Genomic DNA, 51,890 nt, shown 5'->3' on the forward strand with positions numbered 1-51,890 from the left:
GGCGTCCCGTTACCGCCGTCGGCGGGCCCGGCGGACGGTGTCGCGGCCCGGACGCCCGGGGCCGGACACCCGGCCCGGACGCCCGGGGCGGCCGATGACCCCGGGCGGACCGGGGCGGACGCGGCCGGACCCGTACCGCCGCCCGATCTCCCCGCCGCCCAACTCGCCCTGCTGGGCGTACTCGACGGCGGATCGCTCACCGTCGTCGAGTCGGCGGCCCTCCTCGAACTGCCCGTATCGGCCGTCCGGGTCCTCGCCGCCCATCTGATCGACCGGGGCCTTGTCCGGGCCAGACCGCCCATCCCCGACGCCGTCCCCCCCGCACCCGACCTGTTGGAGAGAGTCGCCGATGGCCTCCGCGCCCTCAAGCTCTAGCCACGGCTCCGCCGGCCTGCATCTGCCGGACAGCACCCGTGAGCTGGTGAAGATCCTGGTGGTCGGCCCGTTCGGAGTCGGCAAGACGACCCTGATCGACTCCGTCTCCGAGATCCGCCCCCTGCACACCGAGGAACGGCTCACCGAGGCGTCGGTCGCCGTGGACGATCTCGCGGGCGTCCGCGACAAGACGACCACGACCGTCGCCATCGACTTCGGGCGGATCTCGCTCAACGGCGGCATCGTGCTCTATCTCTTCGGCACACCGGGCCAGGAGCGGTTCCGGTCCCTGTGGGGGGATATCGCCTACGGGGCGCTCGGCGCGCTCGTCCTGATCGACACCCGCAGGATCGACGCCTCGTTCGAGGTGCTCGGACTGGTGGAGGAGAGCGGACTGCCGTACGCGGTGGCCCTCAACACCTTCCCCGACTCCCGCGGCTATACGGAGGAGCAGCTGCGCAGGTCGCTCGATCTGGAACCGGCGACGCCGATGGTGCTGTGCGACGCCCGGGACCGGCACTCGTCGATCGACGCGCTGCTCGCGCTCGTCGAGCATCTGCTCACACTCGCGCCGCCGCTGCCCGATCCCGCGGGACCCGGACCCGGCGGGTCCTGCGGGCCCGCGGCGGATCGTTCCCGCGGACCGGGATCCCCGGAAGAACCGCAGCACGAAACGTCACAGCACACCCCCGACCCCCGTATCGCCAACCCTCAGCGGACGGAGATCCAGCCCCGGTGAACTCCCCCTCGTCCCCGCCCTATTCGTCCCCGTCCTACCCCGCGCCGTCCGACGCGTTCGCCCGCCAGTCCCCCGTCCGGCTCTGGGAGGACGGCTTCGCCGCCGACCCCGGCGCCTACTACACGGCGCTGCGCGCCCAGGGCCCGATCGGCTGGGCCGAACTGGCGCCCGGTGTCCCGGCGTACGTCGTCACCGACCGCAGGGCGGCCCTCGAACTGCTGCACGACAACAAGACCTGGTCGCACGATCCGCGCCCCTGGGAGGCCACGGTCTCCGAGGACTCCCCGGTCCTCGGCATGATGCGCTGGCGGCCCAACACCCTCTTCGCCGACGGCGCCGCGCATATCCGCTACCGGCAGACGCTGCTCGACGCGTTCGGCATGGTGGAGGCCCATGATCTGCGCGAGCGGGTGCATCACGCGGTCGACGTACTCGTGTCACGGATCGGTCCCGCGGGCCGCGCCGACCTGGTGACCGATTTCGCCCGCCCGCTGATGTCCCTGATCTTCAACAACCTGTTCGGCATGCCGGACAGCGCGAGCGACCAGCTCCACGAAGCGCTCGGCAAGCTGATGGAGGGCGGCGAGCGCTCATTGGAGGGCGAGGCCGAGTACGGCCGCTACGTCCTCGACCTGATCGCCACCAAGACCGCCGTCCGCGGCGACGACCTGACCAGCTGGCTGCTCGACCACCCCCTCGGACTGAGCCCCGAAGAGGTCACCTGGCAGGTCTTCCTGTCGCTCGGCGCCGGCCACGAGCCGACCTCGAACCTGGTCTCCAACGCGCTCTCCCGGATCCTCGGCAACCCCGCCTACTACCACACCCTGACCAGCGGCTCCCGGCCCGTGATGGACGCCGTGATGGAGGTGCTGCGGTACGAGACCCCGCTCTCCAACTACGGCGTCCTCTACGCCCGCGAGTCACTGAGCTTCCACGGGGTATGGGTACGCGCGGCGGTGCCCGTCATCGTCTCGTACGGCGCGCTGGGCTACTTCGCGGAGCGGGACGGAGGAGGCGGTCACCACCCCCATGACGCGTCCCATCTGTCGTGGTCGGCGGGCGAGCACTCCTGTCCGGTGAAGCAGCACACGCTGCTGATCGCCACCGAGGCCATCGAGCGGCTGACCCAGTGGCTCCCGGATCTCGACGCCCTGCTCCCCCGGGACCGGCTGACCTGGCGCCCCGGACCCTTCCACCGCTCCCTCACGGCGCTGCCGGTCCGTTTCACCCCCCTACTCCCCGATATCGAGCAGGAACGCACCCTGCGGATCACCCGCACCCGGGTACCGGGAGCCGATCACGCCTGATCAGGCCCGATCAGACCCCCGCCCCCGCCGATTCCGCCCGGTACGCCCCCGTACCGGAGCGACCCGGTGCCGCCGGCGCCGGCCACCCACCGACGATCACCATCAGTCAGGAGTCAGCGGATGACCGCGACCGAGACCGGGCCCGTGGGCCCGGCCGAACAGCTCCCCGTCGCCATCGACCCCTTCGGCGCCGACATCGCGGCCGAGAGCGCCCGGCTGCGCGCCCTCGGACCCGTCGTCCCCGTCGAGTTGCCCGGCGGCATCCCGGCCTGGGCGCCGACGACGTACGACACCCTCCGGGCGCTCATCCTCGACCCGCAGGTCAGCAAGGACCCCAGAAAGCACTGGTCCCGGTTCGCCGATATCCCGGCGAATCCGTCCTGGAGCTGGATCCTGGGCTGGGTCGGGGTGATCAATATGCTCTCGACGTACGGGGCGGACCACACCCGGCTGCGGAAGCTGGTCGCCCCCAGCTTCACGGCCCGCCGTACCGAGGCGATGCGGCCCCGGGTGGAGGCGATCACGGAGGAGCTGCTGGACGCGCTGGAGACGGCGGCGGACGGCGGCGGGCCGGTGGATCTGCGGGGTGCCTACGCCCATCCGGTGCCGATGCGGATCATCTGCGAGCTGTTCGGCGTCCCGGACCATCTGGTGGACGGTGTACGGCGGCTGGTGGCCGGGATCATCGAGACGAGCGACACCAGCCCGGAGCACGCGGCGTCGGTCCAGCGGCAGATCGCGACGGTACTGCCCGCCCTGATCGCCTACAAGGCGGAGCACCCCGGCGACGACATGACCACCGAGCTGATCCGGGTCCACGACGAGGACGGCGACCGGCTGAGCAACGAGGAACTCGTCTACACCCTGCTGCTGGTGATCGGCGCGGGCTTCGAGACCACGGTCAATCTGATCGGGAACACGGTCGTGGGGCTGCTGCGCCACCCCGAGCAGCTCGCGGCCGTCCGGGCGGGCGAGATCGGCTGGGAGGCGGTGGTGGAAGAGGTGCTGCGGGTGTACCCGTCGATCGCCAGCCTGCCGCTGCGGTTCGCGGTCTCCGACATCGATATCGCGGGGGTCACCATCCCGGCGGGCGACGCGATCCTGACGACGTACGCGGCGTCCTCGTACGACCCCGCGCAGTACGGCGAGAACGCGGCGGAGTTCGACGCCCGGCGGGGCGCCGACGACTACCTCTCCTTCGGGGTCGGGGTGCACCGCTGCATCGGGGCGCCGCTGGCGAAGGTGGAGGCGCTGACGGCGCTGCCCCGGCTCTTCGAGCGGTTCCCGGACATGCGGCTCGCGGGGGACGCGGACGCGCTGGCGCAGGTGCCGTCGTTCATCGCGTACGGCTGGCGGGAGATCCCGGTCGTGCTGCGGTAGTCGTGCCGCGGTAGTCCTCCTCCGGATCGTCGTGGCGCGGTAGCCGTGGCGCTGGAGCCGTGCAGCGGTCGTCGCACGGCTGCCGGCCCGTGGCTTCCGGCCTATGGCTTCCGACCCATGGCGCGGTCGCTCAGACGCGCGAGCGCACAGGCGTACGAGGGCGCGCGGATCTCGGTCCGCGCGCCCTCGTCACTCTTCCGGGGCATTGAGATGGTTACGGAGAGTTGCGATCTTGGGGTGACGGGTCGCGTCCTTGGTGCCGCCGGGGGGCGGTCGCGACCTCCTCGCCCCGGACCCCTTCCCGAGGAGAACCCGTGTTCCTACCGCGCCGTGTCGCCTCCCTCCTGGGCACCGCCGTCGTCCTCGCAGGACTCACCGGACTCGCCGTCGCCCCCGGTCAGGCCGCGCCACGGGCCGTCGGGCGCGCGGTGTCGGCCGAGCCGCTGGAGTGGGTGGCGCTCGGCGATTCGTACAGCGCCGGGGTCATCGAGGCCACCGGCGACGAGTTCGAGACGCCGCGCGACGGCTGCGCCCGGACGGTGGACTCGTATCCGGAGGTGCTCCGCCGCGAGTTGGGACCGCTGTTCTCGTTGCGGAACGTGACCTGCGGCGCCGCGAGAACCGTCCATATCGCGGATGAGTCGCATACCCCGCTGGGCCGTCCGCTGCCGCCCGCCGGGGGCGACCCGGACGCTCCGTTCGCGCCCGTGCCGCCGCAGATCGAACACGTCGGCGCGGAGGCCGATCTGCTGACGGTCGGTATCGGCGGGAACAGCGCGGGATTCGGCGAGATCCTCACACGCTGTCTCGCCCTGGGCGCCCTGCACGGCAATGGGGGGACGCCCTGCAAGGACGAGTTCGGCGCGGGGATGTCCGAGCGGCTGGCGAAGGTCCGCGCCGAGTACGCCGATATGCTCGGCAAGTTGCGGGCGAAGGCGCCGTCCGCCCGGATCATCACGGTCGGCTATCCCGCGATCTTCCCGGAGGACGCCACCCGTTGTACGTTCCACGATCTGCGCGAGTTCTCCACCATCACCCACGGCGACCTGGAGTGGGCCCGTACCGAGCTGCTCGAAGCCCTCAACCGGGTGATCGAGGAGGAGACCGCCGCTCGGGGTGACACCTTCGCCGATCTGTACGAGGGCAGCCGGGGCCACAGCGTCTGCGACCGGGCCGGCGGGGAGAACTGGACGGACGGCATCCTCAGCAGCATCGTGCCGCTGAAGTTCGCCCTGGTGCACCCCAATGCCCGGGGGCAGGAGCACGCCGCGCGGGTCGTCGAGGAGGCGATCCTCGGCTGAGCGGTACCGCACATCGGCCGGCGCGGGGAGGGCGGCCTGGCGTCAGGGCCCCGGCGCCCGGCCCGTCCGGTCCGTCCGGCCCGTCGCGCGGCGGCGCAGATCGCCCTTGAGGACCTTTCCGGCGGCGTTGCGGGGCAGTTCGGCGACGAACTCCACCGCGCGCGGCACCTTGTAGTTGGCCATCTCCCGGCGCGACCAGGCGATCAGATCGTCGGCGGTGACGGTCGCGCCGGGGCGGCGGACCGCGTACGCCTTGCCGACCTCGCCGAGCCGGGGGTCGGGCACCCCGATCACCGCCACGTCCGCGATCTCCGGATGGACGCCGATGAGCTGCTCGATCTCGGCCGGATAGGCGTTGAAGCCGCCGACGATGAACATGTCCTTGATCCGGTCGGTGATCCGGAGGTTGCCCGCGTCGTCGAGTACGCCGACATCGCCGGTGCGGAGCCAGCCTTCGGGGTCGATCGCGGCGGCGGTGCCCTCGGGGTCCTCGAAGTAGCCGCTCATCACATGGTGTCCGCGGACCAGGACCTCGCCGGGTTCGCCGGGCGGGGCCAGGACCCGGACCTCGGTGCCGGGGATCGCCCGCCCCGAGGTGCGGGCGACGGTGTCGGGGGCGTCGCCGCGGCGGCACATGGTGACGAAGCCGCTGGCCTCGGAGAGTCCGTACGCGGTCAGGACGGTACCGATCCGCAGTTCGGCGCGGAGCCGTTCGACGAGTTGGAGGGGGACGACGGCGGCGCCGGTGACGACCAGCCGCAGGGCGGAGAGGTCGTGGTCGTCCCGGGCCGGATGGTCCAGCAGGGACCGGTGGAGGGTCGGCGGTCCCGGCAGGACGGAGATCCGTTCGGCGGCGATATTGGCGAGGACGGTGTCGACGCCGAAGACGGACTGGGGGACCATCGTGGCGCCGCGGGTGAGACAGGCGATCACCCCCGCCTTGTAGCCGAAGGTATGAAAGAACGGATTGACCACGAGATAGCGGTCGCCCGCGCGCAGCCCGGCCAGCTCGCTCCAGAGGTCGTAGCAGCGCAAGGTCTGAGCATGGGTGATCACGGCGCCCTTGGGGCGGCCGGTGGTGCCGGAGGTGTAGACGATGTCGGAGGGGTCGCCGGGGGCGATGGAGTCGGCCCGGACGCGGACCTCGTCGGCGCTCACGTGCGCCCCGGCGGCGAGGAACTCCCGCCAGGTGAGGTAGTCGTCGGGCGCCGCGTCGGCGAGGACGACGACCTGGCGGAGATGGGGCAGCTCGACCCCGGCGCGGCGCAGGGACGCGACATAGGAGGTGCCGAGAAAGGTGCCGGTGACGAAGAGCAGCCGGGCCCGGCTGCGGGCGAGCACATCGGCCGCCTCGGCGCCCTTGAAGCGGGTGTTCAGGGGGACGAGTACGGCGCCCGCGGTGACCGCGCCGAGCGCGGAGACGATCCAGTCGAGGGTGTTGGGGGCCCAGACGGCGACCCGGTCGCCCTTCTCGACGCCCGCGGCGATACAGGCCGCGGCGGCGCGTTCGACCCGGTCGCCCAGTTCGGCGTAGCCGATCCGGCCGCGGGCCGCGTCGACGACGGCCTCGCGGGGGCCGTGGACCCGGGCGGCGTACCGCACGAGACGGGGGATGGTGCCCCAGATCAGATCGCCGCGGCGCTCCTCACCGCCGGGACACTCCGGGCCGGGGCGCTCCGGGCCGCCGGGGTGCGCGGTATCCGCGCCGGGGCTTCCCGGGCCCTTCCCGGATCCGTCCGTACCGCTTCCGTACGCCGCCCCGGCCGACTGCTGCCCCATGCCGTCCCGCCTCCGTGATCCCGCGATCCGCGACCCGTAATACGCGACCCGTGATCGCACCCACCCCGTAGCTGACTATCCGTCAGATTAGCGGTAGCCTGACGCGCTGTCAGCAGTCGGGATCGAACGGCGGAGGTGTGCCCGTGGCCGGTCTCAAGGACGCGACGGCGATAGCCGGAATAGGCCGGACGGCCTTCGCGAAACAGCTCCCCGAATCCGAACGGACCCTCGCCTGCCGGGCGATCGTCGCCGCACTCGACGACGCCGGGATCGCCGCGTCCGAGGTGGACGCCTTCGCCTCCTACACCATGGAGGAGACCGACGAGGTCGAGATCGCCAAGGCGATCGGCGCCGGGGACGTCACCTTCTTCTCCAAAGTCGGCTACGGCGGCGGCGGTTCCTGCGCCACCCTCGCCCATCTCGCCGCCGCGATCGCCACCGGACAGGCGAGCGTCGGGGTGGCCTGGCGCTCCCGCAAACGCGGCAGCGGCCCGCGCCCCTGGAAGAACACCGCCGTCCAGCTTCCCACCCCCGGCCAGTGGACCCGCCCCTTCGGACTGCTCCGTCCCGCCGACGAGATCGGGATGCTGGCCCGCCGCTATATGCACGAGTACGGCGCCACCCGCGACCATCTCTTCAATGTCGCCCTCGCCTGCCGCAACCGGGCCAACCAGAACCCGGCGGCGATGATGTACGAACGACCCCTGACCCGTGAGATGTATATGACCTCGCGCTGGATCAGTGAGCCCCTCTGCCTCTTCGACAACTGCCTGGAGACGGACGGCGCCCTCGCCTGTGTCGTCGTCTCCGCCGAACGCGCCCGCGACTGCCGGCAGAAGCCCGTCTATCTGCACTCCGTCGCCCAGGGACTGCCCGCCCAGCACCACGGCATGGTCAACTACTGGAACGACGACCCGCTCACAGGACCCGCCTGGACGGCGGCCCGGCAGCTCTGGAAGACCGCCGACTTCGGCCCCCAGGACGTGGACGTCGCCCAGATCTACGACGCCTTCACCCCACTGATCCCCCTCTCCCTGGAGGGCTACGGCTTCTGCGGACGCGGCGAGGGCGCGGCCTTCACGGAGGGCGGCGCGCTGGAGATCGGCGGCAGGCTGCCGATCAACACCGCGGGCGGCGGGCTCTCGGAGGCGTACGTCCACGGCTTCAACCTGATCACCGAGGGAGTGCTGCAACTGCGCGGCGCCTCCACCGCCCAGGTACCCGGCGCGGCGACCTGCCTGGTCACGGCGGGCGAGGGCGTCCCCACATCGGCCGTACTGCTGAGGAGCTGACCGCCCATGACCCTTCTGTCGCCCGTCGTGGACGAGGACGGCGCGCCCTTCTGGGAGTACACGGCCCGGGGCGAACTGCGCGTCCAGACCTGCGGGTCCTGCGCCGAGCCGAGGTTCCCGCCGCGGCCGTGCTGCCCGCACTGCCAGTCCTTCGACTCCGACTGGCGCCGCGTCTCCGGGCGCGGCCGGATCTGGTCGTACGTCGTCCCCCACCCGCCGCTGCTCCCGGCCTACGCCGAACTGGCCCCGTACAACGCGGTCCTGGTCGAGCTGGCCGACGCGCCCCGGATCCGGCTCGCGGGCAATGTGGTGACCTCCGCCGACGCGCCCCTCGACTCGGTGGACCCGGCCCGGCTCCGGATCGGGGCCGCGGTCCGGGTCGCGTTCGCCCCGCCGGACGGACACGGGCTGTGCCTGCCGCGGTGGCTGCTGGAGCGGTCGTGACGGGCCCGGCGGCCGACGGGCCCGGGGTCCGGGTCGACCGGGACGGCGTGGCGGAGACCGGGGTCGCGGTCGTCGTCCTCGACCGTCCCGCGCGGCACAACGCGATCGACCTGGGGACGGCGGAGGCGCTGGCCGGTATCTGGCGCTCCTTCCGCTACGACGACACGATCCGCGCGGCCGTCCTGACCGGCGCGGGCACCCGCGCGTTCTGTACCGGGATCGACCGCTCCGCCGAGGTGCCGCAGCCGTCGTCCCCGTACAGCGTCGACGATCCGCTGCTGACGATCGGCCCCAAGGCGAACGACCTGTGGAAGCCGGTGATCGCCGCGGTGGAGGGCATGGCGTGCGGCGGGGCGTTCTACCTCATCGGCGAGTGCGAGTTCGTGATCGCGTCGCACGAGGCCACGTTCTTCGACCCGCATACGGCCTACGGCATGGTCAGCGCCTACGAGTCGGTCCTGCTGGCCCAGCGCATGCCGTACGGCGAGGTGGCCAGGCTCGCCCTGACCGGCACGGCGGAACGCGTCTCCGCGCGGCGCGCGTACGAGACGGGCCTGGTCTCCGAACTGACCGAGCCGGGCGGGGCGCGGGCGGCGGCGGTGCGGGTGGCGACGGTGATCGCCTCCCAGCCGACGGCGGCGGTCCAGGGCACGGTCCGCGCCCTGTGGTCCGCCCGGGAGCCCACACGCTCCCAGGCCCTGTCCCTCGCCCCCCACCTGGTGACCCTCGGCAACGCGACCGCGCCCGACCAATCCCGCCGCTTCGCCTCCCGCCGCGGTGACTTCCGGGTGCGGTGACGTGCCGTTGATGCCTGACGCGGAGTGCCGTCTTCCACCGTGGTGGGTTGCTCGCGCAGTTCCTCGCGCCCCCAAACCCTCCGGCTGCCCCGCCAAGGGGAGGTCAGGGGCGCGGGGAACTGCGCGACAAGCCCATGGCGGCGGGGAGTCGGCAATCCACACCGCGCCACCTACGGCGACTCACCGCACCCGGAAGTCACCCGCGGCGTCAGCGGGCGGCGGCGTACTGCCAGAACTCCTGGAGCAGGGGCGGGGCCGACGGGCCCGAGAGGGCGACCGTTGTCAGGAGGATCGAGATGGTGGCGGTCGAGGGGACCAGGTGCGCCGATGTGCCCGTGCCGCCGATCCAGCCGTAGCGGCCCGGGGTGTTCCACGGTTCGACGGGGTCCACGTCGACCGCGCCGCCGAAGCCCCAGCCCTGGCCGTCGAGGAACGCGGCACCGCCCGCGCGCTGGTCCGCCGTCAGATGGTCGGTGCGCATCAGGCTCACGGCGCCGGGGGTGAGGAGGGCGCGCCCGTCGGGGGCCCTGCCGTCGGCGAGGAGCATGCGCAGGAAGGCGTGCAGGTCGCCCGCCGTGGAGACCAGGCCGCCCGCGCCGGAGGGGAACGCGGGCTCATGGCTCCACATACCGTCCGGCGCGTCCCAGAGCAGCAGTTCCCCGGACTCCTTGCGCCGGTGGAGACCGGTGAGGCGGTCGACCCGGTCCTTCGGGACGCTGAAGGCGGTGTCGGCCATGCCGAGCGGGGCGAACAGCCGTTCCGTGAGGAACTCCGCGAAGGGGCGGCCCGCGGCCCGGGCGACCAGGACGCCCTGGATGTCGGATGTGGTGTTGTAGAGGAACCGCTCGCCGGGCTGCGCCAGCAGCGGGATCTTCGCCAGGTCGGCCAGCCACTCGTCCGGCGCCGGGACGCCGTCGGGCAGCGGCGGGGTCTGCCGCAGGCCGCCCGCGAGGGCACGGGCCGCGGGAAGGGAGAAGTCGTCGGGGTAGCCCCAACCGGCGCGGGCGGTGAGGAGGTCGCGGACGGTGATGGGCCGGTGCGCCGGTACGAGGTCGTCCACGGGCGCCTCCGGCACCCGGACGACCCGCGGCGCGGCCAACTCCGGCAGCCAGCGCTCCACCGGGTCGTCGAGCCCGAAGCGCCCCTCGTCCACGAGGAGCATCACGGCCGCCGCGGTCACGATCTTGCTGACGGACGCGATCCGGAAGACGGTGTCGGGGGCGATGTCCTCGGGGCCCCCGTCCGTCCGGCTGCCGACCGCGGCCGTCTCCACGGCGCCCGCCCCGGCCTCGTCGCCGCCGCGGGCGATCAGTCCGACGGCCCCGGTGACCTCCCCGCGCCGTACGGCCGCCGCCAGCAGGGCTTCGAGCCCGTCCTCCGTGGGTGTGCCGGTCATCGCCATCAGCCTTTCGTCCGCTCGCAGATCGTGCCGTCAGGGGGCCGTCGCCCCGGGGTCAGCGCCGTCCCGTCGCCGTCCCCTTCACCGCGTCCAGCGCGTATACGCAGCGGTCCTTGCTGCACGCGTACACCACTCCGTCGCGGACCACCGGCGAGCCGGTGATCTCGCCGCCCGTCGCCAGCTTCCACCGCAGCTGGCCGCCGGTCGCGTCCAGGGTGTACAGGACGTGGTCGGCGGAGCCGAAGTGGACCCGGCCGTCGGCGGCGACGGGCGCGCCGACGACCTCGCCGCCCGCGGCGAAGCGCCACAGCGGGGTGCCGGTGACGGCGTCGAGCGTATAGAGCGCGGAGCCGCTGCCGACGTGCACATTGCCGCCGGTGACCAGGACGGGTTCCACGGACTGGCGGGACTCGGTGGCGATCCGCCAGCGGTCCTTGCCGGTGGTGGCGTCGAGCGCGTACACCGTACCGAGGTAGTCCGCGAGATAGACCCCGCCGCCCGCGACGGCCGGGCCTGGGGCGAAGGCGGGCGGGGAGAGGAAGACCGCGGGGGACTCGAAGTGCCAGCGGACCCGGCCGGTGGCGATGTCGAGGGCGATGACACGGGTCCCGGCGGAGACGTAGACGAAGCCGTCGGCCGCCGGATGGACCCGGACGGGTACGTTTCCGCAGGACGCGGCGTCGCCGACGGGGTACGACCAGCGTTCCGCGCCGGTCCGGGACTCCAGCGCCCGCAGCCGCGCCTCCTTCCAGACGTACACGGTGTCCCCGGCGATCACCGGGCCGGCCTGCGCGGTCTCGAACTCGGACTGCGCGCCGATCAGCTCCCACAGCCGGTTGCCGGTGACCGCCTCCCAGGCCTGGACGCCGCCGCCGCGGGTGCCGGTGAGGACGGTGCCGCGGTCGGCCTGGAGGGAGTAGACCCATGACTCGGTGGAGAGCCGCCACCGTTCGCGGCCGTCGGCGGCGTCGAGGGCATAGAGGGTGGGCCCGTCGGAGGCGTGGATCCGGCCGCCGTCGAGGGCCATGGACCAGGCGACGTCCCGGGTCTTGAACTGGCGGCGCCCGGTACCCGTGTCGAGGGCGTGGATCTCGAACGAGGTGACGTACAGGAGGCCGCCGTCCACGATGGGCGTGCCCCACACGTCGTTCGACATCCGGAACCGCCAGGGCCGCCAGCGGCCCGTGCCGTCGGGGAGCAGGGACGGCGACGACGGGGTGGGCGCGGGCGGCCGGGCGGGCGCGGCCGGGGCGACGGGCGCCGGGGAGGTGCCGTTGAGGTGGTCGACCTGGGGCCGTACCACCCAGCCGGTGCCGGGCGGGGAGCCGGGCAGCGGCCCGAGGGCGTCGGCGATCCGCAGGCCGGGGCCGATGGGGGCGGCGACGCCGGGAAGCTGGACGGACGGGGTCGCGGGCGCCGGGGAAACGGCGGGCGCGGCGGCCCCGGTGCGCGGGTCGGCCGTGTGATTCCGCCGGGCCCATCCGGGGTCGCGGCGGGGCGGCCGGGAGGGCTGCGGCGGTACGGGGCGGGGCGCGCCCCGGTGCGCGGAGGCACCGACCGGATGGGCGTCGGGCGCCCCGGTGGGCGGCCTGGGCGCGGCGGCGGACGCGATGGGCGCCTGGGTACGGCCGACGCCGCGGCGCGCCTCGATCATCGCGACGGAGTGCCCCGGCAGCCACGCGGACGCCGTACCGCTGTCGTCGCCGCCGGAGGCGAAGAGATGGGGGGCGAGCTGGGCCTGGAGGTCCTCCGGTGTGGGGCGGCCCGCCGCGTCCATCCCCATGCAGGACTCGATGAGGGGCCGCAGCTCGGGCGGCAGGCCCTCCAGGTTGGGGCCCTCGCGCAGCAGCATGAACACGGTCTCGACGGGGTTGGCGCCGTGGAAGGGGGCGTGTCCGGTGGCGGCGAAGACGAGGGTGGAGCCGAGGGAGAAGACATCGCTGGCGCCGGTGACGCTGCGGGAGTCCCTGGCCTGTTCGGGCGACATGTAGGCGGGTGTGCCGACGGCGACGTTGGTCATGGTCAGCCGGGTGTTGGAGACGCCCGACGCGATGCCGAAGTCGATGACCCGGGGGCCGTCCTCGACGACGAGGACGTTGGAGGGTTTGAGGTCGCGGTGGACGAGCCCGGCGCCGTGGATGGACTGGAGTGCCTCCGCGATGCCCGCGGCGAGCCAGCGGACGGCCCGGGCGGGCAGCGGTCCGCACTCGTTGACTATCTCCTCCAGCGACGGCGCTGGCACATACGCGGTGGCCAGCCACGGCACGGCGGCCATGGGGTCGGCGTCCACGACGGCGGCGGTGTAGAAGCCGCTGACGGCCCGTGCCGCCTCCACCTCGCGGGTGAAACGGACCCGGAAGAGCTGGTCCTCGGCGAGTTCGGTCCTGACGGTCTTGATCGCCACCCGGCGGCCGGACGCCGACCGGGCGAGATAGACCAGTCCCATCCCCCCGGCACCGAGCCGGCCCAGCACCTCGAACGGACCGATCCGTCTCGGGTCGTGCTGCGTCAGCTGCTCCATCCCTGCCACCTCCCCGTACGGGCCCCGGCTCCTGCGGGCCCGTCCCTGCCGGCCCTGTGCGGCGTTCCACCGCCGAGCCCCGCGGCGATCGCGCAGAGCCGATTCTTCCTGTCGGAGGCGGCGGTGGCGAACCCGGGGGCGGATCGGGGTGTCTCACCCGGATCCGGGCACGCCGGGCAGGCCGGAACCGTAGCTTCCCGCATCCCCGTACCCCTCCCGCTCCGGCTCCTACCGCCGTTCTCGTACCCTTCCCGGCCCGTCCGCATCCCGATTGTCGGTGAGTACGACGATTCGTCCGCGCCCCGGACGGTCCAGGAGGGCCCCGGACGCCTTGGACGGCCCCGGGGGCGCCGCCCGGGGGCCGCCCTCGGCCCGGGTCCGGTGGGCGTCTTCGGAGCGGTCCGCGGAGCACAGGGCCCCACGATCCTTGACGCAGAAATGGACGAAGGAGGTGAGTCCGCCGGGGATCCCCCGAAGAAACTCGCCCACCTGGGCCTTTTCGATTCGAACGGATGATCCTTTCGGGGCCGCCGCGGGGTGCCCCGGGGCATGGCCGACGGGGGGCGCACCCCATTTGCAGTCGGCCGAATCGCGCGCCGATCACCCCTCGGTAAGCTGACGGCATGACAGGACAAGTACGCACTGTCGACGGCCGAGTGGCCGGACGACGCGGCCAGGCGACGCGGCAGAAGCTGCTGGACTGCCTCGGCGAGATGCTCAGTTCGTCGCCGTACCGGGACGTCAAGGTGATCGACGTGGCCCGGAAGGCGGGAACCTCCCCCGCGACCTTCTACCAGTACTTCCCCGATGTCGAGGGCGCCGTCCTCGAGATCGCGGAGGAGATGGCCAAGGAGGGCGCGGCCCTGACCGGACTGGTCGCCGGACGTTCCTGGGTCGGCAAGGCCGCCTGGCAGACGGCGGAGGAGCTGGTGGACGGCTTCCTCGACTTCTGGCGGCGCCACGACGCGATCCTGCGGGTCGTCGACCTGGGGGCCGCCGAGGGCGACAAGCGGTTCTACAAGATCCGTATGAAGATCCTGAACTCGGTCACCAACTCCCTCACGGAGGCGGTGAAGGAGCTTCAGGCCAAGGGCCGGGTCGACAAGGACGTCAGTCCGGCGGCGGTCTCGGGGTCCCTGGTGGCCATGCTGGCGGCGGTGGCTTCGCATCAGAAGGGCTTCACCACCTGGGGCGTGAAGCAGGCCGAGCTGCGGCCGAACCTCGCACTGCTGGTCCATCTGGGCATCACCGGCAAGAAGCCGCTGAAGTGATGCCGGTGGTCCGTAGGTGACGTACGTGCCGTCGTAGGTGACGTACGTGCCGTAACGGCACGACCTCCGCCCCACCCCCCACACCCCCGCATTCCCGTACCCCTGTGTGTCTCCCGGTGGCGCTTCCCCGCATACGCCGCCCCGGCCCCGGCGCGCTCGCCCGCGCCGGACACGCGCGCCGGAACGCGCCGTGAGCCGGAGCCCCCCCCGATGCCTCGGCTCGGATGTCTCGGCTCGGATATCTCAGCCCGCGGTGCCCGGCTTCGTACCCCAGATGTACAGGGCGTCGTCGACGTCCAGCAGGTCCCACAGCCCGGCCGCGTCCGCCAGCCGCAGATTGACGCAGCCCGCGGAGCCGCCCCCGTCGTAGAGGTTGTCGAGACGGCCGTGCAGCGCCTGTCCGCCGTCGAAGAACTGGGCGTACGGCATGGGCGCGTCGTCGTAGATGGTCGATACGTGGTCGCGGCTGCGCCAGTAGATCGCGTGCCAGCCGAGCCGGGTCTCCTCGGCGTCCCGGCCGGTGCGGATCGGCACCGGGTCGAAGACGACGCTCCGGTCCCGCTGCACCCACAGCAGTTGCCGGTCGAGGTCGACGCAGGTGACCCGGTAGGCGCGGACGGGGCAGTCGCCCTCCGCGTTGGGATTGGCGCGGGCCCTGACGGCGACCATCGTCCGGTACGTCTCCAGATCGGCGTAGCCGTCCGCCGGGTCGATGTCGTTGGCCGCCTGGAAGTTACGGATCGCCACGCAGTCCCCGGTGGACTGGGCGCCGTCCACGGGCCGCTTCAGATACTCCTCAAGGGCCCGCTGGTACGGCCCCGTACCCGCGGCGCATTCCACGGTGCGGACCCCGCCGGTCCCGGCCGTCCCGGCGCTCGCGGGGCCCGCGGCGGCGACCGGACCGGCCAGCAGGGCGGCGACGGCGATCCCCGCGACGGGGGCGATACGTCCCCGGGGCCGGGCGGCGGTCCCGGGGGTCCCTGTTCCGTCGTCGCGGGCTATGCCCGTGCGTTCGCCGTCGCGCTGCCCGGCCCGCTGCCGTATCTGCTTGCGTCGCATGCGGCACTCCGTCCTCGTGCGTCGACCCCCCTGTGTCCCCAGACCACAGTTATCAGCGGTGGTGCGTGCGCGCCCCGGGCGGTGGTCCGAAGAGGTGAAGGGCCGGCGGCGGACGGCACGTACAAGAGACACGCCGAGACACGCCGAGACACACGAAAGGAAGCGGACGGCCGGTGGTGTCCGGCCGTCCGCTTCCCCTGTCGGGTGTATCGGGTGTATCGGGTGCGAGTGGCGTACGGCGCGGACCGGTGGCCCGGCCGTACGCCACTCCGCTATGCGGTTGTCACTCCTTGCCCTTGCCGCCCTTGCCGCCCTTGCCCTTGCCGGGCTCGCCGCGCTTGTTGGCGATCTCGACGAGGACGGGCTGGTCGGCGTTCTCGGCCGTGATGGTGAAGGGGCCCTTCACCGGGTTCGCCGGCAGGACGTAGCCCTCGGGCACATCCGTCTCCAGCAGGTAGTACGTACCGAGTTCCAGCTCGTCGAAGGTGCAGACACCTTCGTTGTCCGTGGCGCAGCCCGGACCGACACGGGTGTCGGCGGGGGTGCCGTTCACCGGCCTGATCTGGAGACCGGCGACACCGTTGGTCTCCTCCCACAGTTCGAAGACGGCGCCTTCCAGGTCCTTGCCGTTCTTGGCGTCGGTCTTGTGGATCTCGATCTCGCCGGTGGGCGGGACCGGGGTCCGGGTGTTCTCGGCGGTGACCGTGACGCCCTGGGGGGCGTTCTGCTCGGTCAGGGTGACCGGGAAGACCGGGTTCGCCGGCAGGTCGTACCCGGGCGGGGCCTGGGTCTCCTGCCAGTAGTACTGACCGACCTCGACGGTCTCCGTGCACGTCCCGTTGGCGGGCGTCGTGCAAGGGGCGCCGACGGTCGTGTCGGGGTTGATGCCGATGGTCTGGAGACCGGGAATCCCGTTCGTCTCCCGCCACAGCTGGAACACCGCGCCCGCGAGCGGGGAACCGGTGACCGAGTCCGCCTTGACGACGGAGACGTCACCGCGGACGGGGGCCGTCCGGGTGTTCTCGGCCGTGACCGTGACGCCGCCCGGGATCTCGCCCTCCGTCAGGACGATCGGGAAGACCGGGTTCGCCGGCAGGTCGTAGCCCGCCGGGGCGGCCGTCTCACGCCAGTAGTACGTCCCCGGAACCACATCCCGGCTGCATCGACCGTTGGCACCCGTAGTGCACGACGGCGGAAGCAACGTGTCCGGGTTCGCCCCCGCGATCTGGAGACCGGGAACCCCGTTGGTCTCCTCCCAGAACTGGAAGACCGCGCCCGCAAGCGGGTCCCCGGTCTCCGAGTCCACCTTCACCACGGTGACCGGCGCCTCACCAGGCGGGGTCCTGACGTTGGTGGCGGTGACCGTGACACCCTGCGGCGCGTTCTGCTCGGTCAACGTGACCGGGAAGACCGGATTCAGCGGCAGGTCGTAACCCGGCGGCGCCGCCGTCTCCTGCCAGTAGTACTGACCAACCTCAACGGTCTCCGTGCACGTCCCGTTCGCAGGCGTCGTACACGGCGCACCGATAGTGGTGTCCGGGTTGATCCCGATGGTCTGGAGACCGGGAATCCCGTTCGTCTCCTCCCACAGCTGGAACACGGCACCGGCGAGCGGGTCGCCCGTGACCGAGTCCTCCTTCACCACCGAGACATCACCGGTGACCGGAGCGGTCGCGACGTTCTCGGCCGTGACCGTGACACCGCCCGGGATCTCGCCCTCCGTCAGGACGACGGGGAAGACCGGGTTGGCCGGCAGGTCATAGCCCGCCGGAGCGGCCGTCTCACGCCAGTAGTACGTCCCCGGAACCACATCCCGGCTGCACCGGCCATTGGCACCCGTCGTGCACGACGGCGGAAGCAACGTGTCCGGGTTCGCCCCCGCGATCTGGAGACCGGGAACCCCGTTCGTCTCCTCCCAGAACTGGAAGACCGCGCCCGCAAGCGGGTCGCCCGTCTCCGAGTCCACCTTCACCACGGTCACCGGCGCCTCACCCGGCGGAGTCCTGACGTTGGTCGCGGTGACCGTGACGCCCTGGGGGGCGTTCTGCTCGGTCAGCGTGACCGGGAAGACCGGATTCAGCGGCAGGTCGTACCCGGGCGGGGCCGCGGTCTCCTGCCAGTAGTACTGACCGACCTCGACCGTCTCCGTGCACGTCCCGTTCGCAGGCGTCGTGCAAGGGGCGCCGACGGTCGTGTCGGGATTGATGCCGGTCGTCTGCAAGCCCGGGATCCCGTTGGTCTCCCGCCACAGCTGGAACACGGCACCGGCGAGCGGGTCACCCGTGACCGAGTCCTCCTTCACCACCGAGACATCACCGGTGACCGGAGCGGTCGCGATGTTCTCGGCCGTGACGGTGACACCGCCCGGAATCTCGCCCTCCGTCAGGACGATCGGGAAGACCGGGTTCGCCGGCAGGTCGTAGCCCGCCGGAGCGGCCGTCTCCCGCCAGTAGTACGTCCCCGGGACCACATCCCGGCTGCACCGACCGTTGGCACCCGTCGTGCACGACGGCGGAAGCAACGTGTCGGGGTCCGCGCCCGTGGTCTGGAGACCCGGCACGCCGTTGGTCTCCTCCCACAGCTCGAACACGGCACCCGCGAGCGGGTCGCCCGTCTCCGAGTCCACCTTCACCACAGTGACGGGCGCCTCACCCGGCGGAGTCCTGACATTGGTCGCGGTGACCGTGACACCCTGGGGGGCGTTCTGCTCGGTCAGCGTGACCGGGAAGACCGGATTCAGCGGCAGGTCGTAACCCGGCGGCGCCGCCGTCTCCTGCCAGTAGTACTGACCAACCTCGACGGTCTCCGTGCACGTCCCATTGGCGGGCGTCGTACACGGCGCACCGATAGTGGTGTCCGGGTTGATCCCGATGGTCTGGAGACCGGGAATCCCGTTCGTCTCCTCCCACAGCTGGAACACGGCACCGGCGAGCGGGTCGCCCGTGACCGAGTCCTCCTTCACCACCGAGACATCACCGGTGACCGGAGCGGTCGCGGTGTTCTCGGCCGTGATGCTGACACCGTCGGCCGCGTTCTCCTCGGTCAGTACCAGCGGGCCGAAGACCGGGTCCGCCGGGAGGTCGTACCCGGGCGGGGCCGCCGTCTCCTGCCAGTAGTACTGGCCGGTCTCGACGGTCCGGACGCACTCGCCGTTCGCGCCCGTCGTGCAGGGGGCGCCGATGGTGGTGTCCGGGTTGATGCCGGTGGTCTGGAGACCGGGGATCCCGTTCGTCTCCTCCCACAGCTGGAACACCGCGCCCGCCAGCAGGGCGCCGGTCGCGGCGTCCTCCTTGACGACCGTGACATCACCCGTGATGGGGGGCTCGGGGATCGCGACGTTCTCCGCCGTCACCGACACCCCTCCGGGGATGTCGTCCTCGGTGAGGGTGAGGGTGAAGACCGGGCTGGCCGGCAGCTGGTAGCCGGGCGGCGGGGTGATCTCCCGCCAGTAGTACGTACCGGCGACCACGTCCCGGGTGCACCGGCCCTCGGTGTCGGTCGTACAGTCCGGCGGGACGAGGGTGTCGGGCGTGGCGCCGGACGTCTGGAGTCCGGCGACCCCGTTCGTCTCGTGCCAGAACTGGAAGACCGCGCCCGCGAGCGGGGCGCCGGTCTCCGAGTCCACCTTCACCACGGTCACCGGGCCCTCGCCCGGCGGAACCGGGGTGCGGGTGTTGGTGACGTCGACGTTCACGCCCTGCGCCGCGTTCTCCTCGGTGAGGGTGAGCGGGAAGACCGTGACGGCGGGCAGGTCGTACCCGGGCGGCGCGGAGACCTCACGCCAGTAGTACGTACCCGTGGGCACGATCCTGGCGCACTCGCCGACCACGTCCGTGGTGCAGTCCGGCGGGAGCTGGGTGTCCGGGTCGGCGCCCGCGGTCTGGAGACCGGCGACGCCGTTGGTCTCCTGCCACAGCTCGAAGATCGCCCCGGGCAGCGCGGCGCCGGTGTCGGAGTCGGTCTTCTCGACGGAGATCTCACCCGTGACCGGGGTCCGGCTGTTGTCCGCCGTGACGGTGACTCCGGCCGGGACGTCGTCGGCGGTCAGGATGACGGGGAAGACGGGGTTGGCCGGGAGGTCGTACCCGGGCGGGGCCGCCGTCTCCTGCCAGTAGTACGTACCGGGCTGGACGGTCGTGGAGCACTGACCGTTCGCCCCGGTGACGCACGGGGAGCCGATCTGCGAGTCGGGCGAGGCGCCGGTGGTCTGGAGACCCGCTACGCCGTTGGTCTCCTCCCACAGCTGGAAGGTCGCGCCGGCGAGCGGGGCGCCCGTCGTCGCGTCCTCCTTGACGACCGTGACCGGCGCGGTCGGGACCACGACGGAGCAGTCCGGCAGATCGCCGTTGAAGGGGTAGGCGTGGAACTCCTGGCCACCGCCGCCACCCACGACGCTGGTGTGGGTGATGTTGCCGGTGGAGAAGAAGCGGCCGTTGGTACCCGGCAGGGTGACGGTCGTGTTCGACGCCTGGTTGCCGATCAGCACGCTGCCCTGGAACTGGCCGGTGCCGCGCAGGCCGACCGTGGCGGCGTCGGGGAAGTTCCACAGCAGCCGCTCACGGATCTGGTTGAGCGGGTCCGTGTCGAAGGGGCTGCCGCTGTAGGTGTTGATCGTGCGGTTGGCGCCCAGCACGTTCACGAGGACCGTGGCGTTGGCGGGGATGTTGTTGAAGACGAGCCCCTGCTGACCGCCGGAGGTCGACTGCATGTCGAAATTGACGTTGAAGACCTGGAGCGCGGAGGTGCCGTCACCGGTGAAGGTGGTCTGGCCGCCCTCGTTGACCGCCGTACCCGTGGCCGGGCGGCTGGCGCCGTCCTCGGTCCGCGCGTAGCACTGGCTGGCGCCGGTCAGCTCGTCGCGCAGGGCCGTGTAGGGGGCCGCCGCGTTGGGGTCCTGGACGACCGTGCCGGTGATGGTGCCGGACGCGGTGCCGGCGTGGCGTACGACGCCGCCGTCGGCGAGCAGGCTCTCGCCGGCCGCCACAGTGACGTTTCCGCCCGTGGTGAGGAAGTCGGTGCCATTGTCCGGGGGCACGCGCGAGCCCACCCCGACGATGCCGATGTTGTAGATGGAGCTGGCGCCCGCGACCTTGTCCTGATCGAAGTTCCCGAGGACGACGACCTTGCCCTCGGCCTCCGCCGCCCGCTCGCGAACGTTGAAGTTGCCGCCCGCGAAGATGTTGATGTTGTTGTCGCGGCCGGCGATGGGGCCGTTGTTGATCGGGGGGTACGGGTTCGGGCACGGCGGGGTGCCGGGGATGCAGGGGCCGAGACCGCCCGGCAGCGGCGCGCGGCGCAGCTGGGCCTTGTGCGGCTTGAGGGACCGCGGCTTGGCCTTCCCGGCCTTGTTCCCGGCCTTGCTCTTCCCGGCCGCCTTGTTCTTGGCGCCGCCGCTCTTGGTGGCCTCGGCGGCCTTCGCGCCCCGGGCGCCGTCGCCCCGGTCGCTCTCCTTCTCCGTACCGGACCCGGTCGACGCGTGGACCGTCGCCTCCGGGACCGGTGCCGCGAGCGCCGACGAGGCCATACCCGGCCCCAGCGCGAGCGCGGGTGCGGACGCCGCCAGGACTGCACAGGCGACGCCCGTCGTCCAGGAGCGTTGTCGCAGTCGCGCGAGAACTGCTCTCATCACATCGACTTCTCTCGTTAGGTGCGGAATGTCCCGTTAGGGGCCTCCATCCGACAGGCTGATCAGGGCGGCAGCCGGGGGCCCGGCGACACTCTTCGCAGGTCGCCCGGAAAGATCCGACAATCACCCTCCGGTGTGAGCGGGAGTGGACCCGGTGGCGGTAGCGGGGCAGCGGCGCGGAGCGGGGAAGTCCCATGGATATTCGTCGGGATATTCGTTGGCGCGACGGGGCACCCGAGAGGCAGGCTCGGCCGGGGTGCGACGACCGCGACCGCGACTGTCCGTCCACCCGGTTCCGCGCCCCGGTTCCGTGCCTCCGCCTTCGACAAGCCTTCGATGACGTCTCCGATACGTCCCTGATCCGTCTTTGATCCGTCTCCGATACGTCTTCGATCCGACCGGGAACGACTCCATATGCCCCAGCCCGCGCCTCTCGACGCCGACGCCGTACGCCGACTGCTCGCCCTCGACGGCACCCCCGTCCGCCCGGTCGCGGAAGGGGGCGAGCACGCGACCTGGCTCATCGGTGACGACCGGGTCCTGAGACTGGCGACGGACGAGGACGTGACCCGGCGTCAGCGCCGAGAAGTCGCCCTGCGGGACGCCCTGCGGCCCCGGCTGCCGGTGCCCGTCCCCGGGAGCACGGCGGCGGGCGAGTGGGCGCCGGGGCTCTCGTACACCGTGGACACCCTGCTCCCGGGGCGGTCCGCCGAGGTACGGCCGGTGTCGGGCGCCGGGGAACTGGACCTGTCCGGGATGCTCGCGGCACTGCGGTCGTACGACCCCGCCGCCGCGCCCGGGATCGCCCTGCCCCCGGAGCCCGTACGGGACCCGGCCGGTCTCGGGGACCGGGCGCTGGCCGCGGCCCGGCTGCTGACGGCCGACCGCTCCCTGGACGCCGGGCTGGTCCGGCGGCGACTGGCCGGGGCCCCGCCGCCCGCCGACCCGGACTCGGCCGTCCTCCTCCACAACGACCTCAAGGGCGAGCATCTGCTGATCGGCGACGACGGCGGGATCACCGGAGTCCTGGACTGGACGGACGCGGCGCTCGGGGATCCGGCGGAGGACATCGCGGGACTCGCGATCGCCATCGGCGCCCCCGCCGCGGTACGGGCCTCGGCGCTCGCCTCCTACGGTCCCGACATCTGTCTGCGGGGCCTGTGGCTGGCCCGCTGCGACACACTGATCCGGCTGGCGGACCGGCTCCACGGCTCCGACGACAGCCCGCTGCCCCTGCTCCGCACCCAGCGCCGCCGCGCCTGGCAGCTCACCCCGCTCGACCTCTGAGCCTCGCCCCTCGGTCCCGTTGTCAGTGCCGTGGTGCACTATCGGAACGACGGACCGAACGGCACGGCGGAGGGCGGGGCGGCGCGATGGCGATCACCAACGAGAAGGTGTCGGGACATTCCTTCCTGGAGGGCTTGCGCGGGGATTCGTACTTTCCGGAACACCTGGTCGACAAGGGCCGGGCCATCCTGCGGGACCTGTGCGAGCGCATCGAACGGGACCGCCCGGCGGACCTCCCGGCGCTCTACGCCCTGACGGAGCCTGCGACGGAGCGCTTCAACGCGCTCAACGAGGAGCTGTGGGCGGCGGGAAGCGAGATCGAGACGGTGGCCCGCGACGAGATAGCCGTGAACTTCCACTTCGTCGCCACCGCGTACGGCTTCCCCCAGGCCGACATGGAGGACCTGGTCGCCGCCCGCGACTGGTAACCCCCAGGGCTGTTGGGGGCGCGAGGAACTGCGCGACAAGCCCACGACGGCGCGCGGTCGGCACTCCACGGCACCACCCACGTCGAGACACCGCGCCCTACCCACCCGCGGTACGGGTCAGCCGGAAGACCCTCAGCTCCCGCTCAGTACGGCGCTCGTACGCGCCGTAGGGCGGCCAGAACACCAGCAGCCTCCCCCACGCCACGGCCCGCTCCTCCCCCGTCAGCAGTTCAGCCCGGACCGCGATGTCCTGCCCCCGCCAGCTGACGGCCGCATCCGGGTGGGCGATGAGGTTCGTGGTCCAGGCCGGGTGCGCGGGCCGGCCGAAGTTGGAGCCGACGAGGATCCACGCGTCGGCGTCGGGCTCGTGGAGTGCGGCGAGGGGGATCGTCCGGGGCAGGCCCGTCCGCGCGCCCCGGGCGGTGAGGACGACCCCGGGGAGGAGGCTCGCGGAGAGGAGGACCCGCCCCCGGGTGAGGCGGTGGACCGCGCGGTCCACCGCGGGCACCACATGGGGCCCGACCTTCAGAAAGGCGGAGGACGCCGACATCCGCTGGACCGCGCGCAGGATCGCCGTACGGCTCATTCGGCTCGGACCTCCTCCGGGTCTTGGGCGAACAGTCCTGACCGGTCGGCCGCGTGGGCCCGCAGCCGGTGGACGGGGCCGAACAGCAGCTCGTCGGCGGCCGCCCGTTTGAAGAACAGATGCGCGTCGTGCTCCCAGGTGAAGCCGATACCGCCATGCAGCTGGACGGTCTCCGCCGCGACCGTCCGCAGCGCCTCCAGCGCCTGGGCGAGGGCGAGGCCCGCGTCCTCCGGTCGCCCGGCCGCCCACGCGGCGGCCGAGCGGGCCGACCCGACCGAGACATAGAGATCCGCGAGCCGGTGTTTGACTGCCTGGAAGGAGCCGATGGGCCGCCCGAACTGTTTCCGCGTCCGTACATGGTCGATGGTGCGTTCCAGAGCGCTCTCCGCCGCGCCGACCGCCTCGGCGGCGACGAACGCGGCGGCCCGGGCGCCCGTCTCGGCGAGCGCGGCGACGACCGGCGCCCCGTCCTCCCCGGCGGCGACCCCACCATCGCCCTCAGCGCCGCCCCCGGGGCCGAGCAGCTCCGCCGGGCAGTCGCGCAGTTGGACCCCGGCCTGGGGGCGGGTCTCGTCCAGTACGGTCCTGCGGACCCGGGTCAGGCCGGGCGCGTCGGCGCGGACGAGATAGAGGAGCGTCCGGCTGCGCGGGTAGCCGCCGGTGTGCGCGGCGACCAGCAGCAGACCGGCGCTGTGACCGTCGAGCACCTGGTCCGTCTCGCCGTACAGCGACCAGGCGTCATCCGCCCGCCGGGCCTGGACGCCTCCGGCGCGTCCGCCACCCGCCCAGCCCCCGTCGCCCGGGGTCTCGGCGAGGAGCCCGAGCGCCGTGGCGAGCGCCCCGCCGGGTACCGCGAGGGCGCAGGTCAGGGAGCCGTCGGCGATACGGGGCAGCAGCGCGGCCCGCTGGGAAGGCGTGCCGAGCCGGGCCAGCAGCGGGGCGGCGAGTGCGGCGGTGGCGAGCAGCGGGGACGGGACCAGGAAGCGCCCGGTCTCCATTCCGGCGGCGGCCAGTTCGGGCAGCCCGCATCCGACGCCCCCGTACTCCTCGGGCAGGGCGAGTCCGGGCAGGCCGAGCCGTTCGGAGAGGGTGCGCCACAGTTCGGGGTCGTATCCCGTCGCGGTTCCCACGGCCGCCCTGACCCGCGCAGTGTCGGACCGTTTCGCGAGCAGTTCCCGGAGGGTGCGCCGGATCTCCGCACGGGTGACGGCGGCGCCGCCCTCGGGGTCCGTATCCGTGGGCGCAGACGTGTCCGTATCCGCGCGCGCAGACGTGTCCGTGTGCGCAGGCGTGCCCATGCGCGTAGGCGTATCCATGTCCATGGAGACTCCACTTCTGACGGGCCGTCATATTAGAACCGCTCACCCCGGATGGACACCCCTCTGCCCGGGCTCCACCATCTGATGTACCGTCAGAAACATGACCGCCACCCCCACCGCCGCCTTCCGCGCCCCCGGCCGTTCGCGCGGGGTCGCCGTCGTCGGAGTCGCCCTGTCGGAGTGCGGCCGGGTCGACGGGCCCACCCCCTACGCCCTGCACGCCCAGGCCGCCCGCAGGGCGCTGGCCGACTCGGGGCTCGACCGTTCGGTGATCGACGGCTTCGGCTCCGCCGGGCTCGGCACCCTCGCGCCGGTCGAGGTCGCGGAGTATCTGGGGCTGCGGCCCCGCTGGGTGGACTCCACCTCCGTGGGCGGCGCGACCTGGGAGGTGATGGCCGCGCACGCCGCCGACGCCATCGCGGCCGGGCACGCCAACGCCGTTCTGCTGGTGTACGGCTCCACCGCGCGCGCCGACATCCGCGCCCGGCGCCGTACCGGCGACCTCTCCTTCGGCGGCAGGGGCCCGCTCCAGTTCGAGGTGGCGTACGGGCACACCCTGATCGCCAAGTACGCGATGGCGGCCCGCCGCCATATGCACCAGTACGGCACGACGCTGGAGCAGCTCGCCGAGGTGGCCGTCCAGACCCGGGCACACGCGGCGCGCAACCCGGAGGCCATGTTCCGTACCCCGCTCACCGTGGACGAGGTCCTCGACGGGCCGATGATCGCGGACCCGTTCACCAAGCTGCACTGCTGTATCCGCAGCGACGGCGGCTGCGCGGTCCTGCTCGTCGCCGACGAGTACGTACCCGACTGCGCGAAGCCGCCCGTGTGGGTCCTCGGGACCGGTGAGTACGTCTCCCACGCCACCATGTCCGAGTGGGAGGACTTCACCGTCTCCCCGGCCGCCGTCTCCGGGCGGCTGGCCTTCGAACGGGCCGGGCTCTCCCCCGCCGAGATGGACATCGCCGAGATCTACGACGCCTTCACCTATATGACCCTGGTGACACTGGAGGACCTCGGGTTCTGCGCCAAGGGCGAGGGCGGCGCGTTCGTCGGGAACGGCCGGATCGGTCCCGGCGGCGAGCTGCCCGTGAACACCGACGGCGGCGGGCTCTCCGCCTGCCATCCGGGAATGCGGGGGCTCTTCCTCCTGGTGGAGGCGGTACGCCAACTCCGCGGCGACGCGGGCCCGCACCAGGTCCACCGCCCGGACGGGGCCGCGCCCCGGCTGGCGGTGGCGTCCGCGACGGGTGGGTGGTTCTGCTCGTCGGCGACGGTCGTCCTCGGCCGCGACTGATACCCGCGACGCGGGGGCTTCTGGGACGATCGGCCCATGACCATCCCGCCGTCCGCCTCCGTACCCGACCGGGCCCAGGAGGAGTTCCGCACACTCCTGCACGCCCAGCGCGTCTGGGAGCAACCGCTGCCCTCCTTCGACCCGGACGAGGCGCCCGGGGCACCGCTGCCGCTGTTCCACCGCTGGTTCGCGGAGGCCGTCGCGGCGGGGCAGTCCGAGGCGCACACCATGTCCCTGGCGACGGCGGGCGAGGACGGCGCGCCCGATGTACGGATCGTGATGCTGCACGACGCCGACGCGCGCGGCTGGCACTTCGCGACCCATGCCACGAGCGCGAAGGGCCGGCAGCTGGCCGCCCGCCCGGACGCGGCGCTCTGCTTCTACTGGCCGGTGCAGGGGCGCCAGGTCCGGATCCGGGGCCTGGTCGCGGCCGCGGACGCCGCGGAGAGCCTGGCCGATCTGCACGCCCGGTCCACGGGCGCGCTCGCCGCGGCCCTCACCGGGCGGCAGAGCGAGCCGCTGCCCGACCTCCCGACCCTGGCCGCGGCCTCCCGCGCCGCGTGGCACCGGGCCGAAACGGAGCCCGAAGCACCGGTCCCGACCTGGACCCGGTACGTCCTGACCCCGTCCGACGTGGAGTTCTTCCAGGGCGACGCGACCCGCCGCCATATCCGCCTCCACTACCACCGCGCCCCCTCAGCGGCCTGGCACCGCACACTCCTGTGGCCCTGAGCCCGGAAGGGGTCCCGGCTCGCGGAAGACCGGGATCCTGAGGGGAGGCTCGGCGCGGAACGCGAGGGTCAGTGGCATGCCGATCCACAGGCGGTCCGGCGCGCAGTCCACCACCTCCGTCATCATCCGCACCCCTTCCGCGAGATCCACGACCGCGGCCGTGTACGGGACTCGTTCGCCGAACGGCGAAAGGTCGTTGCGGTGGACGACGGACCAGGTATAGAGCGTCGCGCGGCCGCTCGCCCGCTCCCAGGCGACGTCGTCGCTCCAGCAGTGCGGGCAGAGTTCGCGCGGGTAGTGGTGCGGCCGCCCGCAGGCGCCGCAGCGGCGGATCAGCAACACCCCGTCCGCCGCCGCGTCCCAGTACGCGCGGGTGAAGTCATCGATATCGGGCACCGCCGCGGACATCTGGCGGCCCTCCTCTCCTCGTCTCCCCCACCATCCAATTGACGACTCGTCACTTCAAGACCTCGACCACAAGCGCGCACAAAACGCGCGGGACACGGACCCACTCGATCCCGAACGAACACCACCGTTCCCGCGTGATCAATTCGCAATCGATTCCCTTCTTGACTGAGACCCATCAAGTGACCACGCGATTACGCTCACGCATCATGGACATCGACCGCACCGCGGACCTGCCCGTCTATGTCATCGGGGGCGGCCCCGCCGGTCTCGCGACCGCCGCGGCCCTGCGCGAACGGGGCGTACGCGCGGTCGTGCTGGAGAAGTCCCCGGCGGTCGGCGCGTCCTGGCGCGGGCACTACGACCGGCTGCGGCTGCACACGCCCCGGCGGCTGTCCGGGCTGCCGGGGCTGCCGCTGCCCCGGGCGTTCGGGCGGTGGGTATCGCGGGCCGACATGGTCCGCTATCTGGAGAAGTACGCCGCATTCCATGAGCTGGAAGTCGTCACGGGCGTCGAGGTCACCCGGGTCGAACCCGCCCCGCCGGCGACCCCGGGCGGACGGCCGGGCTGGCTGCTCCACGCCACCGGCGGCCGGCGGCTCACCGGGCGCGCGGTCGTCGTCGCCACCGGCTACAACCACACCCCGCGCCTGCCCGACCCGCCGGGAACGTCCTCGTACAACCGGCCCTTGATCCACGCGAGCGGCTATCGCGACGCCGCGCCGTACGCGGACCGGGACGTGCTCGTCGTGGGCGTGGGCAACACGGGCGCCGAGATCGCGGTCGATCTGGCCGACGGCGGTGCGGCGCGGGTCAGGCTCGCGGTCCGCACACCCCCGCACATCGTGCGCCGCAGCACCCTGGGCTGGCCGTCGCAGCGCAGCGCGATCGCGGCCCGGCGGCTGCCGGTGTTCCTGGTGGACCGGCTGGCGCGGCTCCAGGCGGCGGTCGCGGTGCCCGATCTGGCCGCGTACGGGCTGCCGCGTCCTGAGGCGGGGCTCTACACCCGGGCGAGACAGGGCGCGATACCGGTACAGGACGTGGGCCTGGTGCGGGCCGTACGCGCGCGGAAGGTGGAGCCGGTCGCGGCGCTGGAGTCGTTCGACGGGGACGAGGTCGTACTCGCCGACGGTTCGCGGATCTCACCGGACGCGGTGATCGCGGCGACGGGTTACGAGCGGGGTCTGGAGAAGATGCTCGGCCATCTCGGTGTCCTCGACGCCCTGGGCGGGCCGCGGGTACGGGGCCGGAGCTGTCCGGCCGGCGCGCCGGGTCTCTACTTCACCGGCTTCACCAATCCGATCTCCGGCATGCTGCGGGAGATCGCTCTCGACGCCCCGAGGATCGCCGGGGCCGTCGCCCGGCACTGAGCCGTTGGGCCGCCATGGGCCACTACCGGGCCACCGTGGGCCGCCGGCCACCGGGCCGCTGGCCCTGAACTACCGGGCCCTGCACTGCCGGGCCCTGAACTACCGGGAATCCGTCGGACGCGCGCGGGTTTCGCCTTCACCGCGCGTTCCTGGACGCTCCCGAAGCGTTCCCGGGACACTCCCGGGCGGGTGACGATGTGTGCGACGTACGAGCTGAGTGTCCGGCGCCGGCCGCGTCCGGTCACCGGTCCTCTGCTGTACCGCGCGGTCAGGCGCGGCTGTGCGTCACCACGGTCGTCGGGCTACGACTACCGTCGGCAGCCGGGCTCCCACTCCGGGTCGACCCCGGCCGCGCCGGGCTCCCAGTCGGGGTCGAACGACGTCGCGAAGACCCCGCCCACGTCCTTTCCGGCCAGCGCCGGGACAGCGGGTCCGTTCAGCACACTCATACCTTTCCCTCCGGATTCGTCGCAAGGGTGTGACCATGCGCCATCCGGCGGCCCCCACCCCGTTGTTGTCAGCCTGGGCATCGTACGTGAGAGCGAATCATCACCTCTCCCTATTACGGCGCAGCTCAGCGCCGTCCACCGGGTCGGCCGCGGGGCCGGGGAACCGCAACGGCCGGAACTGGTGTGACCACAGGGACCCCTGGGACAGCACCGAACGGCAGCCCACCGGGCACTCACCGGCCGCCGGACGATATGACGCACGGTCGACTTCAGGCCATCGGTTCGCCACGGTTCGACCGCCCGGGATCCACGGGGCCGCAGGCACCGGGCGAGTGTGAGGCCGGACACATCAGTCCGAATATCGGCGTCTGACGACCGGAGGCCGAGGGTAAAGAAATGGCAAGGGTCACACAGAGCGTGATGGCACCGCCCTTTCCCTGCACGCCTGTTCCTGACATGGCGTCAGGTCGCTAATCTGACTATGCGTCAGTTAAGGGTCGGCGAGAAAGCCCGAGGCAGGTGCGCGCCCGGCGCACCCGACGACCCGGCCCGACCCCATCCGACACAGCAATGAGTCAGGACAACGAGCAGGAGCGGGGCTCACCGATGCTTGGATCTACTCACGGCACCCTCACCTCCGACCTCCGTGCGCGCGTCGTCGCCTGCGGGGAGCACCCCCGCGACGCCGTACACGACAGCGCGTCCGTCACCGCGTCCGCCGGGGACAGGGACGTCAGCGGTCGCCCCCTGTACGCGCCGGTGCCCGACCTCGACCGCTTCTTCCGCCCGTCCTCGGTCGCCGTCGTCGGGGCCTCCGACGCGGAGGGCCGCCCGAACACCGGTATCACCCGCCGGCTGATCGCCTGGGCGGAGCGGATGGGGACCCGGCTGTATCCGGTGCACCCCACGCGCCGGGAAGTCTTCGGGCTCCCGTGCGTCCCGCGCGTCGGCGATCTGCCGGAGCCGGTCGATCTCGCGGCGCTGCTGGTCGGCGATCCGCTGCCGCTGATCGGCGAACTGGCGGAGGCCAAGGTCCGGTTCGCCGTCGCCTTCGCCTCGGGTTACGCGGAGACCGGCGACGAGGGTGCGGCGGCCCAGGTCCGGCTCGCCGCCGCCGTGGAGCGCGCGGGGATCCGGCTCCTGGGCCCCAACACCAATCTCAACGCCTTCGAGGAGTTCCGCGACGACCTCGAAGGACCGGCCATCGCCCTGATCACCCAGTCCGGCCACCAGGGGCGGCCTGTCTTCACCCTCCAGGAGCTGGGCATCCGGCTCTCCCACTGGGCGCCCACGGGCAACGAGGCCGATCTGGAGACCGCCGACTTCATCTCGTACTTTGCCGAACGGCCGGAGGTCGGTGCCATCGCCTGCTACGTGGAGGGGCTCAAGGACGGCCGCTCCTTCCTCCTCGCCGCCGACCGGGCGGCCCGGCGCGGGATCCCGGTGGTCGCCGTCAAGGTCGGCCGTACGGAGACCGGGGCGCGGACGGCCGCGTCCCACACCGGCAAACTCACCGGCGCCGACCAGGTCGTGGACGCGGCGATGCGGCAGTACGGCGTCATCCGGGTCGACGGTCTGGATGAATTGCAGGACACCTCGGCCCTGCTGGCACGGGCGCGCAAACCGCTCGCCGACGGTGTCGCGGTCTACTCGATCTCCGGCGGCACCGGGGCCCACTTCGCCGATCTGGCGACCGCCGCGGGGCTGCGGCTGCCCCGGCTCTCCGCTGCGAAGCAGTCCGAACTGCACCAGTGGATCCCGGAGTATCTGCATGTGGCCAACCCCGTGGACAACGGCGGCCATCCGGTCGGCGACTGGCGCGGCCGGAAGATCATCGACGCGATTCTGGCCGACCCGGACGTGGGGGTTCTGATCTGCCCGATCACCGGCCCCTTTCCGCCGATGAGCGACCGGCTGGCCCGGGATCTGGTGGACGCGGCGGAGGAGACGGAGAAGCTGGTGTGCGTGGTGTGGGGCTCCCCCGTCGGGACGGAGGCGGCCTATCGGGAGACCCTGCTGGGCTCCTCCCGGGTCGCCACCTTCCGCACTTTCGCCAACTGTGTCACCGCCGTCGGCGCGTATCTGGACCACCACCGCTTCACCACCGGCTACCGCTCCCCCTTCGACGAGGCGCCGCGCACCCCCTCCCCGTCGTTCCGCAAGGCGGGGGCGCTGATGAAACCGGGCAGCCGGCTGAGTGAGCACGCGGCCAAGCAACTGCTGCGCGCCTACGGCATACGGGTCCCGCGCGAACAGCTGGTCACCAGCGCGGCGGCGGCGGTCCGCGCGGCCGGTCAGGTGGGCTATCCGGTGGTGATGAAGGCATCCGGCAGCAGCCTCGCCCACAAGACCGAGCTGGGTCTGGTCAAGATCGGGCTGACCTCGGCGAGCCAGGTCAGGGACGCCTACCGGGAGCTGACCGACATCGCCCGCTACGAGGGCGGCGATCTCGACGGCATCCTCGTCTGCCAGATGGTCGAGCAGGGGGTGGAGATGGTCGTCGGTGTCAGCCGGGACGACCTCTTCGGCCCCACGGTCACCGTCGGGCTCGGCGGCGTCCTGGTCGAGGTGTTGCGGGACACCGCCGTCCGCGTCCCGCCGTTCGGCGAGGGCCAGGCCCGCGCCATGCTGGCCGAACTGCGCGGCCGGGCCCTGCTGGACGGGGTGCGCGGCGGGCCGCCGATGGATGTGGACGCCCTGGTGGAGGTGGTGCTGCGGGTCCAGCGGATGGCGCTGGAGCTGGGCGACGACCTCTCCGAGCTGGACATCAACCCGCTGATGGTCCTGCCGCGCGGTCAGGGCGCGGTGGCACTGGACGCACTGGCGGTCTGCCGGTGAACACCCTTAAGGCACCGGACGCACCGGACGCACCGGACGCACCGGACGCACCAGACGCACGGGAGGCACCGCAGACGCCCGATGTGCTCCACCGGGTGGAGAACGGGGTCCTGTGGCTCACCCTCAACCGCCCCGACGCCATGAACGCGCTCACCCTCGGCCAGCGCGAGCGGCTGATCGCCCTGCTGGCCGACGCCTCCGCCGACCGGGCCGTCCGGGCGGTCGTGATCACCGCGACGGGCAAGGCTTTCTGCGCGGGTGCCGACCTGCGGGGCGGCGCGCCCGCGGGCGAGCGGGTGGCCGGGGACGTGGCACGGCTGATCCGGCGCGGTGCGCAGCGCTTCATCGCGGCGGTCATGGACTGCGAGAAGCCGGTGATCGCGGCGGTCAACGGCACGGCGGCGGGCCTGGGCGCGCATCTGGCCCTCGCCTGCGATCTGGTGATCGCCGCGGAGGAGGCCCGGTTCATCGAGGTTTTCGTCCGCCGGGGTCTGGTCCCCGACGGCGGGGGCGCGTATCTGCTGCCCCGGCTGATCGGCCCCCGGAAGGCCAAGGAGCTGATGTTCTTCGGCGACGCCCTGGGGGCGGTCGAGGCGGAGCGCCTGGGCCTGGTCAACCGGGTGGTCCCGGCGGCCGCTCTGGAGAAGACGGCGCGTGAGTGGGCCGAGCGGCTGGCCGGGGGCCCGACCCGGTCGATAGCCCTGACCAAGCAGTTGGTGGATCAGTCCCTGGAGTCGGACCGGGCCGCGGCGTTCGCGGCGGAGGCGGCGGCCGTGGAGCTGGCGATGACGACGTACGACGCGAACGAGGGGGTGACGAGCTTCCGGGAGCGCCGCGCCCCGGGGTACGAGGGCCGTTGACACCGGGACGGGCGTCACGGCCTCGGGGGCTATGGCGCGGCCAGGACCGCGAAGGCGATGACGACGGCGCTCAGCCAGACCAGGGCGAGGCCCCAGAGCCAGGGGGCGAGCCGGATCCGGGAACCGGCCGGGCGGCCCGGGCGGTCGGCCCGGTCCGCGCGGGCCGTGACGAGCAGCGGCAGTACGGCGGAGAGGCAGACCAGTGCCCAGGCCAAGGGGTAGACCGACGGGCTGTCGACGACGAACGGCACGGCGTACAGCGCCCCGAGCCCCAGCACGCCCCCGGCGCGCCACCACCGTACGAACCCGCCCCGCCGGCCCACGGCCCAGTCGGCGAGGGCCAGCACGGGCAGGACGTACGCCAGGCTGATCAGCGCACCGGAGACGAACACGACGGGGGGCGCGTAGACGAGCAGGACCATCGCCAGCGTCACGGTCATCGAGATGCCCTCGGAGAACCCCATGATCAGCGTGCCGGACACCAGGACGACGGCCATTTGCGCGACGGCGCAGGCGAAGGCGGCGCCCGACAGCCTCAGATCGCGCTGGGTGTACGGCGCGGAGCGCGACGACAGCGACGAGACGGACATCCGACGACGACCCCCTGTTCGGACGGGGACCCGGAGCCGGGAACCCCTCGTCGAGGACGATACGCCCGCCGACCGGGCCCGCTCACTCGCCCTCGCCTCGTCCGGCACCTTCCTATCTGACATACCGTCAGCTTCAATGGGGGAATGATGGGACACGCAGGCATGGCCGCCACCGCCGTCCGCTATCTGCGGTCCGCGGGAGCACCGACCACCGCGGGCCCGGCGACGGCCCCGGAGGCGTACGAGAAGCATCCCCGGGCCGAGCTGCGGGCGGTACGGGACGGCGAGCGCGCGCCCGTCGACGGTACGGAGTTCCGCCGGGTGCTGGGGCGGTTCGCCAGCGGGGTCACCGTGATCACCGCACGGGACGAGGAGGGGCCCACCGGGTTCGCCTGCCAGTCGTTCTCGTCGCTGTCGCTCGATCCGCCGCTCGTGGTGTTCATGGTCGGCCGGTCCTCCAGGACCTGGCCCCGGATCGCCCGTGCCGGGGTCTTCTGCGTCAATGTCCTCGGCGAGACCCAGGACGGGCTGTGCCGGGGGTTCGCGGTCAGCGGCGGCGACAAGTTCGCCGGGGTGGCGCACCGGCCCGCGCCGGTGACCGGGGCACCGCTGCTGGACGGAGTGTCGGCCTGGGTGGACTGCGCGGTCCACGCCGTGCACACCGGCGGCGACCACCTCATCATCGTCGGCCGGGTCGAGGCCCTCGGGACGGCCGGGGACGGGGACCCGCTGATCTTCCACGGCGGACGGTTCCGGCGGCTGGAGAGCTGACCCGCGGGGGTCACCGGGGCCGGAGACCCCCGGCACACGAAAACGGGATGCTCCGGGCAGCCGGTCCCGCCTATCGTCGGTCCCATGGAACCGCTCACCGATCAACAGATCCGTTCGTCCTTCGTGAACTGTACGAAGGGGGAGGCCAAGCGGCTCCGGCTGCCGACGGACTTCGGTGACACCTCCTGGGCCGATCTCGACTTCCTCGGCTGGGTGGACCCGGGCGCGCCCCAGCGCGCGTATCTCGTCCTCCCCGGGGGCGTCCTCCCCGGGCCGGGCGCCGAGACCCCGCTCGGGCTGAGCCTGCGGGTGCCCGGCAGCGGCAACACCAGCGCGTTCAAATCCAGTATGTGCAATATCTGCCTCACCGGTCACGCCTCGTCCGGTGTCTCCCTCCTCGTCGCGCCGCTCGCGGGCCCGCGCGGCCGTGAGGGCAGCACGGTCGGCGTCTACTTCTGCGCCGATCTCGCCTGCTCCCTCTATATCCGCGGCAAGCGGCAGCCGAAGCTGCGGACCCGGCAGCACGAGGAGAGCCTCACGGCGGAGGAGAAGACGACCCGGCTGTACGGCAACCTCGGCGCGTTCGTCGCGAAGGTCCTGGCCGACTGAGCGCCTGCGCACCTGAGCCCCTGAACGCCTGAGGCCCCCCGACGACCCTAAGCCGCACCCGCCGGGGCCCGCTCGCCCGCCCTGCGGCGGATCACCAGGGCCATCAGCGCCGCCATCGCGCAGAGCGCCCCGGAGGCGTACCAGACCACGTCGTACGAGCCGAAGGCGTCCCGCGCCACCCCGCCCGCAAAGGCCACCACACCCGCCCCGATCTGGTGCGATGCCAGCACCCAGCCGAAGACGATGGCGCTGTCGTCGCCGTAGTACTCCCGGCAGAGCGCGATCGTCGGCGGAACGGTGGCGACCCAGTCCAGTCCGTAGAAGACGATGAAGAAGATCATCGAGGGTTGGACGGACGGCCCCAGCAGCATCGGCAGGAACATCAGGCTCACACCACGCAGGGCGTAGTAGACGGCGAGCAGCCGCCGCGCCTCGTAGCGGTCGGTGAGCCAGCCGGAGAAGATCGTGCCGATGACGTCGAAGACGCCGATCACCGCGAGCAGCGACGCCGCCGCCGTGATCGCCATCCCGTGATCGTGGGCGGCCGGTATGAAATGGGTCTTGACCAGGCCGTTGGTGGTCGCCCCGCAGATCGCGAAGGTTCCGGCGAGCAGCCAGAAGGGGCCCGTACGCGCGGCGTCGACCAGTACCGTCACCGCGCGCCGCGCCGCGCCCTTCACCGGCGGCGGCTTGGGCGTGACGCTCTCGGCGCCGTAGGCGGGGATTCCGATGTCCGCCGGGTGGTCCCGCAGCAGCAGCCAGACCAGGGGGACGACGGCGAGCGCGGCGAGTGCGACGGTGATCGCGGCCGGGCGCCAGCCGCGCTCCTCCACCAGCCATGACAGCAGGGGCAGGAAGACCAGCTGTCCCGAGGCGCCCGCCGCGGTGAGGACGCCGGTGACGAGGCCGCGCCGGGCGACGAACCAGCGGTTGGTGACGGTCGCGGCGAAGGCGAGGGCCATCGAGCCGGAGCCGAGTCCGACGAGGACGCCCCAGAAGAGGACGAGCTGCCAGGCGGCGGTCATCGTCACGGTCAGCGCCGAACCGACGGAGATCACCGTGAGGGCGAAGGCGACGACCCGGCGGATCCCGAACCGGTCCATCAGGGCGGCGGCGAACGGCGCGGTCAGCCCGTAGAGGGCGAGGTTCACCGAGACCGCGAAGCCGATGGTGCCCCGCGACCAGTCGAACTCCTCGTGCAGCGGCTCGATCAACAGGCCGGGCAGGGAGGCGAAGCCGGCGGCGCCGATGATCGTCACAAAGGTCACGGCGGCGACGAACCAGGCGCGGTGCACACGGGGCCGGGACGGGAGTCGGGGCTCGGGAGGGGAGGGTCTGTGCGTCACTTCGGTCACGGCCACCAGCTTCCGCCGACCGGGATACGCCATCGAGTGGCCCGAAGGACAGCATTCGCTAAGATCGGGCCATGACCGGCGACCGCCGCACGACCGCCCCCGGCACCACCGCCCCGAACCACCGCACGAGTCCGCATCGCGTGGTCGTACTCGCCCTGCCCGACGTCATCCCCTTCGAACTGAGCATCCCGCACCGGATCTTCGGCCGCGCCCACGGCACGTCGGGCGAGCCGCTGTACGACGTCGTGAGCTGTACGCCCGTACCGGGCCGGGTACCGGCCAACAGCGACTTCGACGTCCATATCGAGCGGGGCCCCGAGGAGCTGGAGCACGCCGACACGGTGATCGTCCCCGCCGCGTACCAACCCTCCGAGGTCTATGAGGACGGGCGGCTGCCGGACGGGCTGCGGGACGTCTTCGCCCGGATCCGTCCCGGCACCCGGATCGCGTCCATCTGCACCGGCAGCTTCTTCCTCGCCGCCGCCGGACTCCTCGACGGCCGGCCCGCCACCACGCACTGGTGGTGGGCCGACCGGTTCCAGCGGCTGTTCCCGTCCGTCCGGGTGGATCCGAATGTGCTGTACGTCGACGACGGCGACGTCCTCACATCGGCGGGCGTCGCCGCGGGTATCGACCTGTGCGTCCATATCGTGCGGCGCGACCACGGCGCGGCGGTCGCCAACGACACGGCGCGCCGCAGTGTCGTCCCGCCGCACCGCGACGGCGGCCAGGCGCAGTACGTCCACCGCCCGGTCCCCGAGTCGCACGCCCCCGGCACGTCGAAGGCCCGCGCCTGGGCCCTCGCCAGCCTCCACGAGCCGATCCTCCTCCGCGACCTGGCGGAACAGGAGTCGATGAGCGTCCGCACCCTGACCCGACGCTTCCGCGAGGAGGTCGGCGTCAGCCCCGGCCAGTGGATCACCCGGGAGCGGGTCGAACGGGCCCGCCGGCTGCTGGAGTCGACGGAGCTGCCGATGGACCTGGTGGCGCGGGACTCGGGATTCGGTACGGCGCAGTCGATGCGGGCGCACTTCCAGTCGGCGCTGGGGGTGTCCCCGACGGCGTACCGCCGTACGTTCCGCGGGGAGTGCCCCCGCGTTTGACGGGGCACCCCGTCGTCAGCGGCCCGTCGCGCCGTCGAGCAGTTCGCGGATGATGTCCGCGTGGCCCGCGTGCCGGCCGGTCTCCTCGATCAGATGGGTGAGGGCCCACCGGGCTCTGGGCGCGGGGCCGTTCCCCCGGGTCCTCGGCAGGGGCGCGCCGAGATCGGCGCATCCGTCGAGTACGGCGGCGGTACGCACCCCCGGCTCGGGGGCGTCCTCGACCTTCGCGGCGATCGACGCCCGCAGATAGCCGAGGAAGCCGCGCAGCACATCGGCCTCACCGCTGCCGGTCCTGGGCGGCGGGGTGTCACGACGGCGGCCGGTCGACCCGGTCATGGCCGGTCACTCCTCACGGAATCGGGCGGGTCGAGGCGATCGGCACTGCGGACGCACGGCACGGCACTGCCGACGCACGGCACGGCACGGCGTTCACGCGGCACGGCGCACGACCAGCACGTGATCGGTGACCTCGGCGGTCCTCCCCTCCGGCCCGGCGGCGATCCGGCGGGGCGCGTCGGCCCGCTCGACGGTCCACACCGCCGGGTCCAGATCGAGCCCCGCGGCGACCTCCAGCGGGCCCGGATACCGGATATCGGGGTCCTGGACCCAGGACCAGGGCGAGGTCGACCCGTGGTCGACGACCAGCAGCAGCCCGCCGGGGCGCAGCGCGTCCGCGGCCGTCCGCAGGACGGTCGCCCGGTCCAGATCGAGGGGAGTGTGCAGATAGTGGGCACTGACCAGGTCGAACGTGCCGCGCGGGAAGGACGTCCGCAGATCGTGCTGTTCGGCGGTGACCCGATCGCCCAGGCCGTGGGCGCGGGCGAGTTCACCGACCCGCTCGACGACCACGGCCGACACGTCGACGGCGGTCACCCGCCACCCGTTCCGGGCGAGCCACAGCGTGTCGCCGCCCTCGCCGCAGCCGAGATCGAGTACGTCACCGGGCGGCAGACCCGCGACGGTCTCGGTGAGCCGCGCGTTGGGCCGGGGCTCGGCAGGGGCGGGACGGCCTGCGTAGAAATCGTCCCAGAAGGCGATCGGGTCGTCGGTGCTCATCGGGGCTCCTTCGGTCGGGGGCACGAGGCTCAGTCTTGTCCCGACCGTCGCCTTCCGGCACGGGATCTTGCCGCTCTGGCAAGATGGCCGGATGGACCGGGAAACGGACGACGTACTCCGATCCGTGGGGTCCCGCCTCCGGGCACTGCGCCGCACCCGCGGTATCACCCTCGCCGACCTCGCGGCGGCGACGGGAATCTCCGAGAGCACCCTGTCCCGGCTGGAGAGCGGACAGCGCCGGGCGACGCTGGAGCTGCTGCTCCCGCTCTCCCGCACCTACGACGTCCCCCTGGACGACCTCTACCGAGTAGGGATCCGCTCACCCGGCGGACCAGAACGGTGACCGCACATTGGGGTACGGCACGTCCCCGTGCGAGTAGTCCTGCCCCTGTGCCCTGACAGCGGGATCGGGCACCTCGGACTGCCGCACACAGGGCGTGGCGACCTCGAAGAACGCCTGCCCCTTGTCCCCGATGGTCATACCGATGGCGAACCCGTCCGCCGAGCGCGCGAAGATCGCCGGGTGCTCCTTGTCCTCGTTGACGGAGACGATCTCGTAACCGTTCTTCTTCCAGACCCGCTCGGTGACTCCCAGAAAGTTCCCGCGCCGCTGCTCGGAGATGATCGTCATGACCGTTCGATAGCGGATCAGATCGCATGTGCCCTCGGTCGTCTGATCATGCGTCCATTCGATCCGGGGCACGTAGGCCGCCATGGTGGCGTCCAGCATCGCGTCCGCCTTCTCGGCAGCTTCCTTCATGGTGATGTCCACGACGGGTTCCTTCCGCTCCTTGCCACTCGGCAGCAGCCCGCACCCGCCGAGCACCACCACGGCTGAAACCGCCGCCAGTGCCCTGCGGATCACACGGCTCGACAGTGTCACCGGTGCCTCTCCGTCTTGATGCCGTACTCGCCCGAGACAATCCGGGCGATGTTGTCCGCGGAAACCCGATCCGTTTCCGGTGTGAAGTACTGGGAATGGGCGCCGACAGGGTTGGCGTCCCGGACAGGACGCGGCCCGTCGTCCACCGCGAAACGCTGCGCGCCGAACTCCCGGCTGGCGGGGTCTTTGCCGTAGTAGTTGTCGTCCGAGTCATAGAAACTCTCGGGGACGGATACACCCACGCCTTCGCCCGCAATGCTTACCAGAACCTCCGGAAATCGGGGCAACTTGGTCACAATGTCGTTGTCGGCAGCTCCCACGTACACCCGCTCGGGTGGCACCCCGAGATCCGCAGCTCTCTCCACACCGACTCCGGGACTACCGACCAGAACAATATCGTCCACTCCCGGTATGCCACCCGACTGCTTGGCCGCCGTTCCAACGGTGAGCGATCCGTAGGAGTGGCCGATAGCTGTCACATGAGGGTCGTCATGCTCGTTGGTCGCGACGAGTCCGGACATGAAGCGGTTGTAGGCCGGCGCTCCCCTTTCGGCATGCCCCGCCGTCACGACATCAACCAGTCGTGGGGCGTCGTACCCGAGCCAGACGATCGAGGCGGTGGACTTGTCGTACCGTTGCGCCCCGACTGCGGTGTCGAGTGCGCGCTTCACCGTACCGCCGCCGAACTCGCCGTCGAGCTTGGTCCCCAGCCCTGGAACATATGCAGACACATTGCGCGAAGTGTCCGGGTTACCGAAGGAGATAATGGCCCGGCCGTTGCCCTCGTCGCTGATCCCCAGAAGATACATGGGGACCTTGCTGGGCTGCAGCAGCCGCTCCTCGATCTTCCGCAACCCGTCGAGCATGGCGGGGTCGCTGCCGCTCCGCTCCAACTCTTCGATAAGGACGGGTAGATAAGAGCGGTTGGCTTCGTCCCGGGCCGCGGCGGGAATCCCGTCCGACATCCCGATCAGCTGCGGCGCGATATCCACGTACTCCCGCCGCTGTTCCTCGTCCAACCCCTCCCACCACCTCCTGTATTCAGCGGGGGAGGCGCCCTCAGGCATAGCGGCGGCGAGATAGCCTCCGGCGGAGGTGCGGACATCGGCCACGTCTCGGCGCATGTCCGCCAGAGTCGCCTCCGTCACATCCATGCCCTTGGGCGCCCTCAGGCCGTTCAGGGTCTTGGCATAGCGGGCGTCCACCGCTGCCGCCGATCGGACGGCGCGGGCGATACGGTCCGCGATGTCCTGTGCCGCCCTGGCGTGAGGGTTGACCTGCAGGTCAAATCGAGGCCGGTCTCCGTGAGGGTCGTACGGAACGATCTGCGGCGGCTTACCGTACTCACCCGCACCGGGCGGCTCCACGGGACCGCGCGAACTACCCTGTGCGATTCCTCCCGGTACGCGCTTCTCGCCTTCGCCGGACCCCACGACCGCGGATGGATAGGAGATCGAACCATCGGCGTTGACGGTGAACGCCAGCGCGGCAGCTTCGTCCAGCGCCAGGCGTAACTGCCGTTGTGGGCCGGCCAGGTCGGCGGAAAGGCCGTTCAGAGCCGTACGAACCAGGCCGCATTCCGTAGCTACATAATCAAAATTCTGAATAAGGCGACCCAAGCGCAGGACCGCCTTCTGAGCGGACTCGCTCTCCTGGGTTTCGATGAGCTTGGCCGACATGGCCCTTCTGACGGTCTCGCGATCAGCGGCGGAACGGCTGGAAACCCGGTGCCACGCATTTGCGGCCTCTTCGAGCTCGGAGCATTTGATGTCCCGCAGTTCCTTCCAGGTCAGAAAGTCAGTGGTCATCGAGACCCACCCGTGGAACCGGAAGAAGATCCGATGGACTTTTCCACATCGCCGTCCACACCGGGCAATTCCTGTGCGACCTTCAGTAGAGCGCCATCCAGGTAGGCGCACTCGTCCCGCACGGAGGCGAGCCTGTTCTCCCACGACTCGAGCACCGACTGAAGCGCGGGAACACTGGTCAGGCCAACTCCCCCTTGGGTGACGCCTTGATGGCCCGAGTTGAGAGCGCTCTTACTCTGATCTGTGCTCCGCCGCAGGTCACCGGCCGCCTTGGCCGCCTGACGCCAAGGAGCGCTTCCGTGCAGTAGCCGTCCGATACCGCCCGCTTCCCCGCCGGGCGGGCCCGAGGAGTCCGGCCCGAGGGGTGCCGCCGATGCGAGCGACATGCCCACGCCACCTGACGGTGAACCGCCGGGGCCCGGCGGCTCGATGCCGAACATTTCCCGCCAACGGTTCGCATCGAAATCCGTCACAGCTCAAAACCCCCCGCACACACGGCGATTCATCATCAGCTCGTCACTGAAACCGTATAGGGAGGGCACTGCGGGTATCCAGCCCGGGAAGGAAGAACCTCAATCGCCACCAATCTGGCAATAGCAGATTCAGCTCGCCGAAACAAGAGTATCTGTCGCTATTACTTCGAACATTCGGCTGTTCTCCGCCCTCATGGACGAACGGAGGTGTTGTCGCGCGGGGTCCTCATCGCCGAACACCGGGTCATGGCGGTGCAATCACGGCTCACCATGTTCACCGTCCGGCGGGATTAGCCGTGAAAGGGCTCAGAAAATCAGCACCGCGCGGGCCGCAGTACCCGATCGCACCGCCGTCGCGGCCTTGGTGAACTCCTCCACCGGGTAGGTGTCCGAGACCAGTTCGTCCAGCAGGAGTTGGCCGCGGCGGTAGAGGTCCGCGTAGAGGGCCAGGTCGTGCTGGGGGCGGGAGGAGCCGTAGCGGCAGCCCAGGAGCGACTTGTCGAGGAACATCGCGGCCGGGAGGAAGGTCGCCTCCGCCGCGGGGGGTGTCATGCCGAGGAGTACGGCCCGGCCGCCGCGGTCGAGGAGGTCGATCGCGGTACGGATCAGGGCGGGGCGGCCCACGCATTCGAAGACGTGGTCGGCGCCGGTGGGGAGGATCGTACGGGCCTCGTCCGCGGCCGGGAGGAAGTGCGTCGCGCCGAAGCGGCGCGCCAGGGGTTCCTTCGCCGGGTTGGTGTCGATCGCCACGATCGTCGCCGCGCCCGCCAGCCGGGCGCCCTGGACGACGTTGAGGCCGATACCGCCGACGCCGATGACGACGACCGTCTCGCCCCGGGCGACCTTCGCCCGGTTGAGCACGGCGCCGACACCGGTCAGGACGGCGCAGCCGAGTACGGCCGCCGACGCCGGGGGGATGCCGGCCGGGATCCGGACCGCCTGGACGGCCTTCACGAGGGTCCGTTCGGCGAAGGCCGAGTTGGCCGCGAACTGGTACAGGGGCGTACCGCCGCGTGAGAACGGGCGGGCCGGGCGGCCGATGGCCCGGCGGCACATCGTGGGGCGGCCCCGGTCGCAGTCCGGGCACGCGCCGCAGTTGGCGAGAGTGGAGAGCGCCACCCGGTCCCCGGGCGCCACATGCCGCACGCCCGCCCCGACCGCCTCCACGACGCCCGCGCCCTCGTGGCCCAGGACCACCGGGACGGGGAAGGGGATCGTGCCGTCGATCACCGACAGATCGCTGTGGCAGAGCCCGGCCGCCTCGATCGCGACAAGGACCTCCCCCGGGCCCGGGTCGCGGATCTCCAGATCGGTGACGACCTCCGCCCGTTCGCCGTCGAACACCACGCCCCGCAGCAACGGTCCCATCGGCGGACTCACCCCTTCGGTTCCTTCGGGAGGCCGAGTACCCGCTCGGCGATGACCGTACGTTGGATCTCGTCCGAGCCGCCGTAGATCGTGTCGGCCCGGCTGAACAGGAACATCCGCTGGTCCGGGGCGAGTTCGTACGAGGCGTTCCACTCCCCGGGGCCGGCCGTCGCCGCCGCGCCCCGTACCGCCATCGCCAGCTCGCCGAGCCGCCGGTGCCAGCCGCCCCACAGCAGCTTCGCCGCGCTCGCGGCGCCCGTCTCATCGGAAGCCCCCAGCGTCCCCTCCGTGTTCCAGCGCATCGCCCGCAACTCCGCCCACTGGCGCACCAGCCGGTCCCGGAGCACCGGGTCCCGTACCGCGCCCGTCGTCACCGCCGTACGGACGACGTCCCGCAGCTCCGTCTCGAAGCCGATCTGCTGGGCGAGCGTCGACAACCCGCGTTCCATCGCGAGCAGGCCCATCGCGACCGTCCAGCCGTCCCCCGCACGGCCGACGACATGGTCGGCGCGGGCGGCGGCCCCGTCGAAGAAGACCTCGTTGTACTCGCTCGTCCCCGTGAGCTGCCGAATCGGCCGGACCTCGATCCGGCCCGGCTGGTCCATCGGTACCAGCAGGAGCGACAGTCCGTGATGGCGTACGGAGCCGGGTTCGGTCCTGGCCAGGACGAAGCACCAGTCGGCCTCCCGGGCCAGCGACGTCCACACCTTCTGGCCGGTGATCCGGTAGCGGGAGCCATCGCGGACGGCGGTCGTCCGCAGCGCCGCCAGGTCGGATCCCGCGTCCGGCTCGCTGTACCCCTGGCACCACAGCTCGTCGCCCCGGGCGACCGCAGGCAGAAAGCGGTCCCGCTGCTCCGCCGTCCCGTACCGGATCAGGGTCGGCGCGAGCAGGTTCTCGCCGATGTGCCCGACCCGGCCGGGCGCGCGGGCGTACGCGTACTCCTCGGCCCACACCATCCGCCGCGCCGGGCTCTCGGCGCGGTTGCCCCAGCCGCCGTCGGGCCAGCCCAGGCCGATCCAGCCCGCGCGCCCGAGTTCGCGTTCCCAGGCGCGGCGTACGGCCACGTCCTCGTGCTCCCGGCCGGGGCCGCCGCCCGCGCCCCGGTAGGCGCCGGTCAGCCGCTCGGCGAGCCAGCTACGGACCTCCGCCCTGAACTCCTCCTCCCCGCCGCTCATACGGCGTCCCCGCCACCCCCGGCGTTGGGGCGGTCACCCGCCTTCGCGGCCCGCGCCATCTCCTCCAGCGCCGCAAGCATCGGCATCGGGTCGGTACCGACCGTGCCGGGCAGGAAGTCGGCGATCTTCCCGGGGGTCCAGCCGCCGTCCGCGTATCCGGCGCGCAATTCGCGCGGCTGCGCCCAGACCGCGATCTTGGGCCCGGCGATCGTATAGACCTGTCCGGTGATCTCCCGGGCCCGGTCGGAGAGGAGGTAGACGACGAGCGCGGCCACGTCCTCGGGTTCGCCGATCTCCTTCAGCTCCATGGGGACGCCCGCCGACATCCGGGTACGGGCGACGGGCGCGACCGCGTTCGCGGTGACGCCGTAGCGGTGCAGTCCGAGCGCGGCGCTGCGGACGAGGGAGATGATCCCGCCTTTGGCCGCCGCGTAGTTGGCCTGGGCGACGGAGCCCTGGTGGTTGCCGCTGGTGAAGCCGATGAGGGTGCCCGAGCCCTGTTTCCGCAGGACGGCGGAGGCGGCGCGGAAGACGGTGAAGGTGCCTTTCAGATGGGTGGCGACGACGGGGTCCCATTCCTCCTCGGTCATATTGAAGAGCATCCGTTCGCGCAGGATGCCCGCGACGCAGACCACCCCGTCGAGCCGTCCGAACGCGCTGAGCGCCGTGTCCACGACGCGCTGTCCGCCCGCCATGGTGGCGATGTCGTCGGCGACGGCGACGGCCTCGCCGCCCGCCGCCGCGATCTCCTTCACCACGGCGGTGGCGACCTCCGACGAGGGTTCGGCGCCGTCGACCCCGACGCCGTAGTCGTTGACGACGACCCGCGCGCCCTCGGCCGCCGCGGCGAGCGCGACCGCCCGGCCGATCCCGCGGCCCGCGCCGGTGACGGCGACGACCTTGCCTGCCAAGAAGTTCCCCACGCCCGGCCCCTTCCCGCGGTTTCTGACGGTCCGTTAGATTCTATGCAGGGCCGATCGGTCCGGCACAACCCCCGTACGGCGAACCGATGTCAGGAGGCCGGACCGCGATGCCGCTGCCGCCCGAGTTCCACGAGATCGCCCGGCGCGTCAACAACTGGGGCCGCTGGGGCGCCGACGACGAGATCGGCACCCTCAATCTGGTGACGGACGCGGTCGTCCGGGCCGCCGCCGCCGGCGTGCGATCCGGCCGGCGCGTACCGCTGGCGATCCCCCTGCACGCCGACGGGGTGCAGACCGGGCTGGTCCCGGGCCGGATCAACCCGCAGCACACGATGATCCAGATCAATTACGAGATGTTCGGCCCGGGTACCGTCGCGACCAGCGACGACGCCGTGACGATGGCGCTCCAGGCGGCCACCCACTGGGACGCGCTGACCCATGTCTCGCACGGCGGGAAGATCTACAACGGCCGTTCCGCCGACACCATCACCCCGCACGGCCGGGCCCGCTACAGCGGTATCGACAAGGTGCCGTACGTGGTCTCGCGCGGGGTGCTGCTGGATGTGGCCCGCGCCAAGGGCGTCGACCGGCTGGGTCCCGGGCACGCGGTCACCCCGGAGGATCTGGACGAGGCCGCGGAGTTCGGCGAAGTCACCGTAGGTACGGGCGATGTGGTCCTGGTCAGGACCGGTCAGCTGGGGCTGCTGCTGGCGGGCGACCGGCACGCGTACGGCTTTCCGGCGCCGGGCCTCTCGATCCGTACACCGGAGTGGTTCCACGCCAGGGACGTGGCCGCGGTCGCCACCGACACACTCCCCTTCGAGATCATCCCGCCGGAGATCGAGGACCTGTGGCTGCCGGTGCACGCTCTCGACCTGGTCGAGATGGGCATGCTTCAGGGGCAGAACTGGAATCTCGAAGAGTTGTCCACAGCCTGTGGAGAAGAGCGCCGGTACGCGTTCCTGCTCTCGGCCATGCCGGAGCCGTTCGTGGGCGCGACGGGCACACCGGTCGCCCCGGTCGCGGTGTTGTGAGCCGTACGGGACCCGAGGTGTACGGCCCCGGAAAGGCGGCGGGCGCGCGCCGACGGCACACGCCCGCACCCCGCACCCCGGCTCCCGAACCGAAAGACCAGCACTACCGGCCCTACCGCCGGACGGTCGCCAGCCCCGCCGTCCCGGCGCGCGCGGCCCCACCGCGGGCCCCGTCCCGTACGACGACCTCGCGCCCGGTGTCCCGGATCCCGGACCCCGCCGCCGCGATCTCCCGCGCGGTCGCTCCGTGCCCGCCGTGCCCGCCGTGCGCTCCGTGCGCGCCGCGCGTGTCGCCGGGCCGGGTGCCCACGCCGAGCGGCACCGCCCGGTCGACCTCGCACCAGATGGCCTTGCCGTTGCCCTCCTGGCGCCAGCCCCACCGGTCGGCGAGGCCGTCGACGAGTTCGAGACCCCGGCCGTTGGTCTCGTCGTCCTCGGCGGTACGCCGCCGGGGCGGCCGGGCGCAGCGGTCGGCGACCTCGACCCGGACCGTGCCCGCCTCCGCCTTGCCGAGCCCGAAGAGCATCCGCAGGACGGCCGGACAGCCGGTGTGGACGACCGCGTTGGTCACCAGCTCCGAGATGAGCAGGATCAGGGTCTCCGCCAGCGGCTCGTCGTGGTCTATCCCGGAGCCGATGAGCCGGGACCGGGCCCATCTACGGGCTCTTCCCACCTCCGCGGGGTCGGGACCGACCTCCAACTGAACCTGGAGCACCTGCACCGCTCACACCATCCGAACCGGCGGACACATCGCCTCGCGCCTCGACTGGGTCTTTCCCGACCGGGTCACCGAACGTGACTCCCTTGCGGGCCAGCATGGTTGACGTACAGTCACCGCAACAAGCGCTTCGGGCATATTCCAGCGCGAAGGAGTACCCGGCGCGGAGGCTGTGCGACACCTGCCACAGCGAGTCGAACAAGGGGGCGTGGCCCGCTCACCCGTGGTGTGAGCGGCGCGCCTTCCCGGACACGGGGACACCTCGGGGGCACCACCGCGGCCGTCACGCCTCGGTACGACTCGCATTTCACGCAGCGTACCGGAGTGAGCGACCGACGACGCCCCGTGACGAGTCATCCGAAGGACACAACCCGATATCGACGCAACGTGACACCGGATGGTGCTATAGCGGCTCCCGCGCGCCGGAAGGGCCCGCGAGCTGGGCGGCTTCCCCCAGAGCCCGGGCGCAGATCTCCTCGGCGTCCCCGGCACAGGGCCTGACCCGGGCCCGTACCCAGGCCCGTTTCAGATGCAGATGGACGTCCGCCTCCCAGGTGAACCCCATGCCGCCGTGGACCTGGACGCAGTCGCGGGCGTTGTCCGCGGCCGCCTCGTCGGCGAGCAGTTTGGCCCCGGCGATCTCGGCCGGGTCGCCGGTGACGGCCGCCGCGTAGACGGCCGCGCGGGCGAGTTCCGTACGGACCAGCATGTCGGCGCAGAGGTGTTTCACGGCCTGGAAGGAGCCCACGGGCCGGCCGAACTGTTCGCGCTCCCCGGCGTACCGGACGGCCAGCTCGGTGACCCGGCCCGCCGTGCCGAGCTGCTCGGCGGCGGTGAGCAGGGCGCCGACCGGGTCGTACGGGGCGTCCGCCCCGGGTCCGGGCGCCCGGTGCAGCGGGGTCAGCGGGTCGACGGACCGCAGCGGTACGGCCCCGGCCGGGTCGCCGTCCACGGTGTCGGCCGCCGCGAGATGGGCGACCAGGCCGCCGTCGACCCGGGTCACCACGGTCTCCCCGGTCGCGGCCCCCGGTACCCGGCCCGCCGCGAGATGGGTGGCGACCAGCGGGCCGGGGGCGAGGGCCCGGCCCAGTTCCTCGAAGACGAGGACGGCCTCGGGCGCGCCGAGCCCGACGCCCCCTTCGGCCTCGGGCAGCCGGAGGGCGAAGACGCCCGCGTCGGCGACGGCCGTCCACACCGCCGGGTCGAGTACGGGCCCGGCCGCGTCGTCGGCCCCGGCCCGTACCGCTTTCGGCGGATGGACCCGGTCGAGGAGTCCGCGGGTCGCGGCCTTCAGGGCCCGCTGGTCGTCGGTGAGCCGGAACCGCATCTCAGGCGCCGCCCTTCGGCAGGCCGAGCAGCCGCTCGGCGATGATGTTCCGCTGGATCTGCGACGTACCGGCGGCGATGGTGTACGACAGCGACGCCAGCCGGTCGGTGTTCCACTCGCGCCCCAGGTCGAGCGCGTCGGGGCCGAGGACGTCGGCGGCGGCGTCGTACAGCTCCTGGCGGGCCCGGGAGTAGCGGAGCTTGAAGACGGATCCGCCGGTGCCGGGGATCCCGCCGGTGGCCTCGGACTCGCTCACGTTCCACTGCGTCAGCCGCCACAGGGCCGTGAAGTCGGCGTGCAGCCGCCCCAGCCTGCGGCGGAGCACCGGATCGTCCCAGCGGCCCGTTTCACGGGCGGCGGCGGCGAGCGCGGCGAGGGTGCGGCGGCAGGCGACGACCTCCCCGACGAAGGCGGTCCCGCGTTCGAACGAGAGGGTGACCATGGTGACCCGCCAGCCGTCGTTCTCGGCGCCGACCCGGTTGGCCACCGGGACCCGTACGCCGTCGAGGAAGACCTCGGCGAACTCGGCCGTACCGGCGAGGGTGCGCAGCGGCCGTACGGTGACGCCGGGCGCGTCCATCGGGAGGGCGAGCCAGCTGATGCCCCGGTGTCTGGGCGCTTCGGGGTCGGTGCGGACGAGGAGTTCGCACCAGTCGGCGACCTCGGCGTGGGAGGTCCAGAGCTTGGTCCCGGTGACGATGTAGTCGTCGCCGTCGCGGACGGCCCGGGTCCGCAGGGACGCCAGATCGGATCCGGCGTCCGGCTCGCTGAACCCCTGGCACCAGATCTCGTCGCCGCGCAGGATCGGTTCGAGCCAGCGTTCGCGCTGTTCGGGGCTGCCCTCGGTGGCGATGGTGGGTCCGGCGTGCAGCAGTCCGACGAAGTTGGCGCCGACGTAGGGCGCGCCCGCGGCCTCGGTCTCCTCCAGGAAGGCCAGGCGCAGTCCGGGCGGGGCGTCCCAGTGCAGCTGGGCGTATCCGGCGTCGTACAGCATGCGCTGCCAGCGGGTGTCGTACGCGCGCCGGCCCGGCCAGTCGTCGGGCGCGGGCCGCGGGGGGAGAAGGGGCAGGTGGTCGGCGAGCCAGGCGCGCAGCCGGGCGCGGAACGCCGTCTCCTCTTCCGTCAGGCCGAAGTCCACGTACGGTCCGCCTCTCCCCGCCCCGCTATCTGACGACCCATCACATTTCAACCGCTCCCAGGCTAGCCCCACCCCTCTGGACCGACAAGCGATGGCGCCCTACCCTCTCGACACGATCTGACGTCACGTCAGATGACTGGGCCCGAACCGGGAGGCGTCCGCCCATGGCCACCGAGACCGCGCACACGGAACCCGACGCCCGCGCCGTCGCGTACGAACTCGGCACCGCCCGCACCCTGTGGGAGCTGATCGCCCGCCGCGCCGCCCTCACCCCCGACCGGCGCGTCCTCCTCCAGGACGACCGCGTCCTCACCTTCGGCGGGCTCCGCGACGCCGCCGAGAGCGCCGCCGCCGGACTGCACGGCCTCGGCGTCCGCCCCGGCACGGTCGTCGCCTGGCAGCTCCCCACCACCATCGAGACCGTCGTCCTGTGCGCGGCCCTCGCCCGGATCGGCGCCGTACAGTCCCCGGTCATCCCCTTCTACCGCGACCGGGAGGTGTCGTTCGCGCTCACCGCCTGCCGCGCCGAACTCTTCGCCGTCCCCGGCGAGTGGCGCGGCTTCGACCACCGCGCGATGGCCGACCGGATCGGTGCGCGGGGCGTGTTCGACGCGTACGGCACCCTCCCGCGGGGCGACCCGGCGGTCCTGCCCCCGCCGCCCGCCGACGGCACCGATGTCCGGTGGATCTACTGGACCTCCGGCACCACCTCCGACCCCAAGGGCGTCCGCCACACCGACCGCTCCCTGATCGCCGCGGGCTCCTGCCTCGCCCACGCCCTCCGGCTCACCCCCGACGACATCGGCTCCATCGCCTTCCCGTTCGCCCATATCGGCGGCGCCGACTATCTGGTGATGCTGCTCCTGTACGGCTTCCCCGCGGTCCTCTTCGAGAAGTTCGCGCTGCCCGACGCCCTCGCCGACTACCGCCGCCACGGCGTGACCACGGCCGGCGGCTCCACTGCCTTCTACTCCATGTTCCTGGCGGAACAGCGGAAGCTGCCGCCCGGCGAGAAGCTCATCCCCACCCTCCGCCTCCTCGCGGGCGGCGGCGCGCCCAAACCGCCCGAGCTGTACCACGCGGTCGTCCGCGAACTGGGCTGCGCGCTGACCCACGGCTACGGCATGACCGAGGTCCCCATGATCACCATGGGCGCGCCCGACGACTCCCCCGCCGATCTGGCGGCCACGGAGGGCCGCCCGCCGGACGGCATGGAGATCCGGATCGTCGACGGCGAGGTCCGCCTCCGCGGCGAGGCCGTCTGCCGGGGCTATCTCGACCCGGCCCACACTGCCGAGGCCTTCGACGCCGACGGCTTCCTCCGCACCGGCGACCTCGGGCAGCTCACCCCCTCCGGCCATCTCGTCCTCACCGGCCGCAGCAAGGACGTCATCATCCGCAAGGGCGAGAACATCTCCGCGAAGGAGATCGAGGACCTGCTCCACACCCATCCGTCCGTGTCCGACGCGGCGGTGATCGGCCTCCCCGACGACTCCCGGGGCGAACGGGTCTGCGCGGTCCTCGAACAGCACCCGGACACCACCCCGCTCACCCTCCCGGACCTCACCGCCTACCTGCGCGCCCACGACCTGGCCCCGTACAAGATCCCGGAACAGCTGGAGGTGGTGGACGCGCTGCCCAGGAACGAGACGCTGCGGAAGGTGCTGAAGTACCGGCTGCGGGAGCGGTTCGGCGGTTAGAGGTCGTGTCATCAATAGTGCGGTGTTATCGGATTCTTTGTGCCCGCTAAGGTGCTGATGCTGGTGGGACTAGCGGGTCCGTTCTGGCTTTCTGAGGCGGAAGGTGTGGTGTCCGAGACGGGAGTCGGCCTGCGCCTGTCTCATTCCAGGACGCCCGGGTCTGTTCCGTGCTTCCACGCGGGCGAACGCACGCCTGGGCGCACGCCCCGGACCGGCGGTATGCCCAGGTCATGGCTGACCGTCGTGCGTATCCGAGTGATCTGTCCGATGCCCGCCGGGAGTTGATCGAGCCGGTGCTGTCCGCGTGGCGCTACGAGCGCCACGGCCGGGCGCTGGGCTTCGGCCGGCCCGCCGAGCTCGACCTGCGCGAGATCATGAACGCGATCCTGTACGTGGACCGCACCGGCGTCCAGTGGCGCTACCTGCCGCACGACTTCCCGCACTGGAACAGCGTCTACGGTTACTTCGCCAAGTGGCAGCGCGATGGCGTGTTCGTCCAGCTCAACGGCCTGCTGCGGGAACTGGTGCGCGAGCGGGAGGGCCGGAACGCCGAGCCTTCGGCGTGTGTGATCGACGCACAGAGCGTGAAGACCTCCACCAGCGTTCCCGCCACGAATCAGGGCACGGACAGCGCCAAGAAGATCGTGGGCCGCAAGCGGAGCATCGTGACCGACACGCTCGGCCTCCTGCTCGCGGTCCTGGTCACCGCGGCCAGCGTCCAGGACTCCGACGCCGGCACCCTCGGCATCGACATGGAAATCACCACCCGCAAGGCAGGGACCAGGGGATTCACCCCGATACCCAAGCGTTGGGCGGTGGAGCGGACCTACGGCTGGCTCATGCTGAACCGCCGCCTGGCTCGCGACTACGAGACTCTCCCGGCCCGCTCCGAAGCCATGACCCACCTGGCCATGAGCGACCTGATGGCCCGCCGCCTGACCGGCGAGAGCACCATCTCCTGACGCAACCCGACATAACCGGATCAAACTCGC

42 protein-coding genes and 2 pseudogenes are annotated in these 51,890 nt (G+C 72.1%); 23 read left to right on the plus strand and 21 right to left on the minus strand.

Going from position 1 to position 51,890, the window contains the following annotated elements:
- The 5 genes and pseudogenes from ACFXG1_RS23510 to ACFXG1_RS23530 form a co-directional block, all read left to right on the plus strand.
- Positions 1–375, plus strand: a 375-nt coding sequence (locus tag ACFXG1_RS23510) for a DUF742 domain-containing protein (RefSeq protein ID WP_384744408.1), incomplete at its 5' end; no start/stop codon positions are given.
- Positions 350–952: pseudogene (locus ACFXG1_RS23515) on the plus strand (ATP/GTP-binding protein); the annotation flags it as partial. The gene ACFXG1_RS23510 and the pseudogene ACFXG1_RS23515, both read left to right, overlap by 26 nt.
- A 158-nt stretch (positions 953–1,110) precedes the next feature.
- Positions 1,111–2,421 (plus strand): cytochrome P450, encoded by a 1,311-nt coding sequence (locus ACFXG1_RS23520; protein ID WP_384713975.1) that lies wholly within the window; start codon positions 1,111–1,113, stop codon positions 2,419–2,421.
- Between the two features lie 120 nt (positions 2,422–2,541).
- Positions 2,542–3,801 (plus strand): cytochrome P450, encoded by a 1,260-nt coding sequence (locus ACFXG1_RS23525; RefSeq protein WP_384713972.1) that lies wholly within the window; start codon positions 2,542–2,544, stop codon positions 3,799–3,801.
- A 314-nt stretch (positions 3,802–4,115) separates the two neighbouring features.
- Positions 4,116–5,102, plus strand: a complete 987-nt coding sequence (locus ACFXG1_RS23530) for an SGNH/GDSL hydrolase family protein (protein ID WP_384713969.1) — start codon at positions 4,116–4,118, stop codon at positions 5,100–5,102.
- A gap of 42 nt (positions 5,103–5,144) precedes the next feature.
- On the opposite strand, the gene ACFXG1_RS23535 is transcribed toward ACFXG1_RS23530, so the two are convergent.
- Positions 5,145–6,881: a FadD3 family acyl-CoA ligase gene (locus tag ACFXG1_RS23535; RefSeq protein ID WP_384744411.1), complete on the minus strand. Its 1,737-nt coding sequence runs from the start codon at positions 6,879–6,881 to the stop codon at positions 5,145–5,147.
- 143 nt (positions 6,882–7,024) lie between these two features.
- Here ACFXG1_RS23535 and ACFXG1_RS23540 point away from each other — a divergent pair, with 143 nt between their 5' ends.
- Genes ACFXG1_RS23540 through ACFXG1_RS23550 form a run of 3 tightly spaced genes read left to right on the plus strand, consistent with a single transcriptional unit; the run spans position 7,025 to position 9,414 of the window.
- Positions 7,025–8,173, plus strand: coding sequence for a lipid-transfer protein (locus ACFXG1_RS23540; protein ID WP_384713963.1), 1,149 nt, complete (start codon positions 7,025–7,027; stop codon positions 8,171–8,173).
- Between the two features lie 6 nt (positions 8,174–8,179).
- Positions 8,180–8,617, plus strand: coding sequence for a Zn-ribbon domain-containing OB-fold protein (locus ACFXG1_RS23545; RefSeq protein WP_384713960.1), 438 nt, complete (start codon positions 8,180–8,182; stop codon positions 8,615–8,617).
- Entirely contained in the window at positions 8,596–9,414 is an 819-nt protein-coding gene (locus tag ACFXG1_RS23550) for an enoyl-CoA hydratase/isomerase family protein (protein ID WP_384713957.1), read from the plus strand. The genes ACFXG1_RS23545 and ACFXG1_RS23550 overlap by 22 nt, the downstream gene beginning before the upstream one ends.
- A 208-nt stretch (positions 9,415–9,622) precedes the next feature.
- Here ACFXG1_RS23550 and ACFXG1_RS23555 read toward each other — a convergent pair whose 3' ends face one another.
- Positions 9,623–10,810, minus strand: a complete 1,188-nt coding sequence (locus ACFXG1_RS23555) for a serine hydrolase domain-containing protein (protein ID WP_384719795.1) — start codon at positions 10,808–10,810, stop codon at positions 9,623–9,625.
- A gap of 58 nt (positions 10,811–10,868) precedes the next feature.
- Complete coding sequence (locus ACFXG1_RS23560; protein WP_384719797.1) at positions 10,869–13,334, minus strand: serine/threonine-protein kinase; 2,466 nt, start codon at positions 13,332–13,334, stop codon at positions 10,869–10,871.
- Between the two features lie 623 nt (positions 13,335–13,957).
- Here ACFXG1_RS23560 and ACFXG1_RS23565 point away from each other — a divergent pair.
- On the plus strand, positions 13,958–14,605 hold the full coding sequence (locus ACFXG1_RS23565) for a TetR family transcriptional regulator (protein WP_384722991.1): 648 nt from the start codon (positions 13,958–13,960) through the stop codon (positions 14,603–14,605).
- A gap of 243 nt (positions 14,606–14,848) precedes the next feature.
- On the opposite strand, the gene ACFXG1_RS23570 is transcribed toward ACFXG1_RS23565, so the two are convergent.
- Both ACFXG1_RS23570 and ACFXG1_RS23575 read right to left on the minus strand, forming a co-directional pair.
- Entirely contained in the window at positions 14,849–15,664 is an 816-nt protein-coding gene (locus ACFXG1_RS23570) for a L,D-transpeptidase (protein WP_384722988.1), read from the minus strand.
- Positions 15,665–15,947: 283 nt separating this feature from the next.
- On the minus strand, positions 15,948–21,290 hold the full coding sequence (locus tag ACFXG1_RS23575; RefSeq protein WP_384744414.1) for a SpaA isopeptide-forming pilin-related protein: 5,343 nt from the start codon (positions 21,288–21,290) through the stop codon (positions 15,948–15,950).
- Positions 21,291–21,704: 414 nt separating this feature from the next.
- On the opposite strand from ACFXG1_RS23575, the gene ACFXG1_RS23580 reads away from it, so the two are divergent.
- A complete protein-coding gene (locus tag ACFXG1_RS23580) occupies positions 21,705–22,577 on the plus strand; it encodes a phosphotransferase family protein (protein ID WP_384709300.1) in 873 nt (290 codons plus the stop codon).
- 86 nt (positions 22,578–22,663) lie between these two features.
- Complete coding sequence (locus ACFXG1_RS23585) at positions 22,664–23,005, plus strand: DUF5713 family protein (RefSeq protein ID WP_384709303.1); 342 nt, start codon at positions 22,664–22,666, stop codon at positions 23,003–23,005.
- Positions 23,006–23,102: 97 nt separating this feature from the next.
- On the opposite strand, the gene ACFXG1_RS23590 is transcribed toward ACFXG1_RS23585, so the two are convergent.
- Positions 23,103–23,591 (minus strand): nitroreductase family deazaflavin-dependent oxidoreductase, encoded by a 489-nt coding sequence (locus ACFXG1_RS23590; RefSeq protein WP_384709306.1) that lies wholly within the window; start codon positions 23,589–23,591, stop codon positions 23,103–23,105.
- Positions 23,588–24,889 carry an acyl-CoA dehydrogenase family protein gene (locus ACFXG1_RS23595; protein ID WP_384709309.1) on the minus strand — a complete coding sequence of 434 codons (1,302 nt, stop codon included), beginning with the start codon at positions 24,887–24,889 and terminating at the stop codon, positions 23,588–23,590. The genes ACFXG1_RS23590 and ACFXG1_RS23595 overlap by 4 nt, the downstream gene beginning before the upstream one ends.
- Before the next feature lie 121 nt (positions 24,890–25,010).
- Here ACFXG1_RS23595 and ACFXG1_RS23600 point away from each other — a divergent pair, with 121 nt between their 5' ends.
- Positions 25,011–26,210: an acetyl-CoA acetyltransferase gene (locus tag ACFXG1_RS23600; protein WP_384709311.1), complete on the plus strand. Its 1,200-nt coding sequence runs from the start codon at positions 25,011–25,013 to the stop codon at positions 26,208–26,210.
- A gap of 36 nt (positions 26,211–26,246) precedes the next feature.
- On the plus strand, positions 26,247–26,942 hold the full coding sequence (locus ACFXG1_RS23605; RefSeq protein ID WP_384709314.1) for a pyridoxal 5'-phosphate synthase: 696 nt from the start codon (positions 26,247–26,249) through the stop codon (positions 26,940–26,942).
- On the opposite strand, the gene ACFXG1_RS23610 is transcribed toward ACFXG1_RS23605, so the two are convergent.
- Positions 26,907–27,350, minus strand: a complete 444-nt coding sequence (locus ACFXG1_RS23610) for a Zn-ribbon domain-containing OB-fold protein (RefSeq protein WP_384709317.1) — start codon at positions 27,348–27,350, stop codon at positions 26,907–26,909. The genes ACFXG1_RS23605 and ACFXG1_RS23610 overlap by 36 nt on opposite strands.
- A 206-nt stretch (positions 27,351–27,556) precedes the next feature.
- Between ACFXG1_RS23610 and ACFXG1_RS23615 the strand changes: the two genes are divergently transcribed.
- Positions 27,557–28,717: a flavin-containing monooxygenase gene (locus tag ACFXG1_RS23615; RefSeq protein WP_384709320.1), complete on the plus strand. Its 1,161-nt coding sequence runs from the start codon at positions 27,557–27,559 to the stop codon at positions 28,715–28,717.
- Positions 28,718–29,025: 308 nt separating this feature from the next.
- Here the strand turns inward: ACFXG1_RS23615 and ACFXG1_RS23620 are convergent, their stop codons facing one another.
- A complete protein-coding gene (locus tag ACFXG1_RS23620) occupies positions 29,026–29,166 on the minus strand; it encodes a hypothetical protein (RefSeq protein WP_384709323.1) in 141 nt (46 codons plus the stop codon).
- A 606-nt stretch (positions 29,167–29,772) separates the two neighbouring features.
- Between ACFXG1_RS23620 and ACFXG1_RS23625 the strand changes: the two genes are divergently transcribed.
- Positions 29,773–32,004 (plus strand): acetate--CoA ligase family protein, encoded by a 2,232-nt coding sequence (locus ACFXG1_RS23625; RefSeq protein ID WP_384709326.1) that lies wholly within the window; start codon positions 29,773–29,775, stop codon positions 32,002–32,004.
- Between the two features lie 83 nt (positions 32,005–32,087).
- On the plus strand, positions 32,088–32,864 hold the full coding sequence (locus tag ACFXG1_RS23630) for an enoyl-CoA hydratase/isomerase family protein (protein WP_384709344.1): 777 nt from the start codon (positions 32,088–32,090) through the stop codon (positions 32,862–32,864).
- A 29-nt stretch (positions 32,865–32,893) separates the two neighbouring features.
- Here the strand turns inward: ACFXG1_RS23630 and ACFXG1_RS23635 are convergent, their stop codons facing one another.
- Complete coding sequence (locus tag ACFXG1_RS23635) at positions 32,894–33,454, minus strand: hypothetical protein (RefSeq protein ID WP_384709329.1); 561 nt, start codon at positions 33,452–33,454, stop codon at positions 32,894–32,896.
- Positions 33,455–33,598: 144 nt separating this feature from the next.
- Here ACFXG1_RS23635 and ACFXG1_RS23640 point away from each other — a divergent pair, with 144 nt between their 5' ends.
- Both ACFXG1_RS23640 and ACFXG1_RS23645 read left to right on the plus strand, forming a co-directional pair.
- A complete protein-coding gene (locus tag ACFXG1_RS23640) occupies positions 33,599–34,225 on the plus strand; it encodes a flavin reductase family protein (RefSeq protein WP_384709332.1) in 627 nt (208 codons plus the stop codon).
- A gap of 84 nt (positions 34,226–34,309) precedes the next feature.
- Positions 34,310–34,834, plus strand: coding sequence for an FBP domain-containing protein (locus ACFXG1_RS23645; RefSeq protein ID WP_384709335.1), 525 nt, complete (start codon positions 34,310–34,312; stop codon positions 34,832–34,834).
- Between the two features lie 47 nt (positions 34,835–34,881).
- Here the strand turns inward: ACFXG1_RS23645 and ACFXG1_RS23650 are convergent, their stop codons facing one another.
- Complete coding sequence (locus ACFXG1_RS23650; protein WP_384709338.1) at positions 34,882–36,222, minus strand: MFS transporter; 1,341 nt, start codon at positions 36,220–36,222, stop codon at positions 34,882–34,884.
- A 38-nt stretch (positions 36,223–36,260) separates the two neighbouring features.
- On the opposite strand from ACFXG1_RS23650, the gene ACFXG1_RS23655 reads away from it, so the two are divergent.
- Positions 36,261–37,292, plus strand: a complete 1,032-nt coding sequence (locus ACFXG1_RS23655) for a GlxA family transcriptional regulator (RefSeq protein WP_384744419.1) — start codon at positions 36,261–36,263, stop codon at positions 37,290–37,292.
- Between the two features lie 15 nt (positions 37,293–37,307).
- On the opposite strand, the gene ACFXG1_RS23660 is transcribed toward ACFXG1_RS23655, so the two are convergent.
- The gene (locus ACFXG1_RS23660) at positions 37,308–37,628 is read right to left on the minus strand and encodes a DUF664 domain-containing protein (RefSeq protein WP_384744421.1); all 321 of its coding nucleotides are present in this window, start codon (positions 37,626–37,628) and stop codon (positions 37,308–37,310) included.
- 93 nt (positions 37,629–37,721) lie between these two features.
- Positions 37,722–38,348: an SAM-dependent methyltransferase gene (locus tag ACFXG1_RS23665; RefSeq protein WP_384744423.1), complete on the minus strand. Its 627-nt coding sequence runs from the start codon at positions 38,346–38,348 to the stop codon at positions 37,722–37,724.
- A gap of 91 nt (positions 38,349–38,439) precedes the next feature.
- Between ACFXG1_RS23665 and ACFXG1_RS23670 the strand changes: the two are divergent.
- Positions 38,440–38,682: pseudogene (locus ACFXG1_RS23670) on the plus strand (helix-turn-helix domain-containing protein); the annotation flags it as partial.
- Here ACFXG1_RS23670 and ACFXG1_RS23675 read toward each other — a convergent pair.
- The 5 genes from ACFXG1_RS23675 to ACFXG1_RS23695 form a co-directional block, all read right to left on the minus strand.
- Positions 38,668–39,231, minus strand: coding sequence for a hypothetical protein (locus ACFXG1_RS23675; RefSeq protein WP_384708703.1), 564 nt, complete (start codon positions 39,229–39,231; stop codon positions 38,668–38,670). The pseudogene ACFXG1_RS23670 and the gene ACFXG1_RS23675 overlap by 15 nt on opposite strands.
- On the minus strand, positions 39,228–41,039 hold the full coding sequence (locus ACFXG1_RS23680) for an alpha/beta hydrolase (protein WP_384708700.1): 1,812 nt from the start codon (positions 41,037–41,039) through the stop codon (positions 39,228–39,230). The genes ACFXG1_RS23675 and ACFXG1_RS23680 overlap by 4 nt, the downstream gene beginning before the upstream one ends.
- Positions 41,040–41,818: 779 nt before the next feature.
- Positions 41,819–42,868, minus strand: a complete 1,050-nt coding sequence (locus tag ACFXG1_RS23685) for an alcohol dehydrogenase catalytic domain-containing protein (RefSeq protein ID WP_384708709.1) — start codon at positions 42,866–42,868, stop codon at positions 41,819–41,821.
- Positions 42,869–42,888: 20 nt separating this feature from the next.
- Positions 42,889–44,058, minus strand: coding sequence for an acyl-CoA dehydrogenase family protein (locus tag ACFXG1_RS23690; RefSeq protein WP_384708697.1), 1,170 nt, complete (start codon positions 44,056–44,058; stop codon positions 42,889–42,891).
- Positions 44,055–44,981 carry an SDR family oxidoreductase gene (locus ACFXG1_RS23695; RefSeq protein WP_384708694.1) on the minus strand — a complete coding sequence of 309 codons (927 nt, stop codon included), beginning with the start codon at positions 44,979–44,981 and terminating at the stop codon, positions 44,055–44,057. Before ACFXG1_RS23695 ends, ACFXG1_RS23690 begins: the two co-directional genes overlap by 4 nt.
- A gap of 107 nt (positions 44,982–45,088) precedes the next feature.
- Here ACFXG1_RS23695 and ACFXG1_RS23700 point away from each other — a divergent pair, with 107 nt between their 5' ends.
- On the plus strand, positions 45,089–46,015 hold the full coding sequence (locus ACFXG1_RS23700; protein ID WP_384708706.1) for a cyclase family protein: 927 nt from the start codon (positions 45,089–45,091) through the stop codon (positions 46,013–46,015).
- Between the two features lie 112 nt (positions 46,016–46,127).
- Here ACFXG1_RS23700 and ACFXG1_RS23705 read toward each other — a convergent pair whose 3' ends face one another.
- The 3 genes from ACFXG1_RS23705 to ACFXG1_RS23715 all read right to left on the minus strand — a co-directional run bounded on the left by ACFXG1_RS23705 (position 46,128) and on the right by ACFXG1_RS23715 (position 49,198).
- Positions 46,128–46,736 carry an ATP-binding protein gene (locus ACFXG1_RS23705; protein ID WP_384708690.1) on the minus strand — a complete coding sequence of 203 codons (609 nt, stop codon included), beginning with the start codon at positions 46,734–46,736 and terminating at the stop codon, positions 46,128–46,130.
- 400 nt (positions 46,737–47,136) lie between these two features.
- Positions 47,137–48,060, minus strand: a complete 924-nt coding sequence (locus tag ACFXG1_RS23710) for an acyl-CoA dehydrogenase family protein (RefSeq protein WP_384708687.1) — start codon at positions 48,058–48,060, stop codon at positions 47,137–47,139.
- Position 48,061: 1 nt separating this feature from the next.
- A complete protein-coding gene (locus ACFXG1_RS23715) occupies positions 48,062–49,198 on the minus strand; it encodes an acyl-CoA dehydrogenase family protein (protein WP_384708684.1) in 1,137 nt (378 codons plus the stop codon).
- Positions 49,199–49,362: 164 nt separating this feature from the next.
- Between ACFXG1_RS23715 and ACFXG1_RS23720 the strand changes: the two genes are divergently transcribed.
- Both ACFXG1_RS23720 and ACFXG1_RS23725 read left to right on the plus strand, forming a co-directional pair.
- Positions 49,363–50,898: a class I adenylate-forming enzyme family protein gene (locus tag ACFXG1_RS23720; RefSeq protein ID WP_384708681.1), complete on the plus strand. Its 1,536-nt coding sequence runs from the start codon at positions 49,363–49,365 to the stop codon at positions 50,896–50,898.
- A gap of 230 nt (positions 50,899–51,128) precedes the next feature.
- Positions 51,129–51,860 carry an IS5 family transposase gene (locus ACFXG1_RS23725; protein WP_384708678.1) on the plus strand — a complete coding sequence of 244 codons (732 nt, stop codon included), beginning with the start codon at positions 51,129–51,131 and terminating at the stop codon, positions 51,858–51,860.
- The last annotated feature ends 30 nt before the right edge of the window (positions 51,861–51,890 follow it).

Source organism: Streptomyces sp. NPDC059248 (genome assembly GCF_042753905.1).
Lineage (GTDB): Bacteria > Actinomycetota > Actinomycetes > Streptomycetales > Streptomycetaceae > Streptomyces.

Bases quoted from the DNA above. Each gene is read 5' to 3' on its own strand.
- ACFXG1_RS23575 (WP_384744414.1), bottom strand. From the start codon at position 21,290: ATGAGAGCAGTTCTCGCGCGACTGCGACAACGCTCCTGGACGACGGGC.
- ACFXG1_RS23625 (WP_384709326.1), top strand. From the start codon at position 29,773: ATGCTTGGATCTACTCACGGCACCCTCACCTCCGACCTCCGTGCGCGC.
- ACFXG1_RS23610 (WP_384709317.1), bottom strand. From the start codon at position 27,350: ATGTCCGCGGCGGTGCCCGATATCGATGACTTCACCCGCGCGTACTGG.
- ACFXG1_RS23545 (WP_384713960.1), top strand. From the start codon at position 8,180: ATGACCCTTCTGTCGCCCGTCGTGGACGAGGACGGCGCGCCCTTCTGG.
- ACFXG1_RS23645 (WP_384709335.1), top strand. From the start codon at position 34,310: ATGGAACCGCTCACCGATCAACAGATCCGTTCGTCCTTCGTGAACTGT.
- ACFXG1_RS23535 (WP_384744411.1), bottom strand. From the start codon at position 6,881: ATGGGGCAGCAGTCGGCCGGGGCGGCGTACGGAAGCGGTACGGACGGA.
- ACFXG1_RS23725 (WP_384708678.1), top strand. From the start codon at position 51,129: ATGGCTGACCGTCGTGCGTATCCGAGTGATCTGTCCGATGCCCGCCGG.
- ACFXG1_RS23580 (WP_384709300.1), top strand. From the start codon at position 21,705: ATGCCCCAGCCCGCGCCTCTCGACGCCGACGCCGTACGCCGACTGCTC.
- ACFXG1_RS23590 (WP_384709306.1), bottom strand. From the start codon at position 23,591: ATGAGCCGTACGGCGATCCTGCGCGCGGTCCAGCGGATGTCGGCGTCC.
- ACFXG1_RS23650 (WP_384709338.1), bottom strand. From the start codon at position 36,222: ATGGCGTATCCCGGTCGGCGGAAGCTGGTGGCCGTGACCGAAGTGACG.
- ACFXG1_RS23655 (WP_384744419.1), top strand. From the start codon at position 36,261: ATGACCGGCGACCGCCGCACGACCGCCCCCGGCACCACCGCCCCGAAC.
- ACFXG1_RS23710 (WP_384708687.1), bottom strand. From the start codon at position 48,060: ATGCGGTTCCGGCTCACCGACGACCAGCGGGCCCTGAAGGCCGCGACC.
- ACFXG1_RS23525 (WP_384713972.1), top strand. From the start codon at position 2,542: ATGACCGCGACCGAGACCGGGCCCGTGGGCCCGGCCGAACAGCTCCCC.
- ACFXG1_RS23690 (WP_384708697.1), bottom strand. From the start codon at position 44,058: ATGAGCGGCGGGGAGGAGGAGTTCAGGGCGGAGGTCCGTAGCTGGCTC.
- ACFXG1_RS23605 (WP_384709314.1), top strand. From the start codon at position 26,247: ATGACCATCCCGCCGTCCGCCTCCGTACCCGACCGGGCCCAGGAGGAG.
- ACFXG1_RS23700 (WP_384708706.1), top strand. From the start codon at position 45,089: ATGCCGCTGCCGCCCGAGTTCCACGAGATCGCCCGGCGCGTCAACAAC.
- ACFXG1_RS23555 (WP_384719795.1), bottom strand. From the start codon at position 10,810: ATGACCGGCACACCCACGGAGGACGGGCTCGAAGCCCTGCTGGCGGCG.
- ACFXG1_RS23680 (WP_384708700.1), bottom strand. From the start codon at position 41,039: ATGACCACTGACTTTCTGACCTGGAAGGAACTGCGGGACATCAAATGC.
- ACFXG1_RS23665 (WP_384744423.1), bottom strand. From the start codon at position 38,348: ATGAGCACCGACGACCCGATCGCCTTCTGGGACGATTTCTACGCAGGC.
- ACFXG1_RS23620 (WP_384709323.1), bottom strand. From the start codon at position 29,166: ATGAGTGTGCTGAACGGACCCGCTGTCCCGGCGCTGGCCGGAAAGGAC.
- ACFXG1_RS23635 (WP_384709329.1), bottom strand. From the start codon at position 33,454: ATGTCCGTCTCGTCGCTGTCGTCGCGCTCCGCGCCGTACACCCAGCGC.
- ACFXG1_RS23615 (WP_384709320.1), top strand. From the start codon at position 27,557: ATGGACATCGACCGCACCGCGGACCTGCCCGTCTATGTCATCGGGGGC.
- ACFXG1_RS23560 (WP_384719797.1), bottom strand. From the start codon at position 13,334: ATGGAGCAGCTGACGCAGCACGACCCGAGACGGATCGGTCCGTTCGAG.
- ACFXG1_RS23640 (WP_384709332.1), top strand. From the start codon at position 33,599: ATGATGGGACACGCAGGCATGGCCGCCACCGCCGTCCGCTATCTGCGG.
- ACFXG1_RS23565 (WP_384722991.1), top strand. From the start codon at position 13,958: ATGACAGGACAAGTACGCACTGTCGACGGCCGAGTGGCCGGACGACGC.
- ACFXG1_RS23720 (WP_384708681.1), top strand. From the start codon at position 49,363: ATGGCCACCGAGACCGCGCACACGGAACCCGACGCCCGCGCCGTCGCG.
- ACFXG1_RS23595 (WP_384709309.1), bottom strand. From the start codon at position 24,889: ATGGGCACGCCTGCGCACACGGACACGTCTGCGCGCGCGGATACGGAC.
- ACFXG1_RS23585 (WP_384709303.1), top strand. From the start codon at position 22,664: ATGGCGATCACCAACGAGAAGGTGTCGGGACATTCCTTCCTGGAGGGC.
- ACFXG1_RS23570 (WP_384722988.1), bottom strand. From the start codon at position 15,664: ATGCGACGCAAGCAGATACGGCAGCGGGCCGGGCAGCGCGACGGCGAA.
- ACFXG1_RS23660 (WP_384744421.1), bottom strand. From the start codon at position 37,628: ATGACCGGGTCGACCGGCCGCCGTCGTGACACCCCGCCGCCCAGGACC.
- ACFXG1_RS23600 (WP_384709311.1), top strand. From the start codon at position 25,011: ATGACCGCCACCCCCACCGCCGCCTTCCGCGCCCCCGGCCGTTCGCGC.